Below are 45,389 nucleotides of genomic sequence, written 5' to 3' on the forward strand. Positions count from 1 at the left end.
CTGCTGATCGTCCTGGGGGCGGCGGTGGGGGCGCCGCTGCGTTACCTGGTGGACCGGGCGGTGCAGGCACGCCACGACACGGTCTTCCCGTGGGGGACGCTGACGGTCAACGTGGCCGGGTCGTTGCTGCTGGGGTTCCTGGCCGGCCTGCCCGCGGGTGACGAGGTGATGGCACTGGCCGGTACGGGGTTCTGCGGGGCGCTGACGACGTACTCGACCCTGGGGTACGAGACGGTCCGGCTCGTGGAGGAGGGGGTGCGCTTCCACGCGGTGGCCAACGCGCTGGCCGGGGTGCTGGCCGGCCTGGGCGCGGCCTACTGCGGCGTGGCCCTGGCGCAGGCCGTCTGAGCGTGCTCCTGAGCCGGCAGGGGCAGCGGCTCGGCGGTGGTGTTCACCGCCGACGGTTTCCTGCTGACCAACGCGCACGTGGTCGGCTCCTCCCGGTCCGGCACCGTCGCGTTCGCCGGCTGCACGTCGGGAGGCTTCACCGTCGTCGGCCGCGACCCGCTGTCCGACCTCGCGATGATCAGGGCGCAGACGGCCACGCCCGAGCCCGCCGACCTGGGCGACAGCGACGAGCCCCGTCGTCCGGCAGCTCGTGGTTGCCGTCGCCAACCCTCTCGGGACGTCATCGCCGAGCCGGTCGAGATCACGGGCTCTGAGGTCTGACCTCGACCGGCGCCGGCCGGGCGTGCACCGGCCCGGTTTCGTCCCCTGCCGCGACGGCGGTCTCCGCGTCGCGCCGGGAGTCCTGGGCGGCGTTCGTGGAGGCCGGGCTCCGGCGCGCGCGTGTTCCGGAGCGGCGGGCCAGCAGGCCCGCCAGCAGCTTGTCCCACTTCTGACCGATGACGTCGGGATCGTAGCCGCGCGCCGTCTCCAGCGCACGCGCGCCCAGGTCCCGCCGCAGTTTCTCGTCCTCGATGACGCGAATGATCGAGGAGGCCAGGTTGGCGTTCGTACGCGGCTTGACCAGCAGCCCGTCGCCCTCGTGCGTGATCATCTCCTTGGGCCCGTGCGGGCTGTTGAAGCTCACGATGGCCAGCCCCTTGGCCATGGCCTCCAGGATGGTCATCGGGAAACCCTCGTGGCGGGAACTGAGCACGTAGATCGACGCCTGCTCCAGCGCCGCACCCACGTCGGAGGTGGGCCCCGGCAACTCCACGGAGCCCTGCAGGCCCAGCTCCTCCACCTGCTGGGCCAGGCTCTCCTCCTGCGGCCCCGCGCCGTAGATGCGCAGCTTCCAGTCGGGGTGGGCTGCGGCGACGGTCTGCCAGGCGGTGATGAGGCGGTGGAAACCCTTGATGCGAGTCATCCTCCCGAGCGCCACGGCCACCTTGGCGTCGAGCTTCGCCGGCTCGCCCGTCATCGGCGGCACGGCGTTGGGGATGCGGACCAGCTTGCGCGGCTGCTTCGGCAGCGTCTCCCTGTAGTCGCGCAGGTCGGCCTTGGTGAGGGTGACCAGGGCGTCGAGGCGGCGGTAACGCCACTTGACGAGCTCCTGGACCGGCTCGGCCTGGCTGCGCAGTGCCACGTGCTCCTGCCCGATGGTGATCACACCGGGCCTGGCTAACTGGGCCATCGCGAGGTTGAGCCCCGGACGGGTGCCCATGAGCACACCGGTGTCCAGCGAGCGGATGTAACGGGTGAGCACGAGGTCGGTCCACAGGTTGAACCGGTGGTAGGCCGGCTCTCCCTTGGGGATGAGCCGGCTCGGCAGCTTCGACAACATCGCGCGCAACGGGTTGAGGCCGGGCTTGAGGCGGTCGTCCAGATGACGGAACTTCACCCGCGGATCAATGGGGAAGAACGGGTGCTCGGCCTCCTTGATGATGCTCACGATCTCGACGTCGTGATCCTTGGCGAGATAGCTCGCCAGGTTGAAGACCGTCCTGATGGTTCCGCCCATCCCGTTGGCGTGCAGCAGCAGGATACGGATCTGCCGCGTCGTGGGTGGCGGGGCCTTCCTGCTCCGGCGCCGTTCGTATCCTTGATACAGCCTGACCACGGCCGACCTGCCCTTGCGGGCCAATGCGCGCACCTGACGAATCCCCCTTAGGACCGGAACAACTCCGAACACACATGGCCGGTGGCACGGACGTCCACCTTGCCACCGGCCTGCACCGCCTCGGCGGAATGCACGTTGTTCATCCCCTGTGCGCTTTCCCCGCCTATGATCTTTAGACGCCAGATGGGTGACTAAGGTTGCATGTGCGGCTTGTGCCAGATGATCTTTCAGATCAGACGGCCCTCGCGCCCCGATGCGCTCGCCCGGCCCCCGGTTCGACAGGACAGCCGAGGCGAGGTCCCCCTCGGCTGTCCTTCGTGGTGTCCGGTCTGGCGGGCGGGTGACCCCTGCCGCCCGCCGCCCCGTCAGGGTCACTCCTCGTCAGGAGCCTTCCTGGTCTCCTTCTTCGTCTCCTTGACCTGCCTGCTCGTCTTGATGGCCTGCTTCTTCGACTTGCCGGTCTTGGCCGCGGGTTTCTTCTTCGTGTCAGCCATGGGAATCCCCCCGTGTACGCACATGGTGCACCCCTATTGGTGCACCACGGGCGTTAATACCCAACTCACGACGAAACCCGACATAGTGCCTATGGGCGGGACGGTCGCCCGACGGCTCCGACCACCACACGCCCTCACCGTGCGTCAGGCCGGGCAGCCGCTGCTCCGCCTCGTGCACCGCGGCCGCCGGGATCTGCCCCGCCAGCACCCACGTGTCATCCCTGCCTCCTGGTGTCGCGCAGCACGCCGCCCAGCTACGCCCGCGGAAGTCGGCCGCGACCGTCTCGGCGCGCTGTAGCCGGTCCTGGTGAGCCTGACCGTGACGTCGGTGACCGGCCGGGACCGTCACAAACGCTGACCGCCCCAGCACGTAGGACCGGGACGGCGCCCGCCGTGACGCTCACAGGAGGCGGAGTTGTTCGGGACCGGCCGGGGCCGGCGGGCGCCGGGGCGGGACGCGACGGGCGGCGGCAGGAGCGGCACGGCCGACCCCGTGGCGCTCGGCGAGCTCCTTGACCAGCCCGCTCACGCGCGCCTGGTAGGCCTTGGGTGCGTAGGAGCCCCTGCCGTAGAGCTCCCGATAGCGCGGCACCAGCCGCGGGTGCTCGCGCGAGAGCCACTCCATCCACCACTCGCGCGCCCCCGGCCGCAGGTGCAGCACGATGGGCGCGATGTGGGTGGCGCCCGACTCGGCGATCTCCTTGACCGTGGACTCCAGCTGGGCGGGGGAGTCGGTGAGGTAGGGCAGGATCGGCGCCATCAGCACGCCGCAGGCGATGCCGTTGTCGTTGAGGGTCGCGCACGTCTCCAGCCGCCGCCGCGGGTGCGGCGTGCCCGCCTCGACCGCCCGCCACATCGCGGTGTCCACGAAGCCGGCCGAGACGTCGGTGCTCACGTCGGTCACCTCGGCGGCCTCGGTCAGCAGGTCGAGGTCACGCAGGATCAGCGTGCCCTTGGTGAGGATGGAGAACGGGTTGGCGGCGTCGCGCAGCGCGGCCAGGATGCCGCGCATCAGCCGGTAGCGGCCCTCGGCCCGCTGGTAGCAGTCGACGTTGGTGCCCATCGCGATGTGGTGAGCGCCCCACCGGGGCGCGGCCAGCTCCTTACGGGCCAGCTCGGCGGCGTTGACCTTGACGACGATCTTCGAGTCGAAGTCGGCCCCGGCGTCCATGTCCAGATATTCGTGCGTCTTCCTGGCGAAGCAGTAGACGCAGCGGTGGCTGCACCCCCGATAGGGGTTGATCGTGTATTCGAACGGCACCCGGCTGGCCCCCGGCACCTTGTTGATGATGGATCGGGCCCGGATCTCGTAGAAGGTCATCCCCCTGAACTCGGGCGTGTCGAACGTGCGGGTGACCGCGCCGCGAGCGAACAGCGGCACGGCCGGATCGTCCTGACCGGGCGTGGCCAGGCGCAGGTTGTCCCAGCGCATCCCATGATTAGAACAAGGATTCGAGCGTGATCGCAAACGGAAAGACGTGGCAATTACCTGGTCGGGCTGCGGCTAATGATCTTCATGGTTGGGCAGAAACACGCCTGAAGAGCTTGCGTTCGGGAGGTGCGCCCATGGCCTGGTCGCAGGACGAGGAGCGGATGCTGGCAGAGATCGAGCAGCGCCTCGTCGACGACGACCCGCGACTCGTGGCTCGGCTCGAGTCGTTCAACGAGCGGGTCCGTCGCAGCGAGGCGAAGACCCGCCGGCCACCGGGCCCCGCCCGCCGACCACGTCGCTCGACCGTGATCATTTTGATCAGCTGGCTGCTCATCGCGACCCTCATCGCCACCCTCCTGATCATGGTGCTCCGCCTCGACGCCGCCACCGCTCTGGCTCTCACCACGGCTTTCTGAACCTGCCGCCCTCCTCACGGGTGCGGGTGATCACGAGCCCTCACTAGAGGCGCTAAGTTCCCATACCCGCAGTAGGGACACGTAGATGCCCTAGGATGTCGCCGTCGTGTCCAGGAGGAGGGGGACCATGGCCGCGCAGGGCGTCAGCAGGCGTGACAGGGTCAGGCAGGCGACACTGGCGGAGATCCGCGCCGTCGCCCGCAAACTGCTCATCGAACGCGGCCCGGCCGCCGTGACGATCAACGCGGTGGCCAGGGAGATGGGGATGAGCGGCCCGGCGCTCTACCACTACTTCTCCGGGCACGAAGAGCTGGTCGGCGCGGTGACCGCCGACTTCTTCCGCGAGCTGACGGCCGTGGTGGAGGCGGCGCGCGACTCCTGTCCGCCGGACCGGCGCGGTGGTCGGCTGCTGGCGGCGTGCCGGGCGCTGCGCGGCTGGGCGATCATGCATCCGGCGGAGTTCGGCTGGGTGTTCGCCAGCCCGATCACCCGCAAGAGGCGGCCCGACTCGCCGCGCGAGCTGGCCGGGCGCGGCTTCGAGCAGGTCTTCCTCGATGAGGTCGCCGAGCTGTGGAAGGAGCGCCCGTTCCCGGTGCCGGCGCCGGGGGAGCTGCATCCGTCCATCCAGGAACAACTGCGTCTGTACGCGGACTCGTCCGGCGTGGGTATGCCGGTGGAGGCGGTGCACGTCTTCCTGGAGTGCTGGATCAGGCTGTACGGCCTGCTCTGCATGGAGGTGCTCGGCCAGCTGAGCTTCGCCTACTCCGACCTGGAGCCGGTCTTCGAGGACTGGCTGCGGGAGCTCGCTCCCAAGCTCGGCATCGACTACGAGGAGCCGTCCTCGTCCTCTTAGAGGCTTCACAGCACCTACTCGCCTACGTATACTCCTCCGCGAGTAAGCTCGCCGCGGGTGACACGACGGCGGCGCTGGTCACCGGCATGCGGGCCACCCGCATGGGGCCGCCGATCGTCATGAGGATGCCGCGGTTCCTGCTGGAGGGGCTCACCGTCCTGGCGCAGAAGGGGCAGGAGAAGGCCGGGGCGGACGGGGAGCCGACGTTCAGCGAACTGGCCCCGACGCTGCACCACGACGTTCAGGCGGAGACGGCCACGGCCGGCGATCCTTTCGCTTACAGGTCGGTGAGGGCCGAGGTGCTGCTGCTCGGCGGCGGCAAGAGCCCCGCCTACCTGCGTACGGCGCTCGACGCGCTGCAACGGGTGCTGCCGCGCGCCCGGCGGGTGGAGATGGCGGGCCTCGGCCACAGCGCCACCGCCAACACCGCCCGGCGTGGGCGGCCGGAGCGCGTGGCCCCCGAGATCCGCGCGTTCCTCACTTGAGTCCGGCAACCCCGCGAACCCTCAATCCCGCGTCCCCACACGTCCGCAACCCCCGCACGTCCGCGAGACCCGACGTTCGTGGGGTCCGCGAGCCCGTGAGGCACGCGGGCTCGTGAGTTCAGAGGCCCTTGAGGAAGGTGGCCGCCACCGGGGCGGCCACCGCCCCGCCGCCGCCACCGCCCTCCACGACCACCGCGAACGCCACGTCGTCCTTGAACCCGATGAACCAGGCGTGGCTGTCGAGCTTCTCCCCGGTGCCGTATTCGGCGGTGCCGGTCTTGCCGTGCGTGCCCGCGGGGAGCCCGGCCGCCTTCGCGGTGCCCTTGGTGACCACGGCGGACATCATCTCGTGCATGGGGTCCTTGACGCCCTCGGGCAGTTTCCGTTCGGAGACCTTCTGCTTGAGCTCGGGCACCAGCGTCGGTGGCCGCCACGTGCCGTCGGCGAGGGCTGCGGCCACCGACGCCATCGACAGCGGGCTCGCGGTGATCCTGCCCTGCCCGAACGACTCCGCGGCCAGTTCGGCGTCGGACTCGGCCTTGGGGAAGCTGGCCTGGGTGGCGGGCACGCCGATGTTGAGCGGCTGGTTGAAGCCGACGGACTCGGCCGCCTTCAGCAGCTTGTCGGAGCCCAGTTCCCGCTGGGCCAGCGGCGCGAACGTGGTGTTGCACGAGTGGGCGAACGAGTCGAGGAACGACACCGACCCGAACTCCGCCTTGTCGGAGTTACGGATCTTCAGCCCGCCGACGGTCGCGTATTTCGGGCAGGTCACCTTGTCCTGCGCCGACACGCCGGCGGCCAGCAGCCCGATCGCGGTGACCGCCTTGAAGGTCGAGCCGGGCGCGTAGCGGCCGTCCAGCGCCCGGTTGAAGCCGCCCTTGTTGTTGACGACGGACAGGATCTCGCCGCTCGACGGCTTGATCGCCACCATCGACGCCGGCTTCTTGATGTCCTTGACCGCGTCGACGGCGGCGTCCTGCACCTCGGGGTCGAGCGTCGTGCGTACGGGCTTGCCTTCCTTGCCCTCGATGGTCTCCAGGGTCTTGCCGCCGAGCCGGATCTCCGTGGACGGCGTGCCGGCCAGCTGCTTCTGGAACGTGCGCTGCAGGCCGTGGTGCCCGATGGTCTGGCCGGGTTGGTAGGCGGAGCCGAGCTTGGCGACGTCCTTCTTGGTGGCCTTGTCGAGGTAGCCGACGAGTTGCTGCACCGAACCGCCGACGGTGCCGGTGTCGATGCGCCCTCCCTCGGCGTCGGTGATCTCGGCGCGCTCGGGCCAGTGGGCCTCCAGCTCGAACGTCGCCCCCTCGGTCATCGAGGGGTGCAGCGTGGAGGGCTTCCAGTCGACCTTCCAGGTGCGGTCGGCCACCTTGAGGTCGATCTCGCCTTCGTAGACCCAGGTGCCGACGTCCTTCAGCGTCAGGGTCGCGGTGTAGGGGGCGCTGGCCTGGTCGTCGCCCTCGGTGACCGGGCCGAGCCGGATGACCGTCGACTCGACGGCGAGTGCCTTGCGCTGCTGGTCGTACGCGCTGAACTGCTGCGGCGCGGCCAGTTCGGCCGCCATGGCGGCCTTGTCGCCCGCCTGCCAGGCGGCGGCGAAGCGCTGCGCCGTCTCGGCGGGCGTGCCCCTGGTGTGCAGCACGTAGTAGGCGCCCCCGCCCGCGGCCCCCACCGCGAGCACGGCGGCGACGGACACGATCGCGATCGTACGACCTCGCGCCACTGGTCAGCCCCCTGGTCCTCGATGCCGGACGGTCCGGCTCATGGTGTGCCGTTTGCGGCGGCCTTGAGGCTCGACGCGTACGCCGGCACGTATTCCTGCCCCGACAACTTCTGGACGGCCGCCATGATCTCATCGGTCACCCGGCGGCGGTCACGTGCTTTGGTGTGGTCGCCGTCGAAGCGCATGGGCGCCCCGATGGCGATGCCGATCCGCGCCGGCCTCGGCACCGAGGTCCCGGGCGGCAGCACCCTTTCGGTGCCGCTGAGCGCCACGGGGAGCACGGGGGCGCCTGTCTTGAGCGTCAGCCAGGCCACGCCGACCTTGCCGCGGTAGAGGCGGCCGTCGGGGGAGCGGGTGCCCTCGGGATGGATGCCGAACAGCTCTCCCCGCTCCAGCAGCGCGGCGGCCTCGTCGAGCATGACCTGGGCGGCGTGCGCGCTCTCGCGGTCGATCGGCAGGCTCCCGCCCAGCCGCATGAAGAACCCTGAGACCGGGTTGCCGTCGAAGTATTCGTTCTTGGCGGTGAACGTCACGTGCCGCGGCAGCAGCGCGGGCAGCAGGAACGAGTCGAGCACCGACAGGTGGTTGGCGGCCAGGATCGCGGGCCCGCTCCTCGGCACGTGCGCCGCGCCGGTGACATGCGGCCTGCACATCGCGTGTGCCAGTGGCGCGGCGGCGAACTTGACCACTTCGTACAGCAACGAGCTCTCCTGCGATCATCGGGCGGTCAGCCACCCCACCATAAAGCAGGCGCCCCGCCGGTGGGCGGGACGCCTGGAAAGCTGTTAAGGCCGATGTGGCGGTCGCCTCCTCGGCGAGGTGCACAACACGGCTCCAGCCGAACGGTATTCCGTGAAGGCGGTAATTTGCGGCCCGGGGGACACAGACCACATCGGCCTTTCGATGCTAACGGACATCCGGCGCCGCATATTCCATACGCCCCAAAGAATCGGTCACGTTCGGGTCCAGTGTGGTTGCGCAACGTCGAAGACCCGCTGTTCACGGCCACGCAGCGCCACCTCGGCGAACTGCCACAAAATCGCACCGGTCGGCGCGTGGATCACGATCGAGGGGCCCAGCGGCATCTGCAGCAGCCTGCCCTTCCAACGCGGCACCCCCGGCGCCAGGAATCGCTCCAGCGGCACCGCGTGCACCGAGGCCACCTCGCGGGGGTCGGCCACCGGCTCCTGCCGCCCGCCGAAGGCCACCACCGGCGTGATCACGAACCCGGAGTCGGTGACGAAGTCGTCGAGCAGCCCGGCCACCTCGACCCCGGTGACGCCGGTCTCCTCGGCCAGTTCGCGCAGCGCCGCGTCCACCGGCCGCTCGCCGTCGTCGAGCCGCCCGCCGGGCAGCGCCCACTGCCCGGGGTTGCGGCCGTGCGGCGCCCGCCTGATCAGGATCGTGTACGGGTGGCGCTCGGCGTCCTCCAGCACGCACACGGTGACGGCGGCCCTGCGCACCCCGCCGACCGGCGGCACCTGCCTGCGGTCGAAGGCGGCCAGATGGGCGATGATCTGCTCGCGCAGCACGTCAATGGGCGACAGCACGCCACCAGGATCTCACGGCGCGTGTGAGGCGCGCGGGACCGCGGCCGAGGGGCAGGGGACGTCGCCGGCGTCAGGCGTACGAGCCGCTCACGAGCCGCTCACGAGCAGGTAGCCGAGCACGAAGCCGACGATCATCCCCACTCCGCCGGCGACGGCGGCCCACTTGCCCAGGGACTCGCCGCGCGAGTGCCCGACGATGCCCAGCACGATGCCGGCCAGGCCGAACACGATCGGGATGAACAGCACGGCCACCGCGGCGCAGACGAAGCCGATGATCGACAGCACCTGGTCGGCCGGCCGCCGCTGCTGGGGCGGCTGTGGGTAGGGCGGCGGCTGGGACCATCCGGCAGGGGGTCCGTCGCCGTGGGGCGGGTCAGGGGGAGCGGTCACTGCGCTGCCTCCTCTCCGAGGCGTGAACCACATCACACCTCGGAGAGGAGGCTCTGTCGAGCCGGTGAACCGGAACGGTCACCTTTCGGCAGAGCTGGAGGCTGCTGGGGCCGCTCCGCCTGCGCGGGGTGTTCCGGAGCCGCTGGACGGCCCGCGCGCCGTGGGGCGTGACGGGCGAGCGGGGAAGCTGCGCCCTCCCGCACAGCCGGATCGCGCGGCGCGTCGGCTATCAGTCGACGGTTGGATTTCACCTGGCTTTCAAGCAATGGCATGGTTTGACGCCCGGCGAACTCCGCAAGAACGCCGACGTCCTCGCAGGTGAGAATGGTTTCTGGTAGATATCATGGCCGCCCCTTGACCTTGTGCGGCGTCGAGGCGATGCGGGATGTCGCGAGCCGGGCTCTTACCTGAAAGGACTGATTTGTGAGCGGATTCCCCCTGCCCACCGTCGGCTACGGAAACAGGTCGGACGGTGACGGCCGGTGACAGGCGGAGTGTGGTCCCGCGGATGGGCGCGGGCGCGTTCCGTCCTGCCCGAGCGCGCCGCGCTGGCCGCCATGGGCCGCAGCCCCCGTCGTGACCTCCTCGCCGGCCTCACGGTGGCCGTCGTGGCGCTGCCGCTGGCGCTCGGGTTCGGCATCTCCTCAGGAGCCGGCGCGGCGGCGGGCCTGGCCACCGCCGTGGTCGCCGGAGCGCTGGCCGCGCTGTTCGGCGGGTCCGGCGTGCAGGTGACCGGGCCGACCGGGGCGATGACGGTGGTGCTCGTGCCGATCATTCACGCGTACGGCATGCCAGGCGTGCTGACGGTCGGCCTGATGTCCGGCGTGCTGCTGATCGCCCTGGCCCTGTCGCGCGCGGGCAGGTACATCGCCCTCGTGCCCGCCCCCGTCGTGGCGGGTTTCACCGTCGGCATCGCCCTCGTCATCGGCCTGCAGCAGATCCCCCACGCCCTCGGCGTGCCCGCCGAGGGCGGTGCGACCGTCGTCGTCGCCGCCTGGCAGGCCCTGGCGCAGTTCCTCGCGGAACCTCACTGGTGGGCCATGTGCGTCACCGTGGCGGTCGCCGCGGTGCTCATCGTGGGCGCGAGCCTGCGGCCCGCCGTGCCGTTCTCGCTGCCGGCCGTGGCCGCCGCCACCGTCGTCGCCGAGCTGGCCGAGCTGCCGCTGGCCAGGATCGGCGACCTGCCGGCCGGGCTGCCAACGCCGTCGCTGGAGTTCCTCGCCCCCGGGACGCTGCCGTCCCTCGCCGCGCCCGCCGTCGCGGTGGCCGCCCTGGCGGCGCTGTCGACCCTGCTGTCGGCCGCCGTCGCCGACGGCATGAGCGGCGCCCACCGGCACGACCCCGACAGGGAGCTGTTCGGCCAGGGCCTGGCCAACCTCGTCGCCCCGCTGTTCGGCGGGATCCCCGCCACGGGCGCGATCGCCCGCACCGTGGTCAACGTCCGGGCGGGCGCCCGGTCGCGGCTGGCGGCGCTGGCGCACGCGGCCGTCCTCGCCCTCATCGTCTACTGCGCGGCCGGGCTCGTGTCGGGCATCCCGCTGGCCGCGCTGGCCGGCGTGCTGGTCGCCACGGCGATCCGCATGGTGGAGGTCGGGGCGCTCAGGGCCATGGTCCGCTCCACCCGCGGCGACGCCGTGGTCCTCGTGCTGACCGCCGTCGCCACGCTCGCGCTCGACCTGGTGGTGGCCGTCGTCCTCGGCCTGGTCGTGGCCGGGGCGCTGGCCCTGCGGGCCGTCGCCAGGAACGCGCGCCTGCACCAGGAGCCGCTCCGCCACGACCTGCACCCCGTGGACGAGCACGCCCTGCTCACCGAGCACATCGTCACCTACCGCCTCGACGGGCCGCTGTTCTTCGCGGCGGCCCACCGCTTCCTGCTGGCCCTCTCCGAGGTGAGCGGCGTGTCCGTGGTGGTGCTGCGCATGTCCCGCGTCACCACCATCGACGCCAGCGGGGCGCTCGCCCTCGCCGACGCCATCGAACAGCTCGAGCGCCGCGGCATCATGGTGTACGTCTCCGGCATCCCCGACCGGCACCACCAGCCGCTGGAGGCACTCGGGGTGGCCGGCCGCCTGACCCGCGCCGGCCAGGTGTTCCCCACGACCGGCGAGGCCATCACGGCCGCCCGTGACCGCCTCCACCACACCGGTGTCCTGCCCGGCCTGGCCGGCTGAGCCCGCCCACGGTCGCGCGGACCGCCGGTCAGCCGAGCGGGCGGGCGGGGGGCAGGCGAAGGCGGTCAACGGCGTCGCGGCGGGTCTTCTCCGGGCGGCGGTCGTAGCGGGCCGTCGTGGCGGGGGAGGAGTGGCCCACCAGTGCCTGGGCCGTCGCCAGGTCCACCCCGGCGTCCAGCAGCTCGCCGATGAACGTACGGCGGAAATCGTGGGCCGTGCGCCGGGACGCGCCCGCCTCCCCGAAACGGCGGGTCAGGATGTCGGCGATGCCCTGCCCGGTCAGCCGCACCGGCCGGCCGTCGCGCCGCCGCAGGGTGCCGTACTTGCTGATCGGGCTGAACAGCGCGCCTGGAGCGGTGCCGCGGATCGCGAGCCACCGCTCGACCAGCCCGATCGCCTCCGCCGTCAGATAGACCAGCCGTTCCTTGTCGCGTTTGCCGCGCACCCGCAGCGACCGGGCGCCGGGATCGTAGTCAGCGAGGGCCAGACCGGCCAGCTCGGCCCGGCGGCAGCCGGTGGAGTAAAGGACGGCGATCAGCGCCGCGTCGCGCACCCCGGCGGGGGAGTCGTCGCATGCCGACAGGGCCGCCCCGACCACTTCGGGCGGCACGTGGTGGCCCGTGGGCAGGCGGCTCTGGCGTACGGGGGCGAGGTCGGAGGCGCGGGCGAAGTCCTCGGCGCTGGTCTGCCCGAGCCGCCAGGCCTCCTTCAGCACCCGTCGCAACGCCACCAGGTGCTTGTTGACGTACGCCGCCGACCAGCCCTGGTCGGTGAGCATCGTGCGGATGCGGACAGTGTGCTCGTAACGCAGCAGGTGCCACGGCTGGCCCGCGCCCGTGGCGCTGTCGTCGCCGGTGAGCAGCCGGGCCAGCCGGTCGAGGCAGCCGCGCATGGTGCGGCGCGACTCGGGGCTGGTGAGCGAGTCGAGATAGACGTGGTAGGGGTCGCGCGCCGGCTCGACCGGCGGCGCGGCGGCTTCGGACACGGCGGGCAGGCTCACCGGGCCGATCTTACGGCCCCGCAGCCCGTCCCAGGTGGCGTCGTGGCCCTCAGAAGGGGCCGGTGAGCTCACCCAGCTTGTCGGTCAGCTGCAGGTTGGCCGCGTAGTCGACGGGCACCGCGATCACCGACACGACGTCGTCGGCCAGCGCCTTGCGCAGCGTGGGCAGCAGCTCGGCGGCGCTGGTCACGCGGTGGCCGCGGGCTCCGAAGCTCTCGGCGTAGGCGACGAAGTCGGGGTTGCCGAACGCGACATGGGAGTCGCGCCCGAGCTCCAGATCCATCTTCCACTCGATCAGCCCGTAGGCGTCGTCCACCCACACCAGCACCACGAACGGGATCCGCTCGCGCACGGCGGTCTCCAGCTCCTGGGAGTTCATCAGGAACGCCCCGTCGCCGGTCGCCGCCAGCACCCTGCGCTCGGGACGGGCCAGCTTGGCCGCCAGCGCGCCCGGCACCGCGAAGCCCATGGACGACAGCCCGTTGGAGACCAGCATCGTGTTGGGCTCGTAGGTCGGGTACATGCGGGCCATCCACATCTTCACCGCGCCGGTGTCGGCCAGCACGATGTCGTCGCGGCCCATGGCCTCGCGGATGTCGGCCACGATCCGGCGCGGGGACAGCGGGAATGCGCTCTCGGAACGCCCCTGCGCGAGCTCCTCGGCGAGCATGCTGCGGATCTTCTCGCCGGTGCCGTTCATCTCGAACCGGCGTTGTACCGCGTCGCCGAGCGCGTCCAGCGAGCGTGAGACGTCGCCGTGCACCCCGACCGCCACGGGGTAGTGGTCGTCGACCTCGGCCGGGAACCGGTGAATGTGGATGATCTCCTTGTCGCGCAACGGGTTGATCTTGACGGGGTCGAACTCCTGCAGCTCGTACCCGACGCTGATGAGCACGTCGGCCTCATCGAAGCCGAAGTTCACGTAGTCGTGGCGCATGAACCCCACCGCGCCCAGCGCGTGCCGGTGGTCGTCGGGGAAGACACCCTTGCCGTTGAACGTGGTGGCCACCGGCAGCCCGAGCCGTTCGGAGAAGCGCACCAGCGCCTGCGAGGCGCCCGCCCTGGTCGCGCCGTGGCCGGCCAGCACGACGGGCCTGCGGGCGCCCTCCAGCACCTCGGCGGCGCGGGCGATCTGGGAGGCCGAGGGGTCCTGCGGGCGTACGACGTTGACCGGGAGCGGCGCCAGCCCCTCGGGGATCGGCGCCGACTCGACGTCCTCGGGGATCGCCAGGTAGACGGCGCCGGGCCGCTCGGTCCGCGCGGTCTTGAACGCCTTGCGGATCATCTCGGGCAGCGCCTGCGGTGACGGCGCCAGCTCGGCCCACTTGGTGATCGGCCTGAACAGCGAGACCAGGTCGACCACCTGGTGCGACTCCTTGTAGATGCGGTCGAGGCCCACCTGGGCGGTGATCGCCACCACCGGCGTGCTGTTGGTGGTGGCGTCGGCCACACCGAGCTGCAGGTTGATCGCGCCGGGACCGAGCGTGGCCGACGCCACGCCGGGCTTGCCGGTCAGCCTGCCGTAGATCTCCGCCATGAACGCCGCGGCCTGCTCGTGACGAACGAGGACGTAACGGATGGACGAGTCGTGGAGGGCGTCGACGAAGTGGATGTTCTCCTCACCGGGGATGCCGAAGACGTATTCGACGCCTTCCGCCTCCAGAGCCTGAACGATCAGCCGGGCGGCGACGGCCTGCCGGGACATGGGAAACGCCTCTTTCCATCGAAGACTGCGTCCCTCACAGCACGGATGAGCCCCGGTTCATTCCAGCCTGGCCACCCCTTCGAGCAGCCGGTCGACGTCGGAGCGGTCGTTGTAGTGCACCAGGCCCGCCCGCACCGCGCCGCCCGAGTCGCGGATGCCGAGCACGCCGGTCAGCTCCCAGGCGTAGTTGTGGCCGTTCCAGACGTTCACGCCGAGCTTGGCCAGGTGCTCGGCCACTCGTCGCGGGGTGTGCCCGGCCACGTTGAAGTAGGCGGTGGCGGTGCGCCTGGCGGGCTTGCCGTACACCATGACGTGCGGCATCGTCTCCAGCCCCTCGATCAGCACCTGGAACAGGGCCAGCTCGTGCTCCTCGGCCGCGGCCATCGAGGTGAGCAGGCGCTCGCGGCGGCTGCCCGTGCCGGGGACCATGGCGGCCATGTGGTCCACGGCCGCGGTCACCCCGTCCAGGTCGGCGAACGCGGCCGTGCCCGTCTCGAACCGCTCCGGCACCGTGTCGGGCGCGGAGGCCAGCTTGTCCGGTCTGATGCTCTCCAGCAGCGCCGGGTCGGCCACCACGGCGCCGACGTGCGGGCCCGACCACTTGTACGCGCTGGTGGCGTAGAAGTCGGCGCCCATAGCGCGCATGTCCACGGGGCCGTGCGGGGTGGCGTGCACGCCGTCAACGTACGTCAGCGCGCCCGCCCGGTGCGCCAGCTCCGCGATGGCGGCCACGTCGGGGCGGGTGCCGAGGATGTTGCTGGCCGCCGTCACCGCCACGACCTTGGTGCGCTCGCCGATGAGGCTCTCGTACTGCTCGACCGGCAGCTCCCCGGTGACCGGGTCCACCTCGGCCCAGCGTACGGTGGCGCCGGTCTGGGCCCAGGGGCGCACGTTGGCGTCGTGGTCGAGTCTGGACAGCACGACCTCGTCGCCGGGGCCGGCGATGGCTCTGGCCAGGCGGTAGGTGAGCGTGGTCATGTTCGGGCCGAGGATGACGCCGTCCGGGTGGCCGCCGACCAGGTCGGCCAGCGCGGCGCGGCAGGCGGCGACGATGGCGTCGGAGCGGTGGCTGGCCGGGAAGGCGCCGCCGACGTTGCCGATCCCGGTCCGGTATGCGGTGGAGATGGCGTCGATCACCGATTGCGGCGTCTGCGTGCCTGCGGCTCCGTCAAGATAGGCGTAGCCGTCGGAGAGTGCGGGATAGGTGGCGCGTACCGTATTAATAGGGAAAGGCATGGTATGTAGATGCTCATCCTCGGAGGCCTCAATCGTGCCGTGCCGACGCGCCAGCACCTTCTTGCCCTGTCATGCGAAGAACGCACCGACGTGCGGGTGGGGCCTCAAGCGGGTCACGCCGGGTAGGAGCGGGAGCACGGGAGGTTCGCGGAGCTCATGGGAAGGGAGCCGGACGGCGTGCCGAGGCACCGGTCCGGGCGGAGGTGTGACGGATGCCCCAGCTGACCGCCCTGGACGCGCAGTTCCTCCACTTCGAGACGGCCACCAACGTCGCCAACATCGCGGGACTGGCCATCCTCGACGGCGACCTGAACCGCGCCGACCTGCAGGACCTTCTCGAACAGCGGCTCCCGTACGTGCCCGCGCTGCGCCGCAAGCTGGCCCCGGTGCCGCTCGGGCTCGACCACCCGTACTGGATCCAGGAGGACGACCTCGACCTCGACTACCACGTGCGCGAGATCGGCCTGCCACCTCCGGGCGACGAGCGGCAGCTCGCCGAGCAGGTCTCGCGGCTGCACGCCCGCCGCCTCGACCGGCGCCGGCCGCTGTGGGAGATCTACCTCGTCCACGGGCTGGCCGGCGGCCGCATGGGCCTCTACACCAAGATCCATCACGCGGCCGTGGACGGCGTGGGCGGCGCCGACGTGCTGGCCGCGCTGCTCGACACCCGCCCCCGGCCCGCGCCGCCGCCCGAGGCCGAGCCCGAACGCGACTCCCCGCCTCCCGGGCAGGCGGAGATGCTGGTGCGCGGCCTGGCCAGGCTGGCCGGCAACCCCGCCCACGCCGTGCGGTTCGCGTCCATGGCCGTCCCCTACCTGGACGAGATCCCCGTCGTGTCCTCCCTGCCCGGCGCCCGGTTCGTCTCCGGGCTGGCCCGTACGCTGGCCGGCTCCCGGCAGGTCCCCGACCTGCCGACGTTGCCCGCGCCCAGGACCCCCTTCAGCGGTCCCGTGTCGGAGCACCGGCGCTTCGCGTACGTGTCGCTGCCGTTGGACGAGCTCAAGAGGGTGCGCAAGGCGTTCGGCGTCACCGTCAACGACGTGGTCATGGCCGTGTGCGCGGGAGCGCTGCGCAGGTGGCTGGCCGCGCACGGAGGCGTCCCCGCCCAGCCGCTGGTGGCGGGGGTGCCGTTCTCGCTGCGGGACGCGGGCGCCGAGGGGCCGGGCAACCAGGTGACGATCATGACGGCCCCGCTGGCCGTGCACGTCGCCGACCCCGCCGAGCGGCTGCAGCACGTACGGCAGGCCATGCGGCGGCTCAAGGACCGCTTCTCGCCGGCGTCCGCGCGGTGGCTGCGCGAGTTCAGCGAGTCGATGCCCGCCGCGCTCATGGGACTGGCCTCACGCTCGGCGTTCGCGCTGCTCGGGCAGGCCGCCCCGCCGATCAACCTGATCGTCTCCAACGTGCCGGGACCGCAGTTCCCCCTGTACGTGTGCGGCGCCCGGCTGCTGCACCACTATCCGGTTTCGGTCATCTCGGACGTGAGCGGCGGCGTCAACATCACCGCCTTCTCCTACGACGGCTCACTCGACATCGGCGTCATCACCGACCGCGCGATGGTGCCCGACGCCTGGGAACTCGCCGGGCACCTGCGCGACGCCCTCAGCGAGCTGCGCAACGCGGAAGCAGACGCGCCGCGATAGCGCCTGCGGTCGGCCCATGATCCTGAACCGCCGGGTGCTCAACCGCACCACGCCCGACCGCCAGCTCCTGCTCCGCCGGGCAGCCCTGTCGCCGGCCGAGGCCATCGAACGGCTCGTCGCGGTGCAGGGGCAGGAGATCGACGCGCCGTACCTCCGGATTGTGGACGCGCCTGGCCGCCTTCACCCAGGACGACCTGTCCTGCCTGCTGTACGGCAGGCAGGTGGTGCGGGGATCGCTGCTGCGCGGCACCCAGCACCTGGCGCTGGCGGGCGACTACGCCTGGATCCGCCCGCTGACCCAGGCGATCCTCACCCGGGTCAGGCAGGCCTCCTTCGGACGCGCGACCCAGGGGGCGGATCTGGAGGAACCGGCGGAGCTCACCCGCGAGCACCCGCCGCGGACCTATCAGGACACCGACGGCCGCGTCCTCTACGACCTTCCCGACGCCCCGCTCGCCGCGGAGGACGTGCCCGCGCCCGTACGGTTCCTGCCCTGGCGGGCGTCGCGCCGGAGGTCAGCGGGCGGTGGTGAAGGAGATCCACACGTCGGGGGGAGCGTCGGGCCGGGTCGGGACGGGCCGGCGCTCCTCGGTCCAGGCGTCGCCGGCGGCGTGGGTGGCGACGCGCCGCCAGAACGCGGCGGCCGCCGCGTTGGCGTCCTGGAAGGCGATCTCCCAGGGGCCGGGGTGCCGTGAGATCACCTCGCGTACGACGGTCGTCCCGATCCCGGAACGGCGCGCGCCGCGCACCACGAAGAAGCTGTTCAACACCCGGGCGGGGCCGGACAGCGCGCGCACCAGAGCGAACCCGAGCGGACGGTCGCCGCTGGTGAACAGGTAGGCCGCCCAGTCGTCGTCCTCGATCGCCGAACGCAGCCGTCCGCTGTGGTAGGTGGCGTCGGGGCTGGGCAGCCCGCCCTGGAACTCCGCCATGTCGTGGCGGAACATCAGCCAGAGCCGTTCGAGGGCGGGATGGTCGGCGGCGCTCACGGGCCGCACGGTCGCATGAAGACAAGTCATACAAGCAGCTTCCGGCCGGGAGCAACCTCCGGCCGGGAAGGTAAAACTAGCATGCGCGGCTCGGATGGCGGACATGGCGCCCGCATTCCGTCCGCCAGGAGGGGCCGCGCGCTCAGCGGACGGCGTAGCCGCCGATCGCGGGTTCGAGGAGGTCGAAGACGCGCCGCGCGGTCTGGGCGAGCGCCGCGGCGACCGCGTCCTCGTCCTGCCCGGCCAGCACGCGGCTCTGCAACTCGCGGAAGAGCAGCCGGTCGGCCGCCGCCAGTTGCGCCGCGACCGCCCGCGCGACGACCGCGCGGCCTTCGGCGTCGTCCTCGGCCGGGCTTTCCCCGCACTCGGCGGCGAGCAGCCTGGCGAGGGCCTCTTCCCGTTGGCCGTGCAGGTCGCGCAGCCGGGCGACGAGGGTCGGGCTGTCGGCGATCATCCGGGCGAAGTCGCGCCCGGTGAAGCCGATGACGGGGTCACGCTGCTCCAGCGCCTGCGCATATGCTCGACGTACCGCGCCCAGCGCCGATTCCCCAGGTGGGCGCCGGGCGACCGCCTCGGCCAGGCCCGCCGCGAACGCCTCGTGGTGGTCCAGGGCTAGATCCTCTTTACGGGGGAAGTAATTCGTGACGGTCATCTTGGCCACCCTGGCGGCGCCGGCGATGTCGGCGATCGTCGTGCGGTCGAAGCCACGTTTCAGGAACAGTTGGGTAGCGTGGCCAGAGATGGCCTGCCTGGTCTCGCGCTTCTTCTGTTCCCTCAAACCCAAGGTGTCGATGCTCATAGCCGCAGTCTCCCACAGATTTTTAGGCTGGACCCACATTTAGGTTGATCCAATAGAGGTAGAGACCTAATGTTGGGCGCGGCCTAAGTTTGGGTTGCTGTCCATCCTGCCCAACGCGAGCGAGGAGAGTGTTTTGTCCCAAGCAGCAGAGGTTCTCGAGTTGGACGAAGGCGTCCCTGACGGTGGCACCGCCCTCGGCGCCGACTCGGTCAAGACCTACCTGAAGGAGATCGGGCGGGTGCCACTGCTCACCGCCGAGCAGGAGATCGAGCTGGCCAAGCGCATCGAGGCCGGGCTGTTCGCCAGAGAGCGGCTCGACACCGAGCCCGGCCTTCCCGCCGAGCTCCGCGCCGATCTGGAGTGGATCGCCGACGACGGCATGCGGGCCAAGCAGCGCATGCTGGAGGCCAACCTGCGGCTGGTCGTGTCCATCGCCAAGCGCTACACCGGCCGCGGCATGCTCTTCCTCGACCTGATCCAGGAGGGCAACCTCGGCCTGATCCGCACGATCGAGAAGTTCGACTACCGGCTCGGCTACAAGTTCTCCACCTACGCCACGTGGTGGATCAAGCAGGCGATCACCCGCGCCATGGCCGACCAGGCCCGCACGATCCGCATCCCGGTGCACATGGTGGAGCTGATCAACAAGGTGGCGCGGGTGCAGCGGCGCCTGCAGAGCGACCTCGGCCGCGAGCCCACACCCGAGGAGATCGCCAAGGAGAGCGAGCTCGAGGTGAGCCGCGTCATCGAGGTCCAGGGCTACGGCCGCGAGCCCATCTCGCTGCACACGCCGCTGGGAGAGGAGGGCGACAGCGAGTTCGGCGACCTCATCGAGGACACCGAGGCCGTCTCCCCGGCCGACGCGGTGTCGTTCACCCTGCTCCAGCAGCAGCTGCACGCCCTGCTCGACCAGCTCAGCGAGCGCGAGGCGGGCGTGATCAGCATGCGCTACGGCCTGGCCGACGGCAAGCCGCGCACGCTCGACGAGATCGGCCGCGTCTACGGCGTGACCAGGGAGCGGATCCGGCAGATCGAGGCCAAGACGATGTCCAAGCTGCGCCATCCGTCCCGCTCGCTGGCGCTGCGCGACTACCTGAGCTGACCGTCCGACCTGGCGCACGAGAGCCGCGGAGAGAAAGGCTGCGCAAACGGGAACTCAAGACTGTCGCCACAGCCCCTTGGATATCGCTGTGAGTGACCTAGATTCCCAGGCGTGAAACGCTCCCGTTCGAGCCTCGTCCACCAAGTGACGTACGCGTTCAAGAACCCGCGCAAGATTCTGCCCCACCTGAGGCGGCTCGCCCGCGACACCTGGTTCAGGCTGCGTACACGCGACCATGTCGCCTACTACCGTGCCGTCATGAAGTCCGACACCGCGCGAGACCCCGAGGGCGCGGTCGGCTCCCACACACATCGACGGTGGCTGGCGCTGGGCCGTATGCAGTTCGACTACCTCGTCGAGCACGGGCTGAAGCCCGAGTGCCGGATGCTGGAGATCGGCTGCGGCAACCTCCGGGCCGGTCACCTGTTCATCGGCTACCTGCACACCGGCAACTACTACGGCATCGACATCTCGCCCGACATCCTCATGGCGGCCCAGGACACCATCGCCGAGCACGGGCTGGGCGACAAGCTGCCGCACCTGACCCCCGTACGCGACCTGCGCTTCGCGTTCCTGCCCGACGAGCACTTCGACGTCGTACACGCGCACAGCGTCTTCTCCCACTCGCCGCTCGACGTGATCGAGGAGTGTTTCGCCCACGTCGGGCGGGTCATGAAACCCGGCGGATGGTTCGACTTCACCTTCGACCGCACCGAAGGCAAGGAGCACCAGGTGCTGCGGGAGGACTTCTACTACCGCACCGAGACCCTGATCGCGCTGGCGTCCAAGTACGGACTGCAGGCGAGGTTCATGGACGACTGGGAACGCCTGCCGCACAAGCAGTCGAAGATCCGCGTCACCCGGCCGGCCGACGCCCTCTAGCAGGCGCACGGCCGGAAAACGACGTGCGTGCGAGGGGCGCTCACACCTACCCTGTGGCGCGTGAAAGACGTCCGTACGCTGCCCAAAGCCCACTTGCACGTTCACCTGGAAAGCACAGTCCGCCCGGAGACCGTTCGCGACCTGGGCGGCACGCCGGGGAACGGCGGCGTGTTCCGCGACTTCAGGGAGTTCGCCGACCAGCGGGCGCGGGTGCGCGGGCTGCTGCGCACGGCCGAGCACTTCCGGCGCCTCGCGGTGGAGTTCTGCGAGGACGAAGCCGGGCAGGGCACCCGCTACGCCGAGGTGACCTTCACCGCCGCCTCCCACGGGGAGCGGTTGGGAGAACCGGCGATGCCGCTGGAGGCGGTGCTCGACGGGCTGCGGGAGGGCCGGGCCCGCTACGGCGTCGAGTGCCGGGTGCTGCTCGACCACTCCAGGCGACGGCCGGTGAAGCGGCTGTGGCGCACCTACGAACTGGCCACGCGCTACGACGACGTGATCGGCATGGGGCTGGCGGGCGACGAGCGGCACCCGCTGGCGCCGTTCGCCGAGGTGCTCGACGCGGCCAGGGACGCGGGCCTCCACCTCGTCCACCACGCGGGCGAGTCGGCCGGCGCGGCCAGCATCCGCGAAGCCCTCGACGTGGGGCACGCCGAGCGCCTCGGGCACGGCATCCGGGTCCTCGACGACGAGAGCCTCGTGGCCGAGGTGCGCGAACGCGGGATCCCGCTGGAGGTCTGCCCCACGTCCAACGTCCTGCTCGGGCTCGTCCCGTCGCCGTCCGAACACCCGCTCCCACGGCTGCGGGCGGCCGGGCTGGTCGTCACGATCAACACCGACGGGGAGACGGCGCTGGCCGGCGAGTACGCCGGGCTGCGCGACACCTTCGGCTGCACCGACGACGACCTCGCCGACCTGGCCCGCGCGTCGATCGACGCGTCCTTCGCCCCCGACGCGGTGAAGGCCGAGCTCAAGGCCGGCGTCGAGACCTGGGCCACCGCCTCGTGACCGGCCACCAGCAGGACCCGTCCCCCAAGGCGACACCGAGCGGTTCCTCCGGCGACCCGGCGCCGGACCAGGGGACACCTGCCGGTCCTCCCGAAGAGGTCCCCGACGCGTACGGGGTCGAGGGGCGGCCGGTCTGGCTCGGCGGCGCCTGGAGGGTCGGTGACCTGGTCGTCAAGCAGGTGGAGTTCCTGCCGGAGACGTTGTGGCGGGCTGAGGTGCTGTCCGCGCTGCCCGGCTCGCCGGCGTTCCGCGTGGCCCGTCCCGTGCGGGCGCGCGACGGCGCGTGGACGGCGTACGGATGGGAGGCGGCCCGGCTCGTCCCGGGCGAGCCGGACGTGAGCAGGCAGGACGACGTGCTGAGGACCGGTGCCGCCTTTCACGAGGCGATCGCCCACCTGCCCAGGCCCGCGTTCCTGGACGTCCGTGAGGATCCCTGGTCCTACGGTGACCGCGTGGCGTGGGAGGAGCTTCCCGGCCCGTCCGGAGGAGCCGGGCTGCTCGAACCGCTCGTACGGGCCCGGCGCCCGGTGGAGCTTCCGTCCCAGGCGGTCCACGGCGACCTGCCCGGCAACGTGCTGTTCGCGCGGCCGGTCGTGGACCTCGCCCTGTCGCAGGCACCCTGACCGGTCGTAGCGCCGGGGCGCTCGCCTGGCGGAGCGATCAGGAATCGAGAAGCGTGCGCCGCCGGCCATGCTTAGGGTGACGTGCATGAACGTCACCATTCACGCCAGTTTCCTGCCGCACGACGACCCGGAGGCGTCCCTGGTCTTCTACCGCGACGTCCTCGGTTTCGAGGTGCGCGACGACGTCGGCTACGACGGGATGCGCTGGATCACGGTCGGTCCCGCCGGCCAGCCCGGTACGTCCATCGTCCTGCAACCACCGGCGGCCGACCCGGGGATCACCGATGGCGAGCGCACCACCATCTCCGAGATGATGGCCAAGGGCACCTACGCCGGCATCCTGCTGGCCACCGACGACCTCGACGGTCTTTTCGCGCGGGCGGAGTCCCGCGGCGCGGAGGTCATGCAGGAGCCGATCGAGCAGCCGTTCGGGGTGCGCGACTGTGCCTTCCGGGATCCCGCCGGCAACATGGTCCGCGTCCAGGAACTGCGCTGAACGCCGTGGGCGCCTCCGTCGCCGCGATCTCGCCCGCCGCCGGCGGCCCCGGTGAAGGGAACCGCAGCGGCCGCTGTACCACCGCCGCGCCCAGCGGCCCCAGCTCCACCTGCCTCGCCACCGGCGTTCCCGTGAGCAGATCCGTCCCCGGCCCTTCGAGGGGGACGGACGCGCGGAGCTCTCCGCTGTGGTTGAGCAGAAACACGTACTCGTACATCTCGTCACCCCGCAGCGAGCACGCCACGCGCGCCGGCATCCCCTCGAACCGCGACCGCACGCCCGCCGACTCGACGGCCTCCAGCACGACCGCGTCGAGGGCGGCCTGCTCCAGCAGCGTCGCGACGTAGACGACCCGCCCCGCGCCGTAGCGGTTCTCGACCACCGCGGCCCGCCCTTCGAGCAGCCCGTCGGCGTAGGTGGCCAGCGCCGTGCCGCTCTCCAGGTGGAGGTCGTCGCGCCACCAGGTCGACGTCGCCCGCCGCCCGTCCGTGAACTCCACGGTGAAGCTCTCGTGCGGGCGCGCCGGCCAGTACTCGTCGATCCTGGCGCCGACCAGCTCGCGGAACGCGCCGGGGTCGAACAGCACCGCGATCCGCGCGCGCGAGGTCGTCCCCGCCACGGGCGCCAGCAGCCGCAGCTCCCGGCCGAGCTCGACGATTTCCTGGCACCATCGCCGAGTGGAAGCGCTCGTGCCCGCCCCGGCATGCTCGGGGTTGTAGTCGCCGCCGTAGGCGAACCCGCCGACGCGCCTGCGGAACGCTTCGAGCGGGTCATGTCAGGATCTCCGATCAGAGGAGCCGCGAGGTGACGCCGGCGGTGTCCGCGGCGACGCGGGCCGCGCCGTCCGGGCCGGTGTCGCCGTCGGCGACCGTGACCGCGTAGCGGAAGGCCAGCGACGCACCCGGCTCGACCGGCCGTACGACGTCGAAGAACGGCGCGGGGCACACGCACGCGAAGATCCCCGTGCGGACGAACCACCGGACCGGCTCCTCACCAGCGGGGCCGTCGTCGACGAACACCAGCGTCGAGCTCGCGTCCACCTCGTCGTGGTCGCCGGAGTAGGCCAGCCACGTGCCCCGCTCGCCCATCATCTCGTCGCCACCGGAGCGCCCGTCCATGTAGACGCGCCCGTTGCTGAACGAGCGCGGCCCGCGCCAGAACAGCCCGCCGTACCCGGCGTTGGGCCGCCCCTCGGTGGTGGGGCTGCCGATCGGGACGGTGACGCCGGAGACGTTGGTGAACTCGGTGGTGTACGCCAGCGTCCACCCGTCCCGGCCGATCAGCGCGCCGAAGGAGCGCCGTTCGGTGAACCACGGCTCGCCGGTGCTCGTCACCCAGGTCAGCGACTCCCGCACGGCCATCCGGTCCTCGCCGCCGCTGATCTCGTCGAAGCCGTTGTGCACGATCGAGCCGTTGTTGTCCGCCTGCACGTAACCGCGGTCGCGGTAGTACGTGACGCCGCCCCAGAAGTTCTGGCTGCCCACGTTCGGCAGCGACCACGCGATGCCCTTGTGCCAGACGTGGTCCCATGGCCGGTAGAGCGACACCAGCCGGCCGGACAGCGTGCGCAGCGGGTGGAAGTAGGGGCGGGGCGACTCCAGCTGCCGGTCCCACGGGCCGTACACGTAACGGAACAGCTCGACGCCGCCGCTCGTGAGTGTCAGCGCGCGCCCGCGCTCGTCGGTGAGCCGCAGCCCGTCCACGGGTTCGGTCATCAGAGGTTCCCTTCGGTCGCGAGCCACGGGGCCTGGTGCCCGCCCATGGAGGTGTAGAACGGGGAGTCCTCGGTCAGCTCGCCGCGCGCCACCTCCCGGCCGGTGAAGGCGGAGGCGTAGACGGCGGCGATGAGCTCGAGGGTCGGGCGGGCCTGCGCCGTCGTGACCGGCATCGGCGCGCCGGAGCGCAGCGCCGCCCCGACCGCCGCGAACTGGGCCGAGTGGCCGGACGGCACGCCGGGCGGCAGCGCGTTCCAGCGGGACTCGGCGTCCGCGTCGCCGGGGGCCGGGGTGAAGCGCCAGGAGTCGTCGCCGTAGCCGTACAGGTGTTCCAGCTCGACCGTGCCGCCGGCCAGGTCGAGGCGCAGGTAGCTGGTCTCGCGGGCGGACAGCAGGCTGTTGACGATCACCAGGGTGGCTCCCGAGGCGAGGGTCACCACCGCGGTCGAGAAGTCCTCCGTCCGGGTCGGCCGGGCCTTGCGGCCAGCCGTGGCGCGTACCGACTCCCACGGGCCGGCGAGGGACAGCATGAGGTCCATCTGGTGGATGCCGTGCCCCATGGTGGGCCCGCCGCCCTCCGACTCCCAGGTGCCGCGCCAGGGCACCGCGAAGTAGGAGTCGGGACGGAACCACAGCGTGTTGCAGAGCGCCAGGTGTAGCGGCCCGAGGTCGCCGCGGGCGATCACCTCACGCAGCGCGAGCGCGCGGGCGCCGAACCGGTGTTGCGAGACGGTGCCGAACGAGCCGGCGCCGCGCGCCTCGGCCGCGGCGATCTCGTCGAACTCCCGCAGCGACAGCGCCGGCGGCTTCTCGCACAACACCGACCAGCCCCGCTCCAGCACCGCCACGGCCTGGTCACGGTGCAGGCCGGGAGGCGAGCACAGGTGCACGACGTCGCACTCCGACCGTTCGAGCAGCTCCTCGACGCTCGTGTAACGCTCGGGCACGTCCCATTGTGCGGCGAACGCGTCCAGCCGGCCGGCGTCGACGTCCACGGCGGCGACGATCCGCGCCCCTTCGCCCAGCGCCGGCACGGCGGCGGCGTGAATGCCGGCGATGCCGCCGGCGCCGACGATCGCGACTCTCATGACGGCTGTCCCTTCTCGACCGACACGGCGCCCAGCCGCCGCTCGTCCCCGGTGATCTCGTGCAAGGGCCCGGTCAGCAGCACGCTCACCTCGGCCACCACGTCCGCGGCCGATCGGCGCACCGACACGCCCACCTCGCCCGGCTCGACCACGCGCCGCCCGTCCCTGCCGGTGAAGGCCAGCAGCCGCGCGGGCACGTCGAAGCCCACCGTCGCGCTCTCGCCGGGCTCCAGCTCGACCCTGGCGTAGCCGACGAGCTGGGCGAGCGGCCGGGTGACCGAGGCGATCCGGTCGGAGGCGTACAGCTGGACGACCTCGGCGCCCCGCCGTTCGCCCGCGTTGCGCACGACGACCGAGCACCGGATCGGCTCCCCGGCCCGCACCCGCTCGTCGGCCCTCAGGCCCTCGTAGACGAAGCGGGTGTAGCTGAGCCCGTGCCCGAAGGCCAGCGCCGGGGCCGGGTCGATGTTGCTGACCGAGCCGGCCGCGCCCAGTTTGGGGTGCAGGTAGCTGTAGGGCTGGCCGGCGGTCGAGCGCGGCATGCTCATCGGCAGCCGGCCCGAGGGGTTCACCGCGCCGCTGAGCACCCGGGCGATGGCGCCCGCCCCTTCCTCGCCGGGGAAGTACGCCTGCACGACGGCGGCGGCGTCCCTGATGATCCGCGGCACCGCGTACGCGCGGCCCGTCATCAGCACGACCACGACCGGCGTGCCCGTGGCGATGACCGCGTCGGCCAGCTCCTGCTGCGCGCCGGGCAGGTCGAGCGTCTCGACGTCGCAGCCCTCGCCGGAGGTGCCCCTGCCGAACAGCCCCGACCGGTCCCCGAGCACGAGGATCGCGACGTCCGAACCGGCGGCCAGGCGGGCTGCGGCGGCGATCCCCGAGCGATCGCCGTCGTCCACCCCCGTGCCCCGGTCGACCCGGATCACGGCCTCCGGCAGCTCCTCCCGCAGCGCGTCGAGCACCGTGGGCGCCGCGATGCCGGTCTCCACGCCGGGGGAGTGCGGCAGCACGTGGTTGACGAAGGAGTAGCAGCCGAACAACGCCGCGACGCTGCCGGCGTTCGGGCCGAGGACCGCGACGCGCCTGCCCTCGGCCCGGCCGAGCGGCAGCACACCGTCGTTGGCGAGCAGCACGATCGACTCCTCGGCCAGGCGCCGCGCCAGGGCGCGGGAACCGGGGTCGTCGAGGTCGATCGGGCCCGGCCCGCTGGGCTCGTAGCCGTCGTCGAGCAGGCCGAGCGCCGCCTTCTGCGTCAACACCCTGCGCAGCGCCCGGTCGACCAGCGACTCCGGGATCCGCCCAGAGGTCACGGCCCGCTTCAGCGGCTCCAGGTAGGCCACCCCGGTGGGCAGCTCGACGTCGATGCCCGCACTGAGCGCCTGCACGGCCGCGTCCTCGGCGTCGGTGGCCACGGCGTGCAGCGTGTGCAGGAAGGCCACGGCGAAGTAGTCGGCCACCACTGTGCCCTCGAAGCCCCACTCGTCGCGCAGGATCCGGGTGAGGTAGTGGGCGTCGGCGGCGATCGGGATGCCGTCGATCTCGGCGTAGGAGTTCATGACCGAGCCCGCCCGCGCGTCCCGCACGGCGACCTCGAAGGGGAACAGCAACGTGTCGGCCACCTCGCGGGGGCCCGCGTGCACGGGGGCGAGGTTGCGGCCCGCGCGGGAGTTGGAATATCCGACGAAGTGTTTGAGTGTGGCGATCACACCCGTGGACTGCAGGCCGCGCACGTACGCCGCGCCGATGGTGGCGACCTCGTACGGGTCTTCGGAGATGCACTCCTCGACCCGGCCCCACCGCTGGTCGCGGATCACGTCGAGCACCGGGGCCAGGCCCTGGTGCACGCCGAGCGCCCGCATGGAGGCCCCGATCCTGCGCCCCATCTCCTCCACGAGGGCGGGGTCGAACGTCGCGCCCCATGCGGGCGGCACGGGATAGGTCGTGGCCCGCCAGGCCGCCAGCCCGGTCAGGCACTCCTCGTGCGCGATGGCGGGGATGCCCAGCCGGGTGTGGTCGCGCAGCCAGCGCTGCATGTCGGCCAGTTCGGCGCCGGCCTGCGCGGGGTCCACGGGCGTGGTGCCGAAGTGGCGCGTGACGTGGCCGAGACCGTGGCGGGCGAACTCCTCGAACTCCTCCTCGTCGCCCTGCATCGCGTCCTGCAGCGGCGCGACGACGCCCTCTTCGCGGTTGACGTGGCGCCACAGGCCGACGAGCTGGACGAGTTTCTCGTCGAGCGACATCTCCGCCGGGAGGTTTCCGGCCCGGAGCGCCGCCGCCTCCGGCTGCTCACCTTGTGCAGGCATACACCCTCGTTCGTGGGATGAGATCTCCAACGGATGGTAGCGCTAACAGACGGTCGGCTCGATCGCGGCGTGCGCCCTGAACGCACCTCGAAACGCTTGGAAAGTTTCCGGACATCTTTCCGAAAGATTACGGTGACATTGCCGATGCGTTACGCTAGGCTCCGAGCTGCATCCATGTCAACAGCCTCAGGAGTCGGCGGCGGTCCGCTGATATCTCCAGGTCAGCTGGCGGCATGACAGATGTGTGCATTTTCCGAAAAATCCACCTCGCAGGTGCCGGCCGGACACCGGCACCCACGGCAACGGGAGGTCCTGTGCCCCGAGCGCCGCGAGCAACGCTGGCCGACGTCGCGGCGGCCGCCGGAGTGTCGGTGCCGACGGTCTCCAAGGTCCTCAGCGGCAAGAAACACGTCTCCGCCGCCACGAGGGACAAAGTCCTCGAAGCGGTCAGGGTGTTCGGCTACGAGACCCCACGCCCGCCCAGCTCGCCCAGGGTCGGCCTGGTCGATCTGCTCATCGACGGACTCGGCTCGCCGTGGGCCGAGGTGCTCATCAGAGGCGCGGAGCAGGCGGCGGCCCGCTGGGGCTTCTCGCTCGTCGTGACCTCCTCCGCGCGTCCCGACTTCGACCTGCGGCGCTGGATCGGCACGGTCCGCAAACGCGGCACCGACGGCATCGTGCTGGTGCTGACCCGGGCCGACCAGCGGGAGATCGAGGCGATCGAGGAACTCCTGCACGTGCCGCTCGTGCTGCTCGACCCCGCGGGCCAGCGCGATCCGCGCATCTCCACCGTCGGCGCCACCAACTGGCTGGGCGGCGTCATGGCAACCACCCACCTTCTGGAGCTCGGGCACACCCGGATCGGCTTCATCGGCGGCCCGCTCGACGCGCAGTGCACGCTCGACCGCTACGAGGGCTATCTGGCGGCGCACCGCACGTTCGGCATCGACCCAGACCCGGAGCTGACCCACTACGGCAACTTCATGGTCAGCGGCGGCAAGGACCACGGCGCGCGGCTGCTCGGCCGCGACGACCCGCCCAGCGCCATCTTCGCGGCCAACGACCTGCAGGCCGCGGGCGTCTACCAGGCGGCCACCGAGCGCGGCGTCCGCGTGCCCGACGAGCTGTCGGTCGTCGGGTTCGACGACTCGATGGTGTGCGAGATGCTCTCGCCGCCGCTCACCACCGTCCGCCAGCCGCTCGACGACATGGCCAACGAGGCGGTCCGGCTCGTCTCCGAGGAGCTGACCCATCCCCGGGGCCCGGCGGGCACCCGCATCGAGCTCGCCACCACGCTCGTCGTGCGGGGCAGCACCGCGTCCTTCGGCGAGCGGAGCGCGTGATGCCCGCGGCGTTCCCCGGCGGCACGTCCGTCACCCGGCTGTCGGTCTACACCGGCGCGTGCGCCGACGGCCTGGAGGGCGGCACCCCGCACCTGCACACCGCCTCCACCGAGGGCTACGTCGTGATCGGCGGGCACGGAGCGCTGCAGACCCTCGGCACGCACGGTTTCAGGGAGACGGAGCTGACGGCCGGGTCGACCGTGTGGTTCACCCCCGGCACGATCCACCGGGCGGTCAACCGCGGGGGCCTGCAGGTCGTGGTCGTGATGGCGAACGCGGGACTGCCCGAGGCGGGCGACGCGGTCATGACGTTCCCGCCCGAGATCATGGCCGATCCCGGACGTTACCGGGCCGCGGCGACCCTGCCCGAAGGCGAGGGGGAGGAGGCGATGGAGGCGGCCGCGATGCGCCGGCGCGAGCTGGCCGTCCAGGGTTTCCGCGCACTGGCCGGCAGCGCCGCCGCCGGCGACCACGGCCCGCTGGAACGTTTCTACGACCACGCGGTCGCGCTGGTGCGGCCCAGGGTCGCGGCCTGGCGCGAGACCTTCGAGCGTACGGTCGCCGCGCAGGCCCGCCACACCGCCGCCGTGCTCGACGCCCTGGCCCGCGGCGACGGCGCGCACCTGCGCCAGTCGGAGCTCCTGGAGTCGCCGCAGAGCGCGGAGACCCGCTGGGGCATGTGCGGACGGCTGCGCACCCACGATGTGCTCGGCCCCGTCGAGCCGGGTCAGTAAGGGACCGTGCGCACCAGGAGGATCGAGAAGACCTCCTGCCGGTAATAGCAGCGGGTCGACAACACCACCGTGCCGGTGTCGGCGTGGCTGGTCTGCCGCGTGGTCAGCACCGGTGTGCCGGCGTCGACGCCGAGCAGCTTGGCCACGCCCTCGCCCGCCAGCGCCGCCTCCAGCCGGGCTTCGTCCCTGACGATGCGGGTGCCGGTGGCGTGCACGAGCGTGGGGAAGTCGCCGCCCAGCCCGGTCACCGGCGCCGGGTCGAACGGGACGCCGTTGACCTTGAGCGGGACATGGTCGTGCAGCACGATCGCGGGCGTGCCGTCGATCGCGAGGCAGCGCTCCACCCGCCAGATCCGCTCACCCTCCGGCACGCCGAGCGCGGCGGCGGCCTCCGGCGTGGCGGGCACCTGCTCGGCGCGGGCGTGGGGGAGCGACGGCGTGCGGCCCGTGGCGGCGATCCGGTGCGGCAGCGAGCCGATGTCGTGCAGGTCGACGAAGACGCTCGTGAACGGTCCAGCGGCCGGGCCCGGCCGCTGCCGGACGAACGTGCCCACACCCCAGCGGCGGGAGATGAGGCCTTCGAGCCAGAGCTGGCCGAGGGCCTCGCGGACGGTGACCCGGCTCACGGCCAGCCGGCGGGCCAGCTCGGCCTCGGAGGGCAACTGGTCGCCCAGCTCGAACTCCGCCGCGATGAGCTCACGGATCGCCTGCGCGGCCATGGCGGCTCGCTTGGGCGGTTTCATCACCGTACAACTGTAGAGCCGGCTCACCACGTTCCGATGCCGTAAAGCCCGCGCGGGCTGTTCGGATATCCGTCGAGCACGACGAGCTCCAGCAACTCCTCGCGCAGGCGCCGCAGGACCGGCTCGGCGGCCGGGTCGTGGGCGAGGTCGTGCTGCTCGTCCGGGTCCGCCTTCAGGTCGAACAGCTGCTCGCCGCCCCCGCCGAAATAGCGGGTGTAGCGGTGCCGGGCGGTGCGGACCGTACGCGACCAGCTCCGGGGCGAGGCCTCCCAGTGGTTGTTGTTGCTCTGCACGTAGACCGCCGTGCGCCAGTCGAGGTCCAGGCCCTGGCACAGCGGCAGCAGCGAGCTGCCCGGCAGGGCCGGCAGCCGCCGCGGGAGGTGCGGGTTGCCCAGCTCGGGGCGGGGCAGCGGGTCGGGTTCGAGGCCGGCCACGTCGAGGATCGTGGGCGCGAGGTCGGTCAGCTCCACCAGCTCCGGCCGCACCCCGGGGCGCAGGTCCGGGCCCGAGACGAGAAGCGGGACCCGGATGCAGGCGTCGTAGTGGCGCTCCCACTTGCCGACCAGCCCGTGGTCGTGCAGCAGCTCGCCGTGGTCCGAGGTGAAGATGACGTACGTGCCCGCCAGCCGCCCCGTCTCGCGCAGGCAGTCCACCAGCCGGCCGAGCTGCTCGTCGAGGTGCGCCAGGTCGGCGAAGTAGTGCAGCCGGTGGCTCTCCCAGTCGTCGACGTCGTAGGAGGCCTGCCGGTACTGCTCCCGGTCGAAATAGGCGGGCCCGCCGGAGCGCCACTCCGCGGGCAGCGGACGGGGGACGCGCTCGGCGCGCACGTGCCGCAGGTACTCGGCGGGCGGCGCGAAGGGATTGTGCGGCTGCACGTAGCTGACGTGCGCGAACAACGGGCGGTCCGCCTCGGTGCCGCGGATGAAGTCGCACGCGCGCTCGGTGATCCAGCTCGTCTGGGAGACCTCGGCGGGGAAGGGCAGCGTGTACGCCTCCCCGGTGGATTCGGGGAACTCGCGCCGCGCGGCCTCGATCTCGGCCACCAGGTCGCGCCGCTCGGGCCCGTACGCGCGCAGTTCGGGCACCATCGTCATCCAGACGGTGGACAGTGCCGCGCGGTAGTGCCCGGGGTGGTGCTCGCGTACCCAGTCCAGCCATTCGCCCGCGCGGGGGTCCTCGGTGATGTGGGTGACGTCGAACCCGTAGGGCCGGTAGTCGGGGTGTACGCCGCCGATCTGCGTCCGCAGGTGCAGCTTGCCGAACGCGCCCGTACGCCACCCGCCCCGCTGGAGCGTGCGCATGAACGTGGGCAGGGCCGGGTCGAGGTCGTAGCCGCACTCGCTCACCCCGTGCCCCTGGCTGGTCAGCCCGGTGGCGACGGTGGCGCGGGCCGGGGCGCAGACCGGGTTGGGGGTGAACGCGTTGGGGAACCGTACGCCGCCCTCGGCCAGCGCCCGCAGGTTCGGCAGGTCGACCACGCCCTGCCAGGCCTGTTCCAGCCAGCGCGCGGCCAGCTGGTCGACCATGACGAGCACGATGTCGGGCCGGTTCGTCATGCGATGATGCCTTTCGTCTCCGAGTACGGCCGTACGGCCAGCGTGCAGAGGACCATGATCACGGCGAGGCCCGCGATGTAGGCCGAGATGGCCCAGCTGTGCCCCGCCGCCGCGAACAGCAGCGAGGCCACGGTCGGCGCGAGCGCCCCGCCCAGCACGGTCGCGACCTGGAAGCCGAGCGAGATCCCGCTGTAGCGGAGCCTGGCGGGGAACAGCTCGCAGAAGAGCGCGGCCTGCACGCCGTACGGCAGGCCACTGACCAGGCCGACGAACACGCTGCCCGCCAGGATCAGCGGGATCGAGCGAGTGTCGATCAGCGCGAAGTAGAGGAACGGGGCCGGGATCAGCAGCAGCCCGCACAGCAGGTACGCCCTGCGCCTGCCGATCCGGTCGGACAGCGCGCCCGCCACCAGGATGCCGATCACGTAGAAGACCCCGTTGACCAGGTTGGCGGCGACCGCCAGCTCCCGCGACAGGCCCAGCTCCTGGACGGTGTAGGAGATCACGAACACGCCGATGACGAAGCCGAAGGCGGCGATGGCGACGTACATGCCGATGGCCAGCGCGATCGTGCGCGGGTGCCGCCGCACGGTCTGCCACACCGGCGCCCGCTCGACCCGCTCCCCGGCCTTGACCTCGCGGAACTCGGGCGACTCCTGGATCTGCATGCGCACCACGACGCCCACGCCGACCAGCACCACGCTGACCAGGAACGGGATGCGCCAGCCCCAGGCCAGCAGGTCGCCGGTGCCGAGCGTGGCCAGCAGCGTGGTGAGGGTGAGGCTGGACAGGATGATGCCGAAGCCGCTGCCGGTCTGGACGAGGCTGCCGTACCAGCCGCGCCTGGACGGGGGCGCGCTCTCGACCATGAGACTGACGGCGCCTCCCCATTCGCCGCCGATGCCGAGCCCCTGGCAGAAGCGCAGGAACGTGAGCATGATGGGTGCCCAGACCCCGATGTCGGCGTACGTCGGCAGCAGACCCATGAGGAACGTGGCCGTCCCCATCACCCCGAGGCTCCACGTGAGCGTCGGCTTGCGGCCCAGGCGGTCGCCGAGGTGCCCGAAGAGCACGCCGCCCAGCGGCCGCGACACGAATCCGACCGCGAACGTGCCGAAGGCGAGCAGCGTTCCCGCGAGCGGGTCGGACGTGGGGAAGAAGAGCCGGCCGAAGACCAGTGCGGTGAGCGTGCCGTAGATGGTGAAGTCGTAGAACTCGATGGTGTTGCCGACGATCGTGGCCGCGGTGAGCTTCCACGGCACGGTGCGGCGGGCGGTGGTGCTGGAGGTGGTGGGGTGGCCGGTCGACGGGACGTCTGTCACGGCGGTGCTCCCGGTGGAGGTAGACGTCTAGACCTCATTGGTCAGATAGGACATCGTGGGATGGTGTGCGCGTACCTGTCAAGGTGCATCGAGGAAGGAATGGGATGAAGGACCTGATTCTTGACGTGGACACCGGCGTGGACGACGCGCTGGCCCTCCTCTTCGCCGTACGCCATCCGGAGCTGAGGCTGCGCGCCGTGACATGCGTGGCCGGCAACGCGGGCCTCGGACAGGTGGTCGCCAACACGCTCAAGGTCCTCGACGCGGCCGGCGCCCCCGACGTGCCGGTGAGCGCGGGCGCGGAGCGGCCGCTCATCGAGCCGGCCCGCGACGCCGGCCACATCCACGGCGCCGACGGCCTCGCCGACCTCGGACTCCCCGTCTCGGCCCGGCGGCCGGCCGGGGTGCCGGCCGTGGACCTGCTGCGCGACACCATCCTCGGCGCACCCGAGCCCGTCGTTGTCGTGGGCCTGGCCCCGCTCACCAATCTCGCCCTCCTGCTGCGGGCCTGCCCGGAGGTCGCCGGCAACATCGAGCGGCTGGTCCTCATGGGCGGCAGCGCCTCCATCGGCAACGCCACCCCCGTCGCCGAGTTCAACGTGTGGCACGACCCCGAGGCGGCCGCGATCGTCATGGACGCCGGGGTGCCCGTGACGATGTACGGGCTCGACGTCTTCTACCACGTCTCCGTGGACGCCCCCACGTGCGCGGAGCTGCTCGGGCACGACGAGCCGGGCAGCCGGCTGGCGGGCCTGCTGCTGCGCCACCAGATCGCCCTGTGCGGGGCCGACCCCCGCGTGAACGGCGACGGGCTGCTCGGCGACGCCGGAGCGGTGTGCGCGGTGGCCGACCCCGGCGGCCTGACCACGGAGCGGCTGCCGGTCAGCGTGGAGCTCGCCCCCGGACGCAGCAGGGGTCAGACGCTCGTCGACCGGCGGGTGCTGCCCGGTGAGGACGCCGCTCACGGGCTGGCCGGGACGGCGAACGGCGTCGACGTCGCGCTCGCCGTCGACGCCCTCCGCTACCGCAAGCTCTTCCTCGACACGCTGCTGAGCGGCCCACCTGCGTAGAGGGCCCTAGGAGCGGTGCGTCCCGCACATGCCGGCGTACGCCTCCTCGAGCCCCTCCTCGTTGCCCGCCGCGCTGGAGACGCCCCTGAGCAGGCCACGTTCGATGCGGTCGGAGAAGTAGATGGCGTGCGCCATCCACCGCAGCCGGACGAACGTGTCCAGACAGGGCAGCTCGTCGGCGATGGCGGGGTCGACGGCCTGGTAACCGGCGACGACGTGCCGGATCGCGTGGGGTGTCTCGCGGGTCAGCACGGCGGTGCACGCGAGGTCGTACAGGATGGGGGCCTGCAGGACCGCGCCCCAGTCGACGAGGCCGTCCTCCTCGGGCGAGCGCTCGCTGAGGCGGAAGCCGTCCAGGCCGGGGTCGCCGTTGACCACGCCGGCGCGGAGGTGCGGCGCGGCCTCGCGCGCCTCCTCCAGCACCTGGGCGGCCCTCGTGCGGACATGGCCGGGCATCGGCAGTTCGCGCAGGCAGTCGCTCGCCCACGGCCACGGCCACCGGTGCTGCTTGCCGACGTCGGCGGTGTCGTTGCCGAGCGCGCGGTGCGCGCGGGCCAGCACCGCCCCCATCCGGTGCAGGTCTCCCGCGGAGGAGGCGTCCGGCGGGCGGCCGGGGACGTAGCGCAGCAGGGCCAGCAGCCCCTCGTCCAGGTCCGTGGCCAGCCGGCCGTCGGGCAGGGGGACGGGGGCGCCGCTGGCCAGCCCGCCCCGCTCCGCGCGGGCCGCCACCCGCAGACCGCCGAGGAAGGCGGTGGCGGAGCCGACGTCGGACAGCTTGGCGACGTAGGGGGCGCCGGAAGCGTCGCGGACGAGCCAGGTCACGGAGTTCCAGCCGCCCGGCAGCGGCTCGGCCGAGACCACCGGAAGGCTCCACGCGGTCAGCGCGGCGAGCAGCCGGTCGGTGTCCAGCGGCATTCAGATCAGTCCCGCGTCTCGTACCTTCATGGCCACGTGAACCCGGTTGTCGGTGCCGAGCTTGGCGAAGATGCGCGTGATGTTGGCCTTGACCGTGGCCACGCTCACGCAGAGGCTGGCCGCGATCTCCGTGTTGGAGCCGCCCTTCGCGATCTCGACGGCGACCTCGCGCTCGCGTTCGGTCAGCCGGGACAGCTCCTCCAGCGCCTGCGGCCGCCGCGGGTCGTGCCTGCCGGTGGCCGCCGCGATCACCTGCTGGGCGACGCTCGGGGACAACACCGGCTCGCCGCGCGCGCACGCGCGCACGGCCTCGATCATCTTGGGCGGCGGTGTGTCCTTCAGCAGGAAGCCGTGCGCCCCGAGCTGCAGGGCGCGCAGCACCATGTCGTCGGCGTCGAACGTGGTCAGCACCAGGATCCTGGGCGGGGAGGGGCTCTTGAGCAGCAGCTCGGTGGTGGTGAGGCCGTCCTGGTGCGGCATGCGGATGTCCATCAGCACGACGTCGGGGCGCAGGTCGCGGATCACGGTCATGGCCTGCCTGCCGTCGGCCGCCTCCCCGGCCAGATCGAGGTCGGGCTCGCCGCCCAGGATGAGGCTCAGCCCCGTGCGCACCATCGGGTCGTCGTCCACGATCACAATACGAAGACGGGTCACGAGATCAAGCCTCCCACGGCAGCCTGGCGTCGAGGATGAACCGCCCGTCGCGGACGGTGTGGCTGATGGTGCCGCCGGCCATCCTGGTGCGCTCGGCCAGGCCGACCAGGCCCAGCCGGCCGCCGGGCCCCGCGGACGCGCCGGCCGGCGCCGGGTTGCTCACCCGGATGCGCAGCCCCTCACCCGGCCGCCCGCCCAGCTCGGCCGTCACCCGGCTGCCGGGCGCGTGCTTGCGGGCGTTCGTGAGCGCCTCCTGCACGATCCGGTACGCGTGCCGCCCCGTCTGGGTGGGCAGCTGCTCGCGGCAGTCGATGGCGTCGTCCACCTCGACCCGTTGCCCGGCCGCCCGCACCTCCTCGAACAGGGTGTCCAGCTGGGCCAGCGTCGGCTGCGGGCCCTGAGGGCCTGGCAGGCCGCCGTTGGGGCCGCCGTCGGGGCCACCGTCGGGGCCGCCGTCGGGGCCGGGGTCGCGCCTCAGCGTGCCGAGCACGGCACGGAGCTCGTTCAGCGACTGGTGGGCGTTCTCCTGGATGGCCAGCGCGGCCTCCCGCGTCTGCTCGGGGGTGAGGTCCTTCCGGTACGCCAGCCCGCCGGCCAGCATCGCCAGCAGCGAGATCCGGTGAGCCAGCACGTCGTGCATCTCCTGGGCGATCTGCAGCCGCTCCGCGAGCTGGGCCCGCTCGACCCGCTGCCGCTGGACCGCCGCCTCCGCCTTCCGCTGGGAGGTGGTCAGGTCACGGCGGCTGCGCACGTAGAGGCCGAGCACGGTGGCGACGGCGAGGATGACGAGGCCGGTCACCGCGTTGACGGCGGCCATGGAACGGGAGCCGTCCTGGAGCCACCCCGCCACGAACATGATCAGGCAGCTCGCCGCGGCCACCGGCACGATCTGGCGCCAGCGCCGGTGCGTGACCAGCGAGGTGTAGGCGACCAGCGCGGGCCCGCCCGCCGTGAACGACACGACGGTCGGCAGCGCGGTGGCCAGCGCGATCTGCCACGGCCACCGGCGCCGCCAGCGCATGACGACCAGCCCCGCCACGCCGAGCCCCATGTCGGCCAGCACCCAGCCGGTCGACGCGTACGGCATGGGCGCGCGGCCCGACAGCAGGACCACCGTGACGACGTAGAACAGCAGGGGCAGCGCGGCGAACAGGTGGCGCAGCGTGATGCCCAGCGTGTCGAGGGGCGGTTGATGCTCGTCGGCGTCGTGCACGTCCACCAGCCTAGGGACCCGCCGCCGTGCCGGGTTAGCGACCGGGGTCCATCGCGCTGCAGACCCTGGTCTACACCCGGGGCGGCGGGTGTGGCCGGGCCGCCACCCGCCGTGGACCCAGGTCCGATGTACGCGGGGCGCGTCTTCGATGAACTGTGGGCGTGATCGAATTTCATCGCCTCAGCAAGACGTACAGCGACGTGAAGGCGCTCGACGACGTGTCCTTCACCGTGCCGGCCGGCTCCGTCACCGGGTTCCTCGGGCCCAACGGCGCGGGCAAGTCGACGGCCATGCGCATCCTGGCGGGGCTGTCCCGCCCCACCTCCGGCTCCGCCACCGTGCTCGGGCGGCCGTACGCCGAGCTGGAGCGTCCCGGCTACGACGTGGGTACGCTGCTCGACGCCTCCGCCCAGCATCCCGGCCGCACCGGCCGTGAGGTCCTGACCCTCGGCGCGATGATGCTGGGCCTGCCCCGTACGCGCGTGGACGAGGTCCTGGAACTGGTCGGCCTGACCGGCAAGGAAGGCCGCAGGCCCGTCGGCGGCTACTCCCTGGGCATGCGGCAGCGGCTCGGCATCGGGCACGCCCTGCTCGGCCGGCCGCGGGCGCTCATCCTGGACGAGCCGGCCAACGGCCTCGACCCCCAGGGCATCCACTGGATGCGCGGGCTGCTGCGCGACCTGGCCCGCTCCGGATGCGCGGTGCTGCTCAGCTCGCACCTGCTGCACGAGGTGGAGCAGGTCGCCGACCGCATCGTGATGATCGGGCGGGGCCGCCTGCTCGCCCAGGGCACCCCGGCCGAGCTCGGCCGGGGTCGCAGCCTGGAGCAGACCTTCCTGGAGCTGACCGCCGCCGCCGACAGGGGCCTCGCATGACCACCGGGCGCATCCCGTTCCCGACGTTGCTGCGGGTGGAGACCCGCAAGCTCGTCGACACCCGCGGCAGCAAGGTCATCACCGGCGTGCTGGCCGTCCTGACGGCCGGCGCCGTCGTCGTTCGCGGCATCGCCTCCGGTCCCGAGCTCCACACCGCCGCGGTGACGGCCGGCATCGTGGTGGGCATCCTGCTTCCCGTGCTCGCCATCCTCACCGTGACCGGCGAGTGGAGCCACCGCACGGCGCTGACCACGTTCACGCTCGAACCCCGGAGGGGGCGGGTGTGGGCGGCCAAGTGCCTGCCGCCCCTGGTCGCCTCCGTCCTGGCCTGCGTGTTCGCGATGCTGGTCGCGGCGCCGGTGACGGCGGCCGTCGCGGCGGCCCAGGGGGTGCCGGCCGACTGGCGGGTCGCCCTGCCGGCCCTGGCGGGATGGACGGCCACGACGGTCCTGCTCACCGCCCAGGGGCTGGCCCTGGGTACGGTGCTGATGAACGCGCCCGCGGCGATCGTGGTCTTCCTGTCCAACGCGGTCATGTGGAGCGTCGTGGCCCGGCTCGGCTCCGCGGGGGAGGCCGCGACTCAGTGGCTGGACCTCAACACCGCCACCATCCCGCTGGTGAACGGCACCATGACCGGGGGCGACGCCGCCCGGGTGGCCGTGTCGTCGCTGGCCTGGATCGTGTTGCCGATGGCCGCCGGCATGGTGCGGACGATGCGCAGAGAGGTCGGCTGAGGTAGATCTATACCCGTTTCGTGGCGATATGTTTGCATTTGTCCGGTTTGGGGGTTAGGTTAGTGCATGTCCGGCGATGACCCGTGCCCGCGCAGTCGCGGCGAAGGGCGCCGGAACCCACGGATCCTCCCGCTGGATTCCCCCGTGCTCCGCGTAGCGTCCCGCCCGGCGTGCTGCCCGGCTACGTCCGTCCAAGCGAGCGCGAACTGCCATCGTCCCCTAACAAAGGACCTGACACCATCATGCAAGCTCGCCTGCGTACCTTCGCCATGCTGGCCACGACCGCCGCGACCGCCCTGACCGTGGGCGCCGCGCCGGCGCACGCCGACTCCGGCACCGTGCAGCAGGTCATGCTCAAGGGCTCCACGACCGCCTCGTACTTCTGGGACGACGCCTCCGGCCGGGCCGGCGACACCGGCCTTCCCGCCGCGGGCAAGCCCATGCAGAAGGGCCTGGCCGCCAGCCCCAGCTGGCCCCTCATGACCGAGGGGTACGCCATCTACCAGGGTAAGAAGGTGCCGTTCTTCGTCGGCGACCGTGGCCCTGGAGACCCCTCCAGCCGCGGCGTCATGCTCGACCTGGACGCCAAGACCTTCGCCGAGCTGACCGGCGGCACCTTCGACCCCGAGACGCTCGGCGTCGAGAACAACGGGGGCAAGGGCCACATCGAGATCGACTATGTCGTCACCAAGTGGGGCGACGGGGTCGGCAAGAAGAACCACCCGGTCGCCTTCTCGACCGGCGCGTGGGCCGAGAAGGACACCCGGCCGGCGAACACGCCGCTGCCGGTGAAGCTTCCCGCCTGAGCGGGCACGCACACGTACGCCGAGGGCGCTCCCCTGTCCCAGGGAGCGCCCTCGGCATGCGCGCCCTGTTATCCCTTGGGGGTGCTGATGCGGGGGACGGGGACCCGCGACCAGTCGATGTCGGAGCCGAAGTAGAAGCTCGGGTACGCCGGCTGGTTGTAGGCCGTCTGCTGCCGGGCCACGTCGGCGCGATACTGCGGGTCGTGCATGAGCGTGTACATCTTCCTGCCGGTCACCTCGGTGCTCAGGTAGATCCGCACCGCGTCGCCGCCGGCCGTACGGACGAGCAGTTCCTCGCGCCAGTCGCCGAAGACGTCGGCGACCAGCCCCGGGTTGCCCTTCGTCCAGTTGTTGGTCAGCGTGCCCTCGGCGGTGAGCACCGTGCCGCGCTTCCAGTCGTCGATCGTCGGCGTCTGCAGCTCGGTGGTCGCGGTGCCGTTGACGAGCTGCGTGGTCATGTCGGCGGCCCAGCGGATGCTCATGTTCGTGCCGGGCGTGACGCGGTCCAGATGCTCGCCGCGGGCCGACCACAGGCCCGCCTGGATCCCCTCGTCGGGCGGTACCGACGACCACGCCTCCATGCCGCGGATCGCCGGGTCGACGTCGCCGACCATGCCGCGCCCGGTGTCCCGGCCGCTGTAGCCGCCGTGGATCACCTCGCCGGTGGCCGCGTCGCGCAGCGCCCACCCGTACGGCGCCCACGTGCCGCCCTCGTGCACCGTCCAGATCTCGAGGCCAGGGCGGCCGGGGTCGAAGTCGCCCACGTGCAGGGCGTCGCCGTGGCCGAGCCGCACATTCTGGCCAGGGACGCTGCTCTGGGGTGGTCCCTCGGCGAACGACGAGTACAGCAGGTCGCCGTCGTCGTCGATGGTCGCGGCGCCGTAGACGATCTCCTGCCTGCCGTCGCCGTCCACGTCGGCGGCGCTCATCGAGTGGAAGCCCTGGGTGGTCAGGTCGGCATATTCCGGGTTGCTGCCGGGAACGCCGTGCGGTGAGGCGTTGAACGGGTTCGCCATCGGGGCGTGACCGCTGTCGGCGTACCAGACCTCCTCCAGGCGCCGGCCGTTCCAGTCGTAGGCGACGAGCGTGGTGCGGGTGTAGTAGCCGCGGGCGAACACCGCCGACGGGCGCCTGCCGTCGAGGTAGGCCACCGCGGACAGGAACCGGTCGACCCGGTTGCCCGGCTCGATCCTGGACATCGCGTAGTCGCCCCACATGAGCCCGTCGTCGCCGCGGCCGGGCTTGTAGGGGATCGTCTGCAACTCCCTGCCGGTGGCCCCGTCGAGCACGGACAGGTATTCGGGGCCGGTGAGGACGAAGCCCTCGAACTCGCGCAACCGGTTGTTGCCGCTGCGGCCCGGCGCGTAGACGTCGACGAAGTAGGTGGCCAGCTCCACGGCGTCCTCATGGGAGAGCGGGTATTCGTGCGCAGGCTCGATGCCGAAGGCCTCTTCCAGAGTGGCCGGCCAGCGTTTCGCGACCACCTCCGGGCGCTCATGCCATTTCGCGAACATTTCCACAATGTGGTCGAAATAGTCTGCTGCGCTCTGCCGGTAATCGTCCTGGTGCGAATAGCCCGCCCTGACGTCCTGGCGCGGCATGGTGACGTGACGCTCCGACACGACCTGGCCCCTGCTCCCGTACCGGATGATCTTGGTGCCAGGGGCGGTCTTGAGCATCATCTCGGAACGGCCGTCGCCGTCGAGGTCGTAGACCTGGAACTGGGTGTAGTGTGCGCCGGATCGGATGTTGACGCCCAGGTCGAGCCGCCAGCGCAGGGTGCCGTCGAGCTCGTAGGTGTCGACGTAGGTGTTGCCGGTGTAGCCGCGCTGGGAGACGTCCTTGGAGTTGGAGGGGTCCCATTTGACGACGTACTCGTAGCGGCCGTCGCCGTCCACGTCGCCGACGCTCATGTCGTTGGCGGTGTACGTGAAGGCCTCGCCCGCGGGGGTCACACCGTCGGCCGGTTTCCGCAGCTTGAGATCATAAAACGATTTAACCCACGGCTTGACCGCGGCGCTGCGCCGGCCCTCCCGGCCCCGGGTGACCGGAGCCACGCGGTACTCCGAGACCCGGGTGCCGGCGGGATCCAGGTGGTTGGTGCTGTCGGTGACCGTCGCGATGGGGCGGCCGTCGCGGTAGACCCGGAAGGCGGGGCCCCGCATGCCGGTGTCGCCGTGCCCGGTCACCTCGTCGCCCAGCAGCCGCCAGCTCAGGAAGACGCCGCCGCCGGTCGTGGCCGCCACCAGGCCGCGGTCGAGGTGTTCGAGCCGGACGCCCGCGTCCGGCCGCCCGTGTCCGTTCCCGTGTCCGCTCTCGTGTCCGCTCTCGTGTCCGGTCCCGTGGGCCGCGCTCGCCGGCGCCGCCATGAGGGGGAGGCAGAGCAGGGCGGCCAAGGAGGTGATGAGTGCGCGGCGGATGCTGCTGGGGGGTCTCATGGTCACGGGCTCCTCGGGTGACGCCCGCATGGATGCGGTTGCCCGGCACCCTGGCGGATTAAATCGATATAATAGTCCGGGAGGCTATTCCTGGTGTGGGGATGTGTCAAGGGTGCTTATCTGCTGTGATTTACGTTTTTGCACGACTTATCTGGATTGATTTGAATAGACCGCTATACGGGGCAATTTCCCCGTCCGCCGCCCGTGGCGCCGTCGGCAAGATCAGCTGGGGTGCGGTGCTCCTCATCGGCGGCATCGTCACGTACGTCTCCCTCCTGCGGGACCAGGGCACCGTGAAGTTTCCTGCAGACCGGGCAGGTGGGCGCCGTCGGCATGGTCACGGCGCCGGCGATCTCCTCCTCGGTGGTGGACTGCAGCCCCTTCTCCGCCAACGGCGCGCTGATCGTGGCGCACTCCGACGTGGCGATCCGGGACGACGTGTTCAAGCACCTGATGACGTGGGGCATGACCATCATGGTGGCCGCGCCGCTTCTGTCAGACGGGAGCCCGTGAGCCGAACTCGACGTCGACTCCCTCGAACCCGTGCGGCACGCCGTCGGTCACCAGCAGGTCGGCCGCGTCCCACCCGCACACCCGGATCGGGGCACTCAGGACGAACTTGCGCGCGTCGCCGACCACGATCGTCCTGCGGGCGATGGCGATGAGCCGGCGCTTGGTCTCGGCCTCGTACGGTGTGGCGCCGTAGACGCCGGACCCGTCGAGCGCGGTGGCGGCCAGGAACAGCGTGCGCACGCTCATGTGCTCCAGCGAGGCCAGGGTCTCCGGCCCGCCGAACGAGCGCGTGTCCCTGCCGTACTGGCCGCCCACCCCGATGAGGGTGACGTCGGGTCTCGGCGCGAGCACGGCGATGGCGGGCAGCGAATGGGTGATGACGGTCAGGTCCGCCGCGGAGGGGAGGAGCTTGGCGATCTCCAGGGTGGTGGTGCCCGAGTCGAGGGCGATGGCCGTGCCCGGCTCGACGTGGCGTACCGCGGCGGCGGCGACCGCCCGTTTGGCGGCGGACGCCTGGACGGAACGGTCGGTGAACGGCGTGGCGCCCACGTCGGCCGCGGCGGCGCCCCCGCGTACCGCCCTGACGAGACCGTCGCCGGCGAGCCTGCGCAGGTCACGCCTGACGGTGTTGGGGGAGACGCCCAGCTCGGTGACCAGGTCGGCGGCGGCGACGTACCCGTCGAGCTCGATCCTGCGCAGGATCGCCTCGCGCCGGTGCGGGGCGGACGAGTAGCGCAAGCTCGCCTCGATATCGCTCATATGACCATAATGCCCCAGAAGTTGGCGCTTTTCAGCCAACTCATGGACTTATAGTGACAACATGGCGTTGTTGTGCGGGATCGACGTGGGCACCACCCACGTCAAGGTGGGCTTCTTCGACGAGAGGGGCGGCTGCGTCTCCTCCGTACGCCGCCCGACACCGCGCACCCTGCCCGCCCTCGTGGCCGCCGTACTGGAGGCCCTGGAGGAGTGCGCCGCCCGCACGGGGCGCGGTCCGGACACGATCGGGATCGCGGGCATGGCCGAGACCGGCGTGCCCCTGGACGACTCGGGGAGCCCGCTCACGCCCCTGCTGTGGTGGAACGACCCGCGGGGGACCCAGGAAGCCGCCGCCCTGCGCGACCCCGCCGCGTCCCTGAACGCGCCCCATGGCGGCGCCTGGGGCGGTGGTGACGTCGGCTCGGGTGGCGACGTGGTGGAGGTCTACGCGCGGACCGGGCGGTGGGTGGACGCGAAGGCGCCGCTGGCGAAGTGGCTCTGGCTGAGGGCGCACGAACCGGATGTGCCGGCGGCGATGCGCTGGTGGGCGAGCGTGCCCGATGCCGTGGCGTACGCGCTCACCGGCGTGCTGCGCACCCATGAGACGCTGGCCGCGCGCACCCTCGCCTACGACGTCGTACGCCGCGACTACGACGAGGACCTGCTCTCCCTGGCCGGGCTCCGTCCCGGGCACCTGGCGCCCACGGTCCGGGCGGTGGAGCCCGTGGGCGGGCTGACGGCGAGGGTGAGCGGGGTGGCGGCAGGCGTCCCCGTGGTGATCGCCGGCCACGACCACGCGGTGGGTGCCTGGGCTTCCGGTGTGCGCCGCCCCGGGCACGTGGCCGACTCCATGGGCACGGCGGAGGCGGTCCTGGCGCCGGCGGCGCACCCGCCGGACCCCCGCACCGGCCTGGCGATGGGCATCACGGCCGACCCATCGCTCGACGGCACGGGCACCGTACTCGTCGGAGGCCTGCCGACCAGCGGCGGCATGCTCGACTGGCTCCTCGGCCTGACCACCGCCCCCGAGGACCCACCGGCCCGCGGCGTGGTGGAGGGCGGCGCACGTGCGACGGCGGACAAGTACGCCGCACTGCCCGCGCTGCTGGACGGCGTGCGGCTGCCGACGGGGATCATCGCCGAGCCGTACCTGCGTGGCAGGGTGGCGCCCGCTCCCGACCGCGGACGCCGGGTGACGATGTCCGGAATGGGGCCGGACCACACGTACGGTGATCTGCTGGCGGCCGCCATGGAGGGCACGTGCCTGCACACCCGCTGGACCGTGGCCGAGCTCGCCGCCGTGACCGGCGCAGAAGCCGAGCGGCTCGTGGTGTTCGGCGGGCAGGTGCGGATCCCGCTCTGGACGCGCGTCAAGGCGGCGCTCTCGCCCGTGCCGGTCGACGTCGTACGCGCGGACGACGCGGTCTGCGCGGGCGCCGCCCTCATCGCCGGCCAGGCGGGAGGCTCACTCGACGACGTTCCCGTACTGCCCCGTGAGCCCCAGCCGCACGACCCCGGCCTCGCCGCCGCCTACCGGCCCCTCTACGAACGCTTCCTCACCATCGCCCGGCAGGAGCACGGATGACCAGGCCGGACACCATCAGAT

Annotated in this window: 43 protein-coding genes and 2 pseudogenes; 21 read left to right on the forward strand and 24 right to left on the reverse strand. The window is 71.9% G+C overall.

All coding sequences use genetic code 11. The features are described from left to right. The coding region (gene crcB / locus E1267_RS16465; protein WP_246063949.1) for a fluoride efflux transporter CrcB at window positions 1–348 on the forward strand (348 nt) is incomplete at its 5' end. Between the two features lie 36 nt (window positions 349–384). Then, window positions 385–669, forward strand: coding sequence for a trypsin-like peptidase domain-containing protein (locus E1267_RS16470; protein ID WP_220449515.1), 285 nt, complete (start codon window positions 385–387; stop codon window positions 667–669). On the opposite strand, the gene E1267_RS16475 is transcribed toward E1267_RS16470, so the two are convergent. The 3 genes from E1267_RS16475 to E1267_RS16485 all read right to left on the reverse strand — a co-directional run bounded on the left by E1267_RS16475 (window position 650) and on the right by E1267_RS16485 (window position 3,931). Next, complete coding sequence (locus E1267_RS16475) at window positions 650–2,038, reverse strand: glycosyltransferase family 4 protein (RefSeq protein WP_132333434.1); 1,389 nt, start codon at window positions 2,036–2,038, stop codon at window positions 650–652. The two genes, E1267_RS16470 and E1267_RS16475, sit on opposite strands and share 20 nt — an antisense overlap. 338 nt (window positions 2,039–2,376) lie before the next feature. Continuing rightward, window positions 2,377–2,499, reverse strand: coding sequence for a hypothetical protein (locus E1267_RS47235; RefSeq protein WP_269128714.1), 123 nt, complete (start codon window positions 2,497–2,499; stop codon window positions 2,377–2,379). Between the two features lie 400 nt (window positions 2,500–2,899). Then, the gene (locus E1267_RS16485) at window positions 2,900–3,931 is read right to left on the reverse strand and encodes an Rv2578c family radical SAM protein (protein WP_132333437.1); all 1,032 of its coding nucleotides are present in this window, start codon (window positions 3,929–3,931) and stop codon (window positions 2,900–2,902) included. A 134-nt stretch (window positions 3,932–4,065) separates the two neighbouring features. Here E1267_RS16485 and E1267_RS16490 point away from each other — a divergent pair, with 134 nt between their 5' ends. The 3 genes from E1267_RS16490 to E1267_RS16500 all read left to right on the forward strand — a co-directional run bounded on the left by E1267_RS16490 (window position 4,066) and on the right by E1267_RS16500 (window position 5,685). Then, a complete protein-coding gene (locus E1267_RS16490) occupies window positions 4,066–4,347 on the forward strand; it encodes a DUF3040 domain-containing protein (RefSeq protein ID WP_132333439.1) in 282 nt (93 codons plus the stop codon). A 127-nt stretch (window positions 4,348–4,474) separates the two neighbouring features. Beyond that, entirely contained in the window at window positions 4,475–5,200 is a 726-nt protein-coding gene (locus tag E1267_RS16495; RefSeq protein WP_132333441.1) for a TetR/AcrR family transcriptional regulator, read from the forward strand. 86 nt (window positions 5,201–5,286) lie between these two features. Further along, window positions 5,287–5,685 carry an alpha/beta fold hydrolase gene (locus E1267_RS16500; RefSeq protein ID WP_132333443.1) on the forward strand — a complete coding sequence of 133 codons (399 nt, stop codon included), beginning with the start codon at window positions 5,287–5,289 and terminating at the stop codon, window positions 5,683–5,685. A gap of 118 nt (window positions 5,686–5,803) precedes the next feature. Here the strand turns inward: E1267_RS16500 and E1267_RS16505 are convergent, their stop codons facing one another. The 4 genes from E1267_RS16505 to E1267_RS16520 all read right to left on the reverse strand — a co-directional run bounded on the left by E1267_RS16505 (window position 5,804) and on the right by E1267_RS16520 (window position 9,345). Next, on the reverse strand, window positions 5,804–7,378 hold the full coding sequence (locus E1267_RS16505) for a penicillin-binding transpeptidase domain-containing protein (RefSeq protein WP_246063951.1): 1,575 nt from the start codon (window positions 7,376–7,378) through the stop codon (window positions 5,804–5,806). A gap of 65 nt (window positions 7,379–7,443) precedes the next feature. After that, window positions 7,444–8,106, reverse strand: a complete 663-nt coding sequence (locus E1267_RS16510) for a lysophospholipid acyltransferase family protein (protein WP_246063953.1) — start codon at window positions 8,104–8,106, stop codon at window positions 7,444–7,446. Between the two features lie 252 nt (window positions 8,107–8,358). Further along, a complete protein-coding gene (locus E1267_RS16515; protein WP_132333447.1) occupies window positions 8,359–8,955 on the reverse strand; it encodes an NUDIX hydrolase in 597 nt (198 codons plus the stop codon). Window positions 8,956–9,042: 87 nt separating this feature from the next. Beyond that, complete coding sequence (locus E1267_RS16520) at window positions 9,043–9,345, reverse strand: hypothetical protein (protein ID WP_220449516.1); 303 nt, start codon at window positions 9,343–9,345, stop codon at window positions 9,043–9,045. Window positions 9,346–9,902: 557 nt separating this feature from the next. On the opposite strand from E1267_RS16520, the gene E1267_RS16525 reads away from it, so the two are divergent. Then, complete coding sequence (locus tag E1267_RS16525) at window positions 9,903–11,516, forward strand: SulP family inorganic anion transporter (protein WP_132333488.1); 1,614 nt, start codon at window positions 9,903–9,905, stop codon at window positions 11,514–11,516. A gap of 28 nt (window positions 11,517–11,544) precedes the next feature. Here the strand turns inward: E1267_RS16525 and E1267_RS16530 are convergent, their stop codons facing one another. Genes E1267_RS16530 through E1267_RS16540 form a run of 3 tightly spaced genes read right to left on the reverse strand, consistent with a single transcriptional unit; the run spans window position 11,545 to window position 15,457 of the window. Next, window positions 11,545–12,516 carry a tyrosine-type recombinase/integrase gene (locus tag E1267_RS16530; protein WP_132333448.1) on the reverse strand — a complete coding sequence of 324 codons (972 nt, stop codon included), beginning with the start codon at window positions 12,514–12,516 and terminating at the stop codon, window positions 11,545–11,547. A gap of 49 nt (window positions 12,517–12,565) precedes the next feature. Further along, window positions 12,566–14,221 (reverse strand): acetolactate synthase large subunit, encoded by a 1,656-nt coding sequence (locus tag E1267_RS16535; protein ID WP_132333450.1) that lies wholly within the window; start codon window positions 14,219–14,221, stop codon window positions 12,566–12,568. 57 nt (window positions 14,222–14,278) lie between these two features. Continuing rightward, window positions 14,279–15,457: a cysteine desulfurase-like protein gene (locus tag E1267_RS16540; RefSeq protein WP_132333452.1), complete on the reverse strand. Its 1,179-nt coding sequence runs from the start codon at window positions 15,455–15,457 to the stop codon at window positions 14,279–14,281. Between the two features lie 212 nt (window positions 15,458–15,669). On the opposite strand from E1267_RS16540, the gene E1267_RS16545 reads away from it, so the two are divergent. Further along, complete coding sequence (locus tag E1267_RS16545) at window positions 15,670–17,100, forward strand: WS/DGAT/MGAT family O-acyltransferase (RefSeq protein WP_132333454.1); 1,431 nt, start codon at window positions 15,670–15,672, stop codon at window positions 17,098–17,100. A gap of 158 nt (window positions 17,101–17,258) precedes the next feature. Continuing rightward, window positions 17,259–17,432: pseudogene (locus E1267_RS47895) on the forward strand (DNA glycosylase AlkZ-like family protein); the annotation flags it as partial. Between the two features lie 183 nt (window positions 17,433–17,615). Here E1267_RS47895 and E1267_RS16555 read toward each other — a convergent pair. Further along, a complete protein-coding gene (locus tag E1267_RS16555) occupies window positions 17,616–18,089 on the reverse strand; it encodes a GNAT family N-acetyltransferase (protein ID WP_220449517.1) in 474 nt (157 codons plus the stop codon). A gap of 142 nt (window positions 18,090–18,231) precedes the next feature. Continuing rightward, window positions 18,232–18,888 carry a TetR/AcrR family transcriptional regulator gene (locus E1267_RS16560; RefSeq protein WP_132333459.1) on the reverse strand — a complete coding sequence of 219 codons (657 nt, stop codon included), beginning with the start codon at window positions 18,886–18,888 and terminating at the stop codon, window positions 18,232–18,234. Window positions 18,889–19,087: 199 nt separating this feature from the next. Here E1267_RS16560 and E1267_RS16565 point away from each other — a divergent pair. From E1267_RS16565 to E1267_RS16585, 5 genes and pseudogenes are all read left to right on the forward strand, one after another. Next, window positions 19,088–19,990 (forward strand): annotated as a pseudogene (locus tag E1267_RS16565) (RNA polymerase sigma factor); the annotation flags it as partial. 111 nt (window positions 19,991–20,101) lie between these two features. After that, window positions 20,102–20,872: a class I SAM-dependent methyltransferase gene (locus E1267_RS16570; RefSeq protein ID WP_132333462.1), complete on the forward strand. Its 771-nt coding sequence runs from the start codon at window positions 20,102–20,104 to the stop codon at window positions 20,870–20,872. A gap of 60 nt (window positions 20,873–20,932) precedes the next feature. Continuing rightward, on the forward strand, window positions 20,933–21,880 hold the full coding sequence (add, locus tag E1267_RS16575; protein WP_132333463.1) for an adenosine deaminase: 948 nt from the start codon (window positions 20,933–20,935) through the stop codon (window positions 21,878–21,880). Continuing rightward, window positions 21,877–22,503 carry a hypothetical protein gene (locus tag E1267_RS16580; RefSeq protein ID WP_132333465.1) on the forward strand — a complete coding sequence of 209 codons (627 nt, stop codon included), beginning with the start codon at window positions 21,877–21,879 and terminating at the stop codon, window positions 22,501–22,503. Before add ends, E1267_RS16580 begins: the two co-directional genes overlap by 4 nt. An 85-nt stretch (window positions 22,504–22,588) precedes the next feature. Beyond that, the gene (locus E1267_RS16585; RefSeq protein WP_132333467.1) at window positions 22,589–22,999 is read left to right on the forward strand and encodes a VOC family protein; all 411 of its coding nucleotides are present in this window, start codon (window positions 22,589–22,591) and stop codon (window positions 22,997–22,999) included. Here E1267_RS16585 and E1267_RS16590 read toward each other — a convergent pair. The 4 genes from E1267_RS16590 to E1267_RS16605 form a co-directional block, all read right to left on the reverse strand. Beyond that, complete coding sequence (locus tag E1267_RS16590) at window positions 22,905–23,618, reverse strand: beta-galactosidase trimerization domain-containing protein (RefSeq protein WP_132333469.1); 714 nt, start codon at window positions 23,616–23,618, stop codon at window positions 22,905–22,907. The genes E1267_RS16585 and E1267_RS16590 overlap by 95 nt on opposite strands. 169 nt (window positions 23,619–23,787) lie before the next feature. Next, window positions 23,788–24,714, reverse strand: a complete 927-nt coding sequence (locus tag E1267_RS16595) for a DUF6807 domain-containing protein (RefSeq protein ID WP_132333470.1) — start codon at window positions 24,712–24,714, stop codon at window positions 23,788–23,790. Continuing rightward, window positions 24,714–25,802: a Gfo/Idh/MocA family protein gene (locus tag E1267_RS16600; protein WP_132333471.1), complete on the reverse strand. Its 1,089-nt coding sequence runs from the start codon at window positions 25,800–25,802 to the stop codon at window positions 24,714–24,716. The genes E1267_RS16595 and E1267_RS16600 overlap by 1 nt, the downstream gene beginning before the upstream one ends. Beyond that, window positions 25,799–28,108 carry a beta-xylosidase/alpha-l-arabinosidase gene (locus E1267_RS16605; protein ID WP_132333472.1) on the reverse strand — a complete coding sequence of 770 codons (2,310 nt, stop codon included), beginning with the start codon at window positions 28,106–28,108 and terminating at the stop codon, window positions 25,799–25,801. Before E1267_RS16605 ends, E1267_RS16600 begins: the two co-directional genes overlap by 4 nt. Before the next feature lie 314 nt (window positions 28,109–28,422). Between E1267_RS16605 and E1267_RS16610 the strand changes: the two genes are divergently transcribed. Together E1267_RS16610 and E1267_RS16615 are read left to right on the forward strand one after the other, a co-directional pair. Next, window positions 28,423–29,451: a LacI family DNA-binding transcriptional regulator gene (locus E1267_RS16610; RefSeq protein WP_246063956.1), complete on the forward strand. Its 1,029-nt coding sequence runs from the start codon at window positions 28,423–28,425 to the stop codon at window positions 29,449–29,451. Next, a complete protein-coding gene (locus E1267_RS16615; RefSeq protein WP_132333474.1) occupies window positions 29,451–30,185 on the forward strand; it encodes a cupin domain-containing protein in 735 nt (244 codons plus the stop codon). Before E1267_RS16610 ends, E1267_RS16615 begins: the two co-directional genes overlap by 1 nt. On the opposite strand, the gene E1267_RS16620 is transcribed toward E1267_RS16615, so the two are convergent. The 3 genes from E1267_RS16620 to E1267_RS16630 are packed head-to-tail and all read right to left on the reverse strand — an operon-like array spanning window position 30,179 to window position 33,806. Then, a complete protein-coding gene (locus tag E1267_RS16620) occupies window positions 30,179–30,928 on the reverse strand; it encodes a GntR family transcriptional regulator (protein WP_236666885.1) in 750 nt (249 codons plus the stop codon). The genes E1267_RS16615 and E1267_RS16620 overlap by 7 nt on opposite strands. A 23-nt stretch (window positions 30,929–30,951) precedes the next feature. Then, the gene (locus E1267_RS16625; RefSeq protein ID WP_132333476.1) at window positions 30,952–32,484 is read right to left on the reverse strand and encodes a sulfatase family protein; all 1,533 of its coding nucleotides are present in this window, start codon (window positions 32,482–32,484) and stop codon (window positions 30,952–30,954) included. Continuing rightward, window positions 32,481–33,806: an MFS transporter gene (locus E1267_RS16630; RefSeq protein ID WP_220449518.1), complete on the reverse strand. Its 1,326-nt coding sequence runs from the start codon at window positions 33,804–33,806 to the stop codon at window positions 32,481–32,483. The genes E1267_RS16625 and E1267_RS16630 overlap by 4 nt, the downstream gene beginning before the upstream one ends. A gap of 104 nt (window positions 33,807–33,910) precedes the next feature. Between E1267_RS16630 and E1267_RS16635 the strand changes: the two genes are divergently transcribed. Beyond that, window positions 33,911–34,876 carry a nucleoside hydrolase gene (locus tag E1267_RS16635; RefSeq protein WP_132333477.1) on the forward strand — a complete coding sequence of 322 codons (966 nt, stop codon included), beginning with the start codon at window positions 33,911–33,913 and terminating at the stop codon, window positions 34,874–34,876. Window positions 34,877–34,882: 6 nt separating this feature from the next. On the opposite strand, the gene E1267_RS16640 is transcribed toward E1267_RS16635, so the two are convergent. From E1267_RS16640 to E1267_RS16650, 3 genes are read right to left on the reverse strand one after another with little or no spacing between them, the layout of a single operon-like run. Continuing rightward, window positions 34,883–35,791: a phosphotransferase enzyme family protein gene (locus E1267_RS16640; RefSeq protein ID WP_132333478.1), complete on the reverse strand. Its 909-nt coding sequence runs from the start codon at window positions 35,789–35,791 to the stop codon at window positions 34,883–34,885. Continuing rightward, entirely contained in the window at window positions 35,792–36,445 is a 654-nt protein-coding gene (locus tag E1267_RS16645; protein ID WP_246063958.1) for a response regulator, read from the reverse strand. It lies immediately after the preceding gene. A gap of 4 nt (window positions 36,446–36,449) precedes the next feature. Then, entirely contained in the window at window positions 36,450–37,658 is a 1,209-nt protein-coding gene (locus E1267_RS16650; protein WP_132333479.1) for a sensor histidine kinase, read from the reverse strand. Window positions 37,659–37,819: 161 nt separating this feature from the next. Between E1267_RS16650 and E1267_RS16655 the strand changes: the two genes are divergently transcribed. From E1267_RS16655 to E1267_RS47655, 3 genes are all read left to right on the forward strand, one after another. Continuing rightward, entirely contained in the window at window positions 37,820–38,533 is a 714-nt protein-coding gene (locus tag E1267_RS16655) for an ABC transporter ATP-binding protein (RefSeq protein ID WP_132333480.1), read from the forward strand. Beyond that, entirely contained in the window at window positions 38,530–39,267 is a 738-nt protein-coding gene (locus E1267_RS16660; RefSeq protein WP_132333481.1) for an ABC transporter permease subunit, read from the forward strand. The genes E1267_RS16655 and E1267_RS16660 overlap by 4 nt, the downstream gene beginning before the upstream one ends. A 242-nt stretch (window positions 39,268–39,509) precedes the next feature. Beyond that, a complete protein-coding gene (locus tag E1267_RS47655) occupies window positions 39,510–40,073 on the forward strand; it encodes a hypothetical protein (RefSeq protein ID WP_342774831.1) in 564 nt (187 codons plus the stop codon). Between the two features lie 68 nt (window positions 40,074–40,141). Here the strand turns inward: E1267_RS47655 and E1267_RS16670 are convergent, their stop codons facing one another. Continuing rightward, a complete protein-coding gene (locus tag E1267_RS16670; protein ID WP_132333482.1) occupies window positions 40,142–42,511 on the reverse strand; it encodes a rhamnogalacturonan lyase in 2,370 nt (789 codons plus the stop codon). A 333-nt stretch (window positions 42,512–42,844) separates the two neighbouring features. On the opposite strand from E1267_RS16670, the gene E1267_RS16675 reads away from it, so the two are divergent. Next, window positions 42,845–43,024: a hypothetical protein gene (locus E1267_RS16675; RefSeq protein ID WP_165959644.1), complete on the forward strand. Its 180-nt coding sequence runs from the start codon at window positions 42,845–42,847 to the stop codon at window positions 43,022–43,024. Here E1267_RS16675 and E1267_RS16680 read toward each other — a convergent pair. Then, window positions 43,007–43,783 (reverse strand): DeoR/GlpR family DNA-binding transcription regulator, encoded by a 777-nt coding sequence (locus E1267_RS16680; RefSeq protein WP_132333484.1) that lies wholly within the window; start codon window positions 43,781–43,783, stop codon window positions 43,007–43,009. The genes E1267_RS16675 and E1267_RS16680 overlap by 18 nt on opposite strands. Before the next feature lie 61 nt (window positions 43,784–43,844). On the opposite strand from E1267_RS16680, the gene E1267_RS16685 reads away from it, so the two are divergent. Then, complete coding sequence (locus tag E1267_RS16685; protein WP_132333485.1) at window positions 43,845–45,368, forward strand: FGGY-family carbohydrate kinase; 1,524 nt, start codon at window positions 43,845–43,847, stop codon at window positions 45,366–45,368. Window positions 45,369–45,389: the final 21 nt, after the last annotated feature.

The sequence above is a fragment of the Nonomuraea longispora genome (genome assembly GCF_004348345.1).
Lineage (GTDB): Bacteria > Actinomycetota > Actinomycetes > Streptosporangiales > Streptosporangiaceae > Nonomuraea > Nonomuraea longispora.

Bases quoted from the DNA above. Each gene is read 5' to 3' on its own strand.
- E1267_RS47235 (WP_269128714.1), bottom strand. From the start codon at position 2,499: ATGGCTGACACGAAGAAGAAACCCGCGGCCAAGACCGGCAAGTCGAAG.
- E1267_RS16485 (WP_132333437.1), bottom strand. From the start codon at position 3,931: ATGCGCTGGGACAACCTGCGCCTGGCCACGCCCGGTCAGGACGATCCG.
- E1267_RS16490 (WP_132333439.1), top strand. From the start codon at position 4,066: ATGGCCTGGTCGCAGGACGAGGAGCGGATGCTGGCAGAGATCGAGCAG.
- E1267_RS16495 (WP_132333441.1), top strand. From the start codon at position 4,475: ATGGCCGCGCAGGGCGTCAGCAGGCGTGACAGGGTCAGGCAGGCGACA.
- E1267_RS16500 (WP_132333443.1), top strand. From the start codon at position 5,287: ATGCGGGCCACCCGCATGGGGCCGCCGATCGTCATGAGGATGCCGCGG.
- E1267_RS16525 (WP_132333488.1), top strand. From the start codon at position 9,903: ATGGGCCGCAGCCCCCGTCGTGACCTCCTCGCCGGCCTCACGGTGGCC.
- E1267_RS16535 (WP_132333450.1), bottom strand. From the start codon at position 14,221: ATGTCCCGGCAGGCCGTCGCCGCCCGGCTGATCGTTCAGGCTCTGGAG.
- E1267_RS16540 (WP_132333452.1), bottom strand. From the start codon at position 15,457: ATGCCTTTCCCTATTAATACGGTACGCGCCACCTATCCCGCACTCTCC.
- E1267_RS16545 (WP_132333454.1), top strand. From the start codon at position 15,670: ATGCCCCAGCTGACCGCCCTGGACGCGCAGTTCCTCCACTTCGAGACG.
- E1267_RS16560 (WP_132333459.1), bottom strand. From the start codon at position 18,888: ATGAGCATCGACACCTTGGGTTTGAGGGAACAGAAGAAGCGCGAGACC.
- E1267_RS16585 (WP_132333467.1), top strand. From the start codon at position 22,589: ATGAACGTCACCATTCACGCCAGTTTCCTGCCGCACGACGACCCGGAG.
- E1267_RS16595 (WP_132333470.1), bottom strand. From the start codon at position 24,714: ATGACCGAACCCGTGGACGGGCTGCGGCTCACCGACGAGCGCGGGCGC.
- E1267_RS16600 (WP_132333471.1), bottom strand. From the start codon at position 25,802: ATGAGAGTCGCGATCGTCGGCGCCGGCGGCATCGCCGGCATTCACGCC.
- E1267_RS16605 (WP_132333472.1), bottom strand. From the start codon at position 28,108: ATGCCTGCACAAGGTGAGCAGCCGGAGGCGGCGGCGCTCCGGGCCGGA.
- E1267_RS16615 (WP_132333474.1), top strand. From the start codon at position 29,451: ATGCCCGCGGCGTTCCCCGGCGGCACGTCCGTCACCCGGCTGTCGGTC.
- E1267_RS16620 (WP_236666885.1), bottom strand. From the start codon at position 30,928: ATGAAACCGCCCAAGCGAGCCGCCATGGCCGCGCAGGCGATCCGTGAG.
- E1267_RS16625 (WP_132333476.1), bottom strand. From the start codon at position 32,484: ATGACGAACCGGCCCGACATCGTGCTCGTCATGGTCGACCAGCTGGCC.
- E1267_RS16635 (WP_132333477.1), top strand. From the start codon at position 33,911: ATGAAGGACCTGATTCTTGACGTGGACACCGGCGTGGACGACGCGCTG.
- E1267_RS16640 (WP_132333478.1), bottom strand. From the start codon at position 35,791: ATGCCGCTGGACACCGACCGGCTGCTCGCCGCGCTGACCGCGTGGAGC.
- E1267_RS16660 (WP_132333481.1), top strand. From the start codon at position 38,530: ATGACCACCGGGCGCATCCCGTTCCCGACGTTGCTGCGGGTGGAGACC.
- E1267_RS47655 (WP_342774831.1), top strand. From the start codon at position 39,510: ATGCAAGCTCGCCTGCGTACCTTCGCCATGCTGGCCACGACCGCCGCG.
- E1267_RS16670 (WP_132333482.1), bottom strand. From the start codon at position 42,511: ATGAGACCCCCCAGCAGCATCCGCCGCGCACTCATCACCTCCTTGGCC.
- E1267_RS16675 (WP_165959644.1), top strand. From the start codon at position 42,845: ATGGTCACGGCGCCGGCGATCTCCTCCTCGGTGGTGGACTGCAGCCCC.
- E1267_RS16680 (WP_132333484.1), bottom strand. From the start codon at position 43,783: ATGAGCGATATCGAGGCGAGCTTGCGCTACTCGTCCGCCCCGCACCGG.
- E1267_RS16685 (WP_132333485.1), top strand. From the start codon at position 43,845: ATGGCGTTGTTGTGCGGGATCGACGTGGGCACCACCCACGTCAAGGTG.